This is a genomic window from Streptomyces sp. NPDC001920, assembly GCF_053594495.1.
The window spans coordinates 1-57,544 of the sequence record NZ_JBSFEP010000004.1 but is presented as its reverse complement, the minus strand read 5'-3'; the positions used below and the strand labels follow the sequence as shown (position 1 = coordinate 57,544).

The following is a 57,544-nucleotide window of genomic DNA, read 5'->3' as shown; positions in this document are numbered from 1 at the left end:
CTGGACGACGCATCCCTCCAGCTTGTGCGTCATGTCGCGGCTGTAGACGTCGCCGAGCATGTCGGCGATCTCGCCGCGGCCGCGCAGCACCTTGGGGTGGCTGGGCTGGGAGTTGCGGTTGACGACGCGCAGTTCGGCGTCGTCGGCGTACAGCGACAGCAGCGTGTCCGGGGTCTGTCCCTCGATGCCCCGGCGCAGGGTCTCGGTGTCGAACGACGGGTTCGTGGTGGTGCCCATGGTGACCTCCTGCGAGGCCCGCGGCACGGCGAGGAGTGGCCGCGAGGACCTCTGATGAAGAGACTCCTCCGCCCCGCCGGACTCGGCAAGCGCAGCCCGAGCGCTGGGCCTGACGGGTGAGCCCCGCGGGGTGGCCGTGTCCGGCGGCGGCGCCCTTCCGTTCCTGGAACATGATCTCAACTCCGATTCTCGCCGCCGCCGTTGGTCTCGCCGCGGGCCTCACCGGTCTCACCGCGCCGCTGGCGGCCCCGGCCCACGCGGACACCCGGAACGCGGGACCCCAGCTGAACCCGATCACCGCGCTCGACTCGCTCGCGACGACCGGGATCCCCGAGCAGCACAAGCACCGGGTCCCGAGGGTCTCGCAGCAGCTGGGTCACCTCGATCACATCAACCAGCTGAACCGGCTCTGAGGACACCGCCGCGTCACCGACTCACAGCAAGGGCCGTCCGGGACCGCGCCGGACGGCCCTTCGCGTGTGCCCGCAACGAGGTGCCGAGAGCGAGATGCCGAGAGCGATGCGCCGAGAGTGACGTCCCCTGCACCCAGCGGGGCAGGCGAGCGGGCCGGGCGGGGCCCTCGTCTCGCCGGGACCGTTCCGCTCGCCGTCCCGGCGCCGTCAGCCTGCCGTCGCCAGGAACTGCGTCGCCGCCAGCTCCGCGTAGAGCGGATCCCGCGCGACGAGTTCGCGGTGCGTGCCCACCGCACGTACCCGGCCCGCGTCCATCACCACGATCCGGTCGGCCATCGTCACCGTCGACAGCCGGTGCGCGACGACCAGAACCGTGGTCGTACGGGCCACATCGGCGACCGTGTCACGCAGGGCCGCCTCGTTCACCGCGTCCAGCTGCGAGGTGGCCTCGTCGAGCAGGAGCAGCCGAGGGCGGCGCAGCAGGGCGCGGGCGATGGCGACACGCTGGCGCTCGCCGCCGGACAGCTTGGTGCCGCGATGCCCGACCAGGGTGTCGAGCCCGCCCGGCAACCGCGCGACCAGGTCGTCGAGGCGCGTGGTCTTCAGCACCCGTGCGACCGTGTCGTCGTCCGCCTCGGGATTGCCCAGCAGCAGGTTGTCCCGCAGCGAGCCGGACAGGACCGGGGCGTCCTGCTCCACATAGCCGATGGCGGACCGCAGCTGGGGCAGCTCCCAGTCCGTCAGATCCCGTCCGTCGAGGGTGATCGTCCCGGCCTCCGGGTCGTAGAACCGCTCGATCAGCGAGAACACGGTCGTCTTGCCCGCCCCCGACGGGCCGACGAACGCCGTCATGCCCTGCGCGGGGACCGCGAAGGTCACGCCGTGGTGGACGTACGGCAGATCGTCGGCGTACCGGAAGCGGACGTCCTCGAAGGCCACAGCGGCGGGCTCGGCGCCCGCCGCGGGCAACGGCGCCGCCGCGGCGGCCGGTTCGGCGGGCAGCCGCAGCGCCTCCTGGATGCGGGCGAGCGCCGCCGACCCCGTCTGGTACTGCGTGATCGCGCCGACGACCTGCTGTATCGGCGACATCAGATAGAAGACGTACAGCAGGAACGCGACCAGGGTGCCGATGTCGATGGCTCCGGTCGCCACCCGTGCCCCGCCCACCGCGAGCACCGTGATGAAGGCGATCTGCATGGCCAGCCCGGCCGTGTTGCCCGCCGCAGCCGACCACTTGGCGGCCCGCACGCTCTGCCGCCAGGACTCCTGTGCCGCCTCGTGCAGGGTCCGTTCCTCCCGGTGCTCGGCGCCGGACGCCTTCACCGTGCGCAGCGCGCCGAGGATCCGTTCCAGCGAGGCACCCATCACCCCGACCGCGTCCTGCGCCTGCCGGCTGGCCGTGTTGATGCGCGGCACGATCACACCGAGAACGGTGCCGGCACCCAGGATCACGCCGAGCGTGACCGCCAGCAGCACCGGATCCACCAGGCCCATCATCACCACCGTCGCCACCAGCGTGAGCCCTCCGGTGCCGAGGCCCACCAGCGAGTCGGTGGTGACCTCGCGCAGCAGCGTCGTGTCCGAGGTGATGCGGGCCATCAGATCGCCCGGCTCACTGCGGTCGACGGCGGTGATGCGCAGCCGCAGCAGATACGACGACAGGGAGCGCCGCGCGCCCAGCACCACCGACTCGGCGGTCCGCCGCAGCACGTACGAACCGAGCGCTCCCAGCGCCGCGTTGGCCACGACCAGCCCGGACATCAGCAGCAGCGCCCCGGTGATGGTCCGGTCGTGGGACAGGTCGTCGATCAACTCCCGTGCCACCAAAGGGAGAAAAAGCCCGGTCGCGCCCGTGACCAGCGAGAGCACGGCGCCCGTCAGCAGGGCCCACCGGTGCGGGCGTACATAGGCGAGCAGCAGTCGCCACGCGGGCTGGTCGGTGGGTGTCCGGGCTGGTCTCACGGTGCTCCTTCGGAGTCGGACGGGAGCACTCAGGCTACGTCGGACCGTCCCCCGCGGGCCCGCCGGTTCCGGGCGTGGGACGGGCTGCCGTACGGGCCGGACGATGTGAAGACCGTGTTCCGTGCCTTTACCGATCAGCCACGACTAGGGTCGGAAGTGGACGCAGAGCCGCCGAGGGAAGGGTGGAGCACCATGGCGCAGGAAGTACGCGGCGTGATCGCACCGGGCAAGGACGAGCCGGTGCGGGTGGAGACGGTCGTGGTGCCGGATCCGGGGCCGGGTGAGGCCGTGGTGAAGGTGCAGGCGTGCGGGGTGTGCCATACCGACCTGCACTACAAGCAGGGCGGCATCAGCGACGACTTCCCCTTCCTGCTGGGCCACGAGGCCGCGGGCGTCGTCGAGGCGGTGGGTGCCGGGGTCACCGATGTCGGGCCCGGCGACTTCGTCATCCTCAACTGGCGTGCGGTGTGCGGCCAGTGCCGGGCCTGTCAGCGCGGACGCCCCTGGTACTGCTTCGCCACCCACAACGCCCGGCAGAAGATGACCCTCGCGTCGACCGGCCAGGAGCTCTCCCCGGCCCTCGGCATCGGCGCCTTCGCGGAGAAGACCCTGGTCGCGGCCGGGCAGTGCACCAAGGTCGACGCGTCGGTGGCCCCGCAGGTGGCGGGCCTGCTGGGCTGCGGCGTGATGGCCGGGATCGGCGCCGCGATCAACACCGGCGGCGTCGGACGCGGCGACACCGTCGCGGTGATCGGCTGCGGTGGGGTCGGGGACGCGGCGATCGCCGGGGCGCGCCTGGCCGGGGCCGCGAGGATCATCGCCGTGGACATCGACGACCGCAAACTGCACAAGGCACGGTCCATGGGAGCCACCCACAGCGTCAACTCCGAGGAGACCGACCCGGTCGAGGCGATCCGGGAGCTGACCGGCGGTTTCGGCGCGGACGTCGTCATCGAGGCGGTCGGCCGCCCGGAGACGTACCGGCAGGCCTTCTACGCACGTGACCTCGCCGGCACGGTCGTCCTCGTGGGCGTACCCACCCCGGAGATGAAGCTGGAGCTGCCGCTGCTGGACGTCTTCGGACGAGGCGGAGCGCTCAAGTCGTCCTGGTACGGCGACTGCCTGCCGTCCCGTGACTTCCCGATGCTGATCGACCTGCATCTGCAAGGACGCCTGGACCTGGGCGCGTTCGTGACCGAGACCATCGAACTGGGCGAGGTGGAGAAGGCGTTCGAGCGGATGCACCACGGTGACGTCCTGCGCTCGGTGGTGATGCTGTGATGGCCGCCCGTATCGAACGCCTCGTCACCTCCGGGCAGTTCACCCTGGACGGCGGCACCTGGGACGTCGACAACAACGTGTGGCTCGTCGGCGACGACCACGAGGTGGTCGTCATCGACGCCGCGCACGACGCCGACGCCATCGCCGAGGCCGTCGCGGACCGCCGCCTCACCGCCATCGTCTGCACCCACGCCCACAACGACCACATCGACGCGGCGCCCGCCCTGGCCGACCGCACCGGCGCCACGATCTGGCTGCACCCCGACGACCTGCCGCTGTGGAAGCAGACCCACCGGGACCGAGAGCCCGACGCACACCTCCAGGACGGGCAGATCATCGAGGCCGCGGGCGCCGACCTGAAGGTCATGCACACCCCGGGTCACGCGCCGGGCGCGGTGTGCCTGCACGACCCCGGTCTGGGCGTCGTCTTCACCGGCGACACCCTCTTCAAGGGCGGTCCGGGCGCCACGGGCCGCTCCTACTCCCACTTCCCGACGATCATCGGTTCGATCCGTAACCGCCTGCTGTCCCTGCCCCCCGAGACCAGGGTCCTCACCGGCCACGGCGACGCCACCACCATCGGCGCGGAGGCCCCGCACCTGCAGGAGTGGATCGACCGGGGCCACTGAGACGACCGGCGGAACGCGAGGGCGAGCCGCTCGGCCTGTCCCTTCCGTCTCTTGGACGAACCCCATGCAAAAGAGGACAGAAGATGTCCGGTTTGCCCGGCACCCTCAAGAGCGACAACGCTCACACGGGTACGGGAGGCCGGACATGGCACAACCGCTGAAGGACAGGGTCGCACTCGTCGCCGGTGCGACACGGGGAGCCGGACGCGGCATCGCCGTCGAGCTCGGGGCGGCCGGCGCCATCGTCTACGTGACGGGACGCAGCACGCGCGGACGGCGTTCGGAGTACGACCGCCCCGAGACGATCGAGGAGACCGCCGAACTGGTCACCGAGGCCGGCGGCCACGGCGTCGCCGTACCCACCGACCACCTCGACCCCGCACAGGTACGCACGCTGGTCGACCGTATCGAGGACGAACAGGACCGCCTCGACGTCCTCGTCAACGACATCTGGGGCGGCGAGAAGCTGTTCGCCTGGGACAGCCCGGTGTGGGAGCACGACCTCGACAAGGGGCTCCGGCTGCTCCGGCTCGCCGTCGAGACCCACGCGATCACCAACCACCACGCCCTGCCCCTGCTCCTGCGCCGGCCTGGCGCACTGGTGGTCGAGATGACCGACGGCACCGCGGACTACAACCGCGACCACTACCGCAACTCCTTCTTCTACGACCTCGCCAAGGCATCCGTCCTGCGCATGGCCTTCTCCCTCGGGCACGAACTCGGACCCCGCGGCGCGACGGCCGTCGCCCTGACACCGGGCTGGCTGCGCTCGGAGATGATGCTGGAGGCGTTCGGGGTACGGGAGGACAACTGGCGCGACGCCCTCGACCGCGTCCCGCACTTCGCCATCTCCGAGACCCCGCGCTACGTGGGCCGCGCCGTCGCCGCCCTCGCCGCCGACCCCGACGTGGCGCGCTGGAACGGCGCATCCCTCTCCGCCGGGCAGCTCGCCCGGGTCTACGGCTTCACGGACCTGGACGGCAGCCGCCCCGACGCCTGGCGGTATGTCGTGGAGGTGCAGGACGCGGGGAAGCCGGCGGACACGGCGGGCTACCGCTGACGCGGCACCGGGTCGGCCGCCGGGAGGGGCCAGCGCGCCAAGTGGCCGGGCGGCAGGCCGAGATCCTCCCGCACGGCCGTGTAGTACCCCTCCCGTCCGGCGCGCTGCCGCTTAAGGAGCGCCTGCCACACCTCCGGATCCCGCCTCTGCTCCCGCACGAACCGCTCCATGTCCATCGCCGACACGACCCAGGCCCGTGCCCTGTCCACCACCGCGGGGCTGCCCAGCATGAGCAGCGCCTCGCCCGAGGGGTCCCGGCGGGAAATCGCCTCGGCCAGCAGCGGCTTGGCCTCTTCCAGGGTGAGGGGATCCGGGTGCGGGTCGTTGCCCAGTGCGGCGGCGACCCGGTACGTCACCGTGACCGTCTTCTTCACCGACTGCGCGTAGTCGGCGTAGACCGCGAGCCGCCGCTCCTCCCAGCGCGCGGCCTGCTCACGCCGAAACCTCATCCGGTCGCCCCGCACGACCACCACGTACGAACCGAGCGCGCCGATCACGACGCCCATGAGCGCGGGGAGTTGCTGAAGGAACACCGACATGGAGGAACGTTATCCACCCGGTGATCGTCGTGGCAGTACGGTCGGTGCATGACGGACACGACGCGCTTCGCAGGTCACGGAGTCATGATCACCGGCGCGGCCCGCGGTATCGGCGCCGCCACCGCGCGCCGGTTCGCCGAGGAGGGGGCGACGGTCCTGGTGACCGACCGGGACGGGCCCGAGGCCGAGGAGACGGCGGCGCGCCTGCGGGCACGGGGGCACGCGGTGTGGGCACGGGTGTGCGACGTGTCCGACCGCGCGTCGGTCGAGGCCGCCGTCACGCATGCCGTCGACGCCTTCGGCTCCCTCGACGTCCTGGTCAACAGCGCCGCCTCCTGCACCCCGGACACCCCGCTGTTCGAGGACGGACCGGACGAGGCGTGGGCCCGCGACCTCGACATCACCCTGACCGGCACCTACCGCTGCTGCCGGGCCGCCCTCCCGCACCTGGCCGCCACCGGACGCGGTGCCGTCGTGAACATCGGCTCGGTCAACGGCCTCCAGGACTTCGGCAACCACGCCTACAGCGCCGCCAAGGCCGGCCTCGGCTCCCTCACCCGCACCCTCGCCGGCCATGCCGCGGCCCGCGGTGTCCGGGTCAACCTGGTGACTCCGGGGACGGTACGCACCTCGGCGTGGGAGGGACGGGACGAGGAACTCGACGAGATCCGCACCCTGTACCCGCTGGGCCGGGTCGGCGAACCCGAGGACGTCGCCGCGGCGGTCGCCTTCCTGGCATCCCGTGACGCGGCCTGGATCACCGGCACCGCCCTCACCGTCGACGGCGGCCTCACCGCGGTGAACACCGGCTTCCGGACGGCGGTCCGGCACCCCGACGACGACTGAGACGCACGGTCTCGCGGTTCGCCGCGCCACGAGCCCGTGCCCGGCGAACTTCACCGTTTGGTCACAGCCCGCTCCGGGCCACAACCGGGCCCCCCGTACAAGGGTCTACCTGGCTGAAGTCCACAGGCACACGCTAGGGAAGGGTCCGGGCATGGGGGACATACTTAGACGGCGAGCCGTCGCACTCGGCATCACCGCGGGGCTGGTCGCACCGCTCGGCCTCACACTCGCCGCCGCACCGGCACAAGCGGCTCCGAGCTGCACCACGCAAGCCGGTCCTTATCAGAAGAAGGTGGAGAAGTTCCTCGGCCGCCCGGTCGACGGCAGGCAGTCCGCCGCCGACTGCAAGGCCATCCAGGCCTTCCAGACCAAGCACGGCATCACCCCGAACGCCGGCTACGCGGGGCCCGTCACCTGGGGCGTGATGGACCTGATGAACAAGCAGAAGGCCGTCGGGAACAACCCCAACAGGGACGGCAAGTGCCCGGTCAACAAGGGCCGCATCGCCTGCGTGAACCTCACGCTCCAGCTGAGCTGGATCCAGGACGGGGAAAGGCTGGTCTACGGCCCGGTACCGGTGCGCACCGGTCGCAACGGCTACGAGACGCGCACCGGTCTGAAGAAGATCTACTGGCGCAACATCGACCACGTGTCGAGCATCTACGACGTGCCGATGCCCTACGCCCAGTTCTTCGACGGCGGTCAGGCGTTCCACCAGGTCGGCGTGAGCATGTGGAACCCGCCGGGCTCGCACGGCTGCGTCAACATGACCAAGACCGACGCGAAGAAGTACTGGTCGCTGCTGAAGAACGGCGACGACGTCTACGTGTACGGCCGCAAGCCGGGCACCTGACGAGGCACAGGCACCCGGCCCGCTCCGGGACGTCCCGGTCGTCAGAGCGCGGCGGCGTCCCCGAAGTCCGGGATCGCCAGCCTGACCCCGCCCTGCTGCGCGGACTCGTGCGCGACGATGCCCGGCAGGGTGTAGCGGGCCGCCACCCACGCGTTCACCGACGGCAGGGTGCGGGTGTTGACGGCGGTCACGAAGTCGTCGACGAGGAAGTGGTGGCTGCCCTCATGACCGTTGTGCAGGTGGTCGAACGCCCGGGGCAGCCGCGACCGGTCGTGCACGGGGGCCGAGCCCGAGGTGAAGGCGGCCCGCAGATCCGGTGCGATGTGCTGCAGTGACGGGTCGTCAGGGGACATCGTGGGCTTGGGCTCCAGCAGCTCGCTGATGTCCCGCACCCCGTTCCTGTCCTGCCACAGGGCCGCGGGCGGCAGGCGAGTGCCGTACGCGGAGGAGGACCGCGGCTTCGGCCATCACTGGATCGTCGACCCCAGCGGTCCGCTCACTCCCGAGGGGGAGCGGGGCAGTGCCGTCTCCCTGCTGGCCATCCCCGGCATCCGCTACCAGATCCAGGCCGCCGCAGAAGATCCTTCTCGCCGGGGAGGGGGTCGGCCTCATGGACGTCGCCGGCGAGACCGTGACGAAGACCATCCGCTCGCTCCGGCACCCGCTCGCGGCGCCGGTCGACCTGGAGACCAAGGTGTCCGACTTTCACGACTGGGCGCGTGGCGCCGCCGTTCTGGCCATCCAGGTGCTGGTGCTGGGCGCGGCGGACGCGTGAACTCGGCGGCCGGTGCGGCCACATGGACGTGATCAGCACCACTGTCCGGTATGTCGGTATTGCTCTTACTTGCTCACGCGGCCTTCACCTCGGGGGTCGTATGCTTCACAACATGTCCACCACTGTTGAAATCGCCTCCGATCGATCGGCTGACGAGGTCAACGAGGAGATCCGGGCGCTGTGGCGCCGGTCGGGCGGGACACTGAGCGTCGAGCAGCGCGAGGAGTACCAGCGTCTCGTCCTGGAGTGGGCCGCCGCGGTCCCGCAGCAGGTGAAGGCAGCCTGACCACCCGCCTCGGCGACCCCGTCCCCCTCCTCGGCGCGCCTCGTCAGGCATCGCAAGACCCTCCAAGGGCACCCCTGATCCGATGGGTGCCCTTCTCGCACTGACCTCCGCCGGCCGCCACGGCATCGTCGACTTCGCCGACGTCACGCTCTCCGCGAGAGCCCTGTCCGTGTCGTGCGGCGTGATCCTCCTCGGCGACCGGGCCGGCGCCCGGGCCAGGGCCAGGCGTCCCGATCACCGTGCCGTCGCTCCGGCTGGTCGCGGACGCGGGGCGTGGCCCCCGCCGTGATCACGTGGAGCGTCGGCTTCGCACATGCCCCGCCACAGCCGTCACCGACGGCCTCCTCGCCCTCGCTGTGATCCCCGCCTCCCTCCGCCCGGCCCTCCTCGTCGTACCGGGGTTCGTCCTCCTCCACACCCCCCTGACCGGGCGGCGCGCCGCGGGACTCGGCGGCGCCGCGGTGGCCACCGGCCTGCCGACCCTCGGGCGGTGGGCCGGCATCGGTCACCCCCAGGTCGCCGAGTAATGGCGTTGGTAGGCCTTGCGGTCCTGCTCCGCGCGGATGAACCGCGTCGCCACCAGCGCGACGAGGCTGCCCGCCACGACGAGCAGGCCGGGACCGACGTTCTTCGGGTCCGCGAGCCGGGACAGCAGCGTCGAGGCGTCCACGCCCGTCACCGGGGCCGACGAGCCGGGCGAGGCGTCACCCGGCTCGATCGCGCTCTGCGTTCCCGAGGGAGCCGGCGCGGCGCCTTGCTGCCCCCCGCCGTTCTGCGCCGCCACGATCAGCTTCAGATCGAGCGCTGCCAGCGCCTTCGTCACCGGCTGGAAGAACGTCGTACCGCCGGCGGTGCAGTCCCCGCTGCCGCCCGACGTCACCCCCAGCGCTACCCCCTCCGAGAACATCGGCCCCCCGCTGTCCCCGGGTTCGGCGCACACGTTCGTCTCGATGAGCCCCGTCACCGTCCCCTCGGGATAGTTGACCGTCGCGTTGAGCGCCGTCACCTCGCCGTCACGCAGCCCGGTCGTGCTGCCGCTGCGGAACACCCGCTGTCCGACGGCGGGATCGGCGGCGCCGGTGATCCGCACGCCCTTGCCGTCCCCGATCGACACGACGTCCGCCCCGGCACCGGCGTCCCCGCTCGCGTACTGGACCAGCGAGAAGTCACCGCCGGGAAAGTTCTGCTCGATGGTCTGGCCCAGCTGCCGGCGGCCCTGGTTGTCGGCGAACCACACGGAACCGTCCGGGCCGCAGTGCCCGGCCGTGAGGATGAAGTCCCGCTTCCCGTCGGTGACGTTGAAACCGGCCGAACAGCGCCCGGCCGTCGACAGCATCGGCAACGCGCCGTTGAGCCGCGTGGTGAACGTACCCTCGGTGCGCTCCATGCGCACGAAGCCGCCGAGGCCCTCGGCGAGCTTCGTCATCCGGGACCAGTCCCCTGCCGAGACGGTGCTGTCACCGCGTACGACCACCTCGTTGGACCGGTAGTCCATGACCCACGCCGTGCCGGTCACCCGCGGCGCCGAACGCAGCGCCGACGTCGCCGACTTCAGCTCGTCCATGCTGTGGTCGACCATCTTCGCCTCGGCGCCGGCCTTGCGGACCTCGTCGGCCGCCTTCTCGTCGGTGACCGCGACGACCGGCTTGCCGTCGGCACCGAGCCAGCTGCCCGCCGTACGGGACGTGCCCAGACGGGAGACGAGAGCGCTGCCGGGGTCGGCGGCCGAGGTGGCGTAGGTGCGCGGGACGGCGGCGTCGGGAGGCTCGCTCGCCACGGCCCGTGTGACCATCGTTCCCCCGAGAAGGAGTCCGCCGACGGCCGCCAGCCGTGTCACTCGCCGGACGAGACGTCGTCGTGCGTGCCTCATGCATGGCTCCCGAACCAGTACAGCGCGGCGTCAACGCCGCGGGGCCCTCCCGTGGTTGAGCACCCTCTCTCCATACGTGGCCCGGCGCGCCCGCGTTCACCGCACGGCTGATCGTTCTTGCGCGGTCCGCCGCCCGAGCCGGCCCCGCCGCGGGATCCCGGTCGTTGGCCGGCGGGCGAGCCCGGAGGGGAAACCGCCGACCGCACGCGGGGACCGAGGCGCCTGCCGACCCCTCCCCGGGCCCCCGTATCTGACCTGCTGCCGGTCCCACGGGCAGCAGCCCGCACGCCGGCGGGGCGAAGGCATCGGAGGTGGAGCCCGCGGCCGTCACCGTCCCCGTCCTCGCCGTTCCCGGCCGCCGCACGGCCCCCTATCTTGTGCCCCATGACCAGGATCCCGCACGCCACGTCCGGTGAACCGAACCCCCTTCGCGCCGTCACCCTCGACCACCTGCGACGCCGAACGAGCGTGAAGTGGCGCGCCTACCCCGACGACGTGCTGCCGCTGTGGGTGGCCGAGATGGACGTACCGCTCGCCGAACCCGTCGTGCGCGCCCTGACCGACGCCCTGGCGCTCGGCGACACCGGCTACCCGACGGGCACCGGCTACGCCGAGGCGCTCGCCGGTTTCGCGGACAAGCGATGGGGCTGGGCCGGGCTCGCCGTGGAGCGGGCGGCCCTCGTGCCCGACGTGATGCTCGGTGTGGTCGAAATGCTCAAGCTGGTCACCGAGCCGGGCGATCCCGTCGTGGTGAACTCGCCCGTGTACCCGCCGTTCTACCAGTTCGTCGCGCACATGGACCGGCAGGTCGTCGAAGCCCCGCTGGGCACGGACCTGCGCATCGACCTCGACACCCTCGACGCGACGTTCCGGAGCGCGACGTCGGGCGGCCGGCGCGCGGCCTTCCTGCTGTGCAGCCCCCACAACCCGACCGGCACCGCACACACCCTCGACGAACTGGCCGCCGTGGCCGCCCTGGCCGACCACCACGGCGTACGCGTCGTCGCCGACGAGATCCACGCACCGCTCACCGCCTCGGGCGTCGACTTCGTGCCGTATCTGAGCGTCCCGGGCGGCGAGAGCGGACTGTCTGTCATGTCGGCGTCGAAGGCGTGGAACCTGGCCGGCCTCAAGGCGGCCCTGGCCGTCGCCGGCCCCGCGGCCGCCGCCGACCTGGCCCGGCTGCCCGGCGTGGTCAGCCACGGACCGAGCCACCTCGGCGTCATCGCCCACACCGCCGCCCTGCGCGACGGCATCGGCTGGCTCGACGCCCTGCTCGCGGGCCTCGACGACAACCGTCGCCTGCTTTCGGACCTCCTGGCCGAGCACATCCCGGCGATCACCCACCGTCCGGGCGAGGCCACCTACCTGGCCTGGCTGGACTGCCGCGGCCTCGGCCTCGGCGACGACCCCGCGGAGGTCTTCCTGCGCCGTGGGAGGGTCGCGCTGAACTCCGGCATCCCGTTCGGCACCGGCGGCGCCGGGCACGTACGGCTGAACCTGGCCACGTCGCCGGAGTCGATCGAGGAAGGGGTACGGCGGATGGCGGCGGCCCTCGCCTGACCGCTCACCCCGGCCGGCGGCCCGTACCCGGCCGGACGGGGAGGTGGGGGCAGGGATCGGCGCCCCCACCTGCCTGCCTACACTTCGGCCATGGACGACACGTCGCTCGACCTGCTCGGCGCGGGCAAGTACCTGCTCATCACCACCTACCGCAAGAACGGCACGGGTGTGCCCACTCCGGTCTGGGTGGTGCGCGACGGAAACGCGCTGGGCGTGTGGACGGTCGCCGACTCGTGGAAGGTCAAGCGCATCCGGGCCCGTCCGGACGTCCTCGTCGGTCCCTGTGACCTGCGGGGCAAGCCGACCGGCGAGCAGGTCCCCGCCACCGCCGAGATCTGCGACGAGGCCACCGGCGCCCGCTACCGCGCGCTCATCGCCCGCAAGTACGGGATCACCGGCCGGCTCACACTCCTCGGCAGCAGGCTGCGCCGCGGCGTGAACGGCACGGTCGGCATCCGTGTGACGCTGTCGCCCAGGGACTGAGGCGCGGGCGGTGGCACCGCACCGAACGGCTGGGCCGCGCACGGCGACGACTCACCGTGCGCGGCCCGACGAACTCACCGGGGGAGCGGACGGCGACCGTCGCCCGCGGTGACCGCGTCACCCCCGCGCCGCCCCGGTGAGCGCGTCACGACGCGTCGAGCACCGTGCCCTTCATCTCCGGTGCGCCGGGCTGCGGCTCACCGAACTCGTCCTCCAGCCGGAACCGCACCGACTCGGCCGGTTCGGCGACCCGGTCCGCGACCGTCGGCAGCCGTACCTCCGTGCTGGTCCGGCCGGGCTCGACGGCCGCCCACAGATACAGACCGTCCAGCTCGGACAACGGCCGTTCCGGATCCGGGGACACACCCGCGTTCTCCTCCAGCCAGGCGGGATCGACGTCCTTCGTCGACAGTTCCCGGCCCCCGGTGACGGGAAGCACGGCGAGCTGCCCGCCGACCTCCGCGTCGGCCACCGCGGACAGCGAGACGCGCCACTTCAGCGCTTTCCCCTCGGTCACCCGGTCGGCGACGGGCGTCACGGAGATCGAGGGCTTCGGGTCGTCGTTCTCCACGGTCACCCCGCCCATGTGAGCGCCCACCACGGAGGCGCGCACCGCCTTCACGAACACGCCGTGCGCCACGTCGTACCCGTAGCGGCCGTTGCCCTCCACCTTCACCGGTACGTCGATGGCGTGCGTGCCGGGCCGGACCGTCACCAGCCGGTCGGTGACCTTGTTCGTGACCGGGTCGACGACGAACAGCCGTATCTGCCCACCGGCCTGCCCCGAGACCCGGACCGGCACCTGGTGGATGCGCGTCCCCGCATCCCCTTCCTTGACGGTCAGCCGGCCGACGTCGACCCGGGACAGCGGGGCCTCCCGCACGTCCGGTGTGCCCGGCCGCCAGGCCCAGGCGTCCATCAGCCAGGCCCGCCCGGATCCCGTGCGCGGCGTCAGCGTCAGGTACTTGACACGGCTCAGGTCGAGTGCGGCCGCGTCGTCCGCCCCGACCGGCACCCGCACCTCACGCGCCCAGTACGAGGCGGTGCGGTTCGTACCCGGCAGCCCGTCGACCTTGACCCGGCCGAGGGTGCGCTGCCGTCCCGTGGTGTCCGTGGCGGTGACGTCCAGCTGCGTCCCGGTGGTGTTCGGCGGCACGATGACGCGCAGCGCCAGCGCCTTCGCGCCCGACAGGGACTGCGGCCGGTCGGGTCGTACACGAACGGGGTGACCCGCCTCGGACCAGCGCAGCGCGACCGCGCGACGACCCGGCTCACGGTCGGTCTCCCAGCGCGCGAAGTGGGGTGAGGGCCCGTCCCTGACCTCCGAGAGGCACGCCTTGGCGGCCGAGGGATCCACGGCCGAGCACAGCCGGCCCCCGCGTACGGCCATCCTGCCGTCCGGCAGGAACCCGGCGCCGCGCCCCGCGCCCACCGCGTGGGTGAGGACCTGGGCGGGATCGGCCGAGGGCGCCCGGCGGCCCGTGCCGTCGAGCAGCGGGCGCACCCGGTCGTCCCCGGCGACGAACAGCCGGGCGGCCGCGGCGATGTAGGTGGCACCGGCCCGGTGCTGCTGGTCGGCGGTCAGCCGGGTGCGGGTGCCGGGGGAGCAGACCGGGTCGGGCTGCTCGTCGTCGTGCCAGAAGTCGTCGTCGGCGGGCGCTTCGGCCTGCCCCGGCGTCCACTCGCTGTTGAAGTAGTTGTGGTTGGCGCCCACCATGTACACCGCGCTGTGCAGCGCGGCCCCGCGGCTGACGCGGCGCGTGCCGTCGACGTACACCTGACCCTGGAGGTCGGAGACGTCGCCGTCACAGCCCGGCAGAATCGTCAGCGACGGCACATCGGCGACCGGGTTCTGACCGAAGATCGTCGGGCCGATGAGGACGTTGCCGCGGATGTGCCACCGCACCGGGCCGTGATATCCGTCCTGCTGCGCGGGCGGCGGGTAGAGACTGTCCATCGCGGCCCGGTTGACGCCCTCACCACCCCGGGAGTGCCCCACCAAGAGCACCTGCGACAGATCGGCCCTGGGCGCACGGCGTACGGCCGCCGGGGCAGAGCCCGGGTTCGCGGACCAGTCGGCCCAGCGGGCGAGGTGCTGCCGAACGAGCGAGGAACGGGCCTGGGCACCACCGTCCTCGGCCTGCCAGTCCTGCCCGTTGACACCGTTGGCGGAGATGGAGACGGTCACATAGCCCTGGGAGGCCAACAGGCGCTGGTCACGCAGGTAGCCGCGGTGGCTGGGAACCGGCTTGGCGCCGTCGGCGCAGGGCCAGTCGCCGCTGATCTCGCCCTGCGGGGTGTAGCAGGTGACGTGACGTCCGTGGAGGAACAGGGCGAGCGGACGACTGCCGTCGGCGTCCTCGGGCGCCACCACCACGGCCCGCATCTCGACCGGCGCGGGGAACCCTGGCAGCCGTACGGGGTCGAGGTCGTACTCGCCCGTCACCGTCCGGTACGTGCCCGGCTTGCCGGGATCGACCTCGTTGGCCGGCAGCCGCCGCGGCACGGTCACCGCCGAACGCGCGCCGGAGCGGGCGCCGGGCGCGTCCAACCGGCGTCCCGCTGCCCGTACTTGCAGGTCGCCCACCGAATCCAGCCGGACGCCGTCGAGGCGGAGCCGGAACGTGCGCCCGTCCTTCGCGGGCTCGGGCCGGCCGAGCAGCCGGTCGCCGGCGTAGAACTCGACGCGGGCGTCGCCCATGGGCACCCGGTCGTCGGACCGCCACTGCAGCGTGCGCGCGGCCCCGTCACCGGTGATGCTCCAGTCCGCCGGGAGACCGCCGTTCCCGTCGGCGGTCTTCCCCAACGACCGCCCGTCCGACGCCTGTTGCGCCTGAGCCCACTGCGGCGAGGCGCCCACGCCCACGAGTAACGCCACCGCGGTGACCCTCGCCCACACTCCGACTCTGCTCGCGCGGGGGGACCCCCGTCGCCGGGCACGGATCACGTGCCCCTCCTTCCGCATGCCCCGGGACGGCCCCGGGGCTCTCACTCCGGGAGGACGGGAGGAGGTACATGTGCGTTGCCTGTGAGGGGAGTCGACTGAGAAGTCCGCGCCTTCGACACCGTCCGCGCCCCGAACCGGACGACGAACAGGACGGCGTCCCCCTACGCCGGGGGCGCGGCGACAGACGTACCGCCCGGGAGACACAGACGTACCGCCCGGGAGACGAGGAGAGCCGCCGCCGACCCGGGCCGGCTCGGCCGGCGGCGTGCCGCACGGGAACACGGCCGCCGAGCAGGCGGGCGGGGTCCGGCTCACGCCGCGTCCGCTGTGGCGGCCTTCGAGGGATGCCGGTCGCGCACCCCACGGCCACCGAACGCGAGGGTGCGCCGGCGACGGCCGTCGCGGCTCGCCGCCGTTCCACGATTCGAGAGCGGACGGCCCTCAGCCGTACGGGAGTTGGTGCCCGGCGTCGGGGAGCGCTCGGGCGGCCTGGGGGCGGGCGCCGCTCAGGTCCAGGCCCGGTAGGGCTCGTCCATCAGCTGGAACACCGGCTCGCCCCGGACCGGATCCTTCGCCGTGGACAGCCGGACCCGGTCGCCGCTGTGGATGCCGATGGGCGGACCCATCACCCGGCCGCGTACGACGAACCCCTCGGCCATCTCGACGAGCGACACGTTGCGCGCGGCGGGGGTGTTGCGGTGGACGACCGTGGAATGCCGGACCGTCCCGACGCCCTCGCTGCGCTCCGTGCGCAGGTCACTGCCCTGGCACACCGGACACAGCAGCCGGTGGTACATGGCGGTGCCGCACCAGGTGCAGCGCTGGAAGAGCATGGCCTCCGTGTCCGGAGCCGCGGGGTCGAGGACCCCCGCCCCGAAGCCGGCGGACTGGCGAGCAACGGTTCCTGAGTGGTGGTACACGCTGGTCAACTCCCTGCACTCGGCCGGAATCCCACGTGCGCGGGTCATCCGTGCACGGACGTGCGCGGTTCACGTGCCACCGTGCACGCCCACAGAGTATGGCACTCAGTGCCACTCGTAAAGGCACTCCGTACCCCTAATCTGGCGGGTGACATCGGCGGAGCGCCCGTGCCGACGAGGCGGGCCGCTCAGTCCCGTCCGAGCGTGGTCTCGATCTCCTGGACGACCCGCCACAGCGGCGCGCCGCGCCGGGACACCACGACCACCACGTCGTCGGGCTGCCCGTCACCGGCCGGGCGCGGGGGAGGAGCGGCACCGAAGGCGGACTGCACGTACCCCAGGGCGTGGTCCACCGCGGCGCTCGCGTCGCCCTGCCCGTCCGAGCGCAGCCAGGAACGCAGCGCGTTGTTGTGCGCCGCGACCACGGCGGCGGCGATCACGTCGGCCTGGAGGGTCCCGTCGGGCCGGCCGGCGAAGCGCTCGCGCAGGTACTCGGCCAGGGCCCGCTCATAGCGCCACACCACCGACAGCTCGTAGGCGCGCAGCCCGGGCACCTGCTTGGTGAGCCGGTAGCGCTGCACGGAGAAGGTCGGGTTCTCCGCGTACATCCGCAGCACCAGCCGGGCCGCGTCGCACACCCGGCGCACCGGCTCGTGTTCCGCGCCGCTCGTGGCCAGGAAGGCCGTCATGTCGGCGAGGCACCGCTCGTGGTCGGGGAAGACCACGTCCTCCTTGGAGGGGAAGTAGCGGAAGAACGACCGCCGCCCCACACCCGCGAGCGCCACGATGTCGTCGACCGTCGTCTGCTCGTAGCCCCGCTCCAGGAACAACTGGAAGGCCGCCGCCACCAGGGCCTCCCGCATCGGGGGCTTCGCCGCCGCGGCATCCGTCTTCTCGCCGCGGCCGGGCGCCGCGCTGCTGGAGCTCATGGACGCGAACGTAGCACCAGAGCGCCGCACATGGCACTCAGTGCTGTGTCAGGAGGGAACTGAGTGCAGCGGGCCGCGAGATCGTGGTGACGTCGACGATTGTCCGGCGGATGCCGGTCCGCATACGATCGGCTGCCGTCCCCGCCGAGGAGCCCGCATGCCGCCCGTCCGACCTCGCCTGCTGTACGTCACCGACCTGGCCTACCAGGCGCGCGGGCGGCGCTACTGCGACGAGGACGTCTTCCTCACCTCCCGTCTGCGGGACGCATTCGACATCGCCCTGTGCCATCCCGGGGACGCTGCCGCGCTCATGGACGCCTTCGACGCGGTCGTCGTCCGCAACAGCGGGCCGGTCCTCGGGTACCAGGACGCCTACGACGACTTCCGGCGGCGGGCGGCCGCGGCCGGGGCGCGTGTGTACAACCCGCTCTCCGGCAAGGCGGACATGGCCGGCAAGCAGTACCTGCTCGACCTGACCGCCGCCGGGTACCCGGTCATCCCGACGGTGGACCGTGTCGAGGACCTGCACCTGCTGCCCGAGGCCGGCCGGTACGTCGTCAAACCGAGACTCGGCGCCGATTCGATCGGGCTGCGGATCGTGCCGGCCGAGGAGGTGCGGGAGCTGGTCACCGGGGACGTTCTCGTCCAGCCGCGCGTCGACTTCGCCTACGAGGTCTCCTTCTACTTCGTCGACCACGCCTTCCAGTACGCCCTGCACGCGCCGCACCCCGACCGCCGCTGGCAGCTGGAACCGTACGAACCCATCGACGGCGACCTGGAGTTCGCCCGGCGCTTCATCGAGTGGAACGGCATCGAGCACGGCATCCAGCGCGTCGACGCCTGCCGTGCGCCGGGCGGTGAGCTGCTTCTGGTCGAGCTGGAGGATCTCAACCCCTATCTCTCCCTGGACGCCCTGGACGACCCGCGAAGGGACGCCTTCGTCGCCGCGATGCGGACGTCCCTGCACGGTTTCCTCGCCGCGGGGGCCTGAGCGCCGCGACTCGACGGCGGGTCATGACCCCTCGCCGCACCGGTCGTGGGCGAAGGACGGCGCTGAACCGGTGGGACGGCGGCCCCGTATCACTCCGGGGGGGCGAAGCCCCGAGCCTCGTGAACACGGGACGGAAGGAGAGCGGTGTGCCCACACGGCCCGATCCCGCACAACCGGACGACGAACCGGCCCTGGAACCGATCCGCGTCCTGCGCCCGCGCCGCACCGACGCCCTGGCGGAGTTGTTCAGGGAACTGGAGCAGGAACGCGGCGACTACGAGTCCGTGCCCCTGCCGACCTCCGGAGCCGAGGACGCGACACAGGAACTGCCGCCCGTCGCCGAGCACACGACCGCGGGTGCGAGAAGGGCGCCGAGACCGCGCGGCGGCGCCTTCGGCCCGGATCCCGCCACCCGTCGACGATCGCACCACACCACCCTCGCCGTCGCCGTCGTCACGGCTGCCGCGGTCGTGGGCTTCGGCGGTGCTCTGCTGTTCGCGGAGCGCGGCGAGGATGTGTCGGCCGAGGCCCCCGGTCGGTCCGCGACGGGCTCCGGTTCCGCCGCACCCGCCCCGACGGCCTCGGGTCGGCCCGGCGACGGCGCGCCCGGTGGCGCCGCGCCCGGCGCCCCGCCCGCCTGCACCGCGTCCTACCGGACGGTCAACAGCTGGCAGGGCGGCTATCAGGGCGAGGTGACGGTGACCAACGCCCCCGCCGCTGCCGCCTCGGGCTGGACGGCGACGGTCGAACCGGTGGACGGCGCCCGCCTCACCCAGGTATGGGACGGCACCCTCAGCACCACACGGGAGGGCGCGGTCACCGTCGCCAACGCGTCGTGGAACGGTGCGCTGGAGCCCGGTGCTAGCGTCACGTTCGGCTTCATCGCCGACGCCTCCGCCGCGACCGGTGCCCCCTCGGCGAAGGTCAGCTGTGCGGCGACGGCCGACGGCTCCTGACGGCCCGGCAGCCCGCGGCCACCGACGCACGGCCCGCGGTCCCCGGCCCGCGGTCCCGAGCCCGCACTCCGAGGCCGGTGGCAGACGGCCCGGTGGACGCGGCGCGGGCGGTGGAGGAAAGGAGTCAGCGCCCGTGGGCGACGAGCGCGCGGGAGACGGCGCGCACACTGCGGGCGATGTGCTGCAGTTGCATCACCTCCGCCGCGTACATCTTGATGGTGTGCTCGATCACCGACTCGGGCATGCCGAGCGCGGGCAGGTCGGCGCGCGCGGTCTGCAGCGCGGTGCGGGCGACCCGGATCTCGTTCTGGACCTGTATCTGGGCGTGGCGGGCGAGCAGCACGGGGTGGCGGATGAGCGCCGGGTAGCTGGCGTAGCGGGCCGGCACCAGTTCGCGCAGCCACTTGGCCGCCGACCGCTCCCAGTCATAGGAACCGGGAGTCTTGACCTGGCAGGGCCAGTCCGGGGTGATGCGCGTGGTCGTCAGAGGCATGGTCCATCGCTTCCGGTGTGCGGCGTCGTTCGGGGTGTCCGACGGAGTCGGGGCGGCCCCGGCCTAGGGGATGACCGGGGCCGCCGCCACGGGCGCTCGCGCATGCGATGCCCGACCGAACAACGTCAGCGCCGACGCGGGTAGGAGACGGCGACTTCGTTGTCCGTTGAGGAGCCCGGAAGGCAGGCGGAGTTCGCACGACGGATGGGGTGACGTGCGCATGAGCGGACCGGCTGCTTTCTGCGGGCGGATGTTGCGTGTGCAGTATTTATATATGCCGTCCGCTTTGCAAGACGTATGAAAACATTCATGCGCGCTTTGAAGTGAATGATGCCCTTGCGGTGGGGTTTGGGGCGTGTGGATACGCGTCCTGATGTGGGGACGCCGTGAAGGATCAGTCCCGGAGGAAGAACTGGTGCTGGTCGGAGATGTGCTCGTACTCCTCCAGCCGCGCCTGCGTGCGCTCCGGGTCGGCGTCGGTCATGGCCTGCAGCAGCGCGGCCGCCATCACGCCGGGCGCGGCGTAGGAGTCGAAGACCAGCCTGGAGCCGGTGCCGGTGGCGAAGACGACGTCGGCCGTGTCGGCGACCGGGCCGAGCGCCAGGTCGGTGACCAGGGCCACCCGCAGCCCCGCGCTGCGTGCGACCCGTACCGCGGTGAGCGTCTCCTGGGCGTGCCGGGGCATGGAGAACGCCAGCACCCAGGTGCCGCCGGCCTCGCGTGACTGCAGCAACGCGTCGTAGGCGACGCTGCCGCCCCGGGTCACCAGCCGCACGTCCGGGTGGATGCGGCGCGCCGCGTAGGCGAAGTACTCGGCGAGGGAGGCGGAGATGCGCAGCCCGAGGATGGTCAGCGGGGTCGACCGGGAGAGCTTGCGGCCGATGTCGATCACCTGGTCGGGGTCGGCGAAGTCACGCCGCAGGTTCTCCAGGTTCTCGATCTCGGCGTCCACCGCGGACTGCAGTTCGTTGGCGCCGTTCTCCTCGGCCGGTGCCGGGCCTCCGGCGAGGGCGCCCAGGGCGATCGCCTGGAGCTTCTCCCGTAGCGCCGGGTAACCGCTGAAGCCGACCGCGCCCGCGAAACGTGTCACCGAAGGCTGGCTCACGCCGACCCGCTCCGCCAGGTCGGTGATCGACAGGAACGCCGCCTCGGTGATGTGCTCGATCAGGTACTGGGCGATGCGCCGCTGCCCCGGTGACAGCCTCGGCTGATCGAAAAGCGTCCTGAGCTGGGAAGTCGGGGATGCCTCGACCTCCGGGACCGTCTTGCCCGAAGTGATTGCGGATGCCTGTGCGCGTGCCTGCTGAGGCGATGGCACCGGTGCGCCTCCTTTGTCTCCCACAGTGCTTCAACATAGCTCACACACTGTGGCGACCAAGTGCGCGAAGAGGGTCGACGCTCAACGGTGATAGATCGTGATCGAGTGGCCGACCGCGTCGATCGGACGACTAGTGTCGATCAGTTCGGCCAGCCGCCCGGTCGCCTTGGCCGCCGCGGAGTCCGAGACGACCAGGAGCCCGCGCACCTCCCGAACGGGCACCTGGCGCGGGTCGGCGGCCCGGATTCCGTAGAACGACGGCACCCCGCTGCCCTTGTACACGAGCCAGATCCGCTCACCCGGGTACCGCTCGCGCAACCGGTCGGCGAGCCGGCCCAGGTCCTGACCCCAGTCCACGTTGGAGTCGTGCAGCCGCAGACGTGTCTTGTGGGGACCGCCGAATGCCTCGTTGGAGTACGGCAGGTAGTACGGGTACGTCCGCACCGAGCTGATCGCGACGAACAGCACCAGCGCCCCCACCGCGAGCGGTGCCCACCCCCGTCGCACCGTGAGCACACAGCCCGCCGCCACCGCCAGGAACAGCGGCACGAACAGGGCGTACCGCGTGCCGAAGTCCCGCGACCCGAGCATGGCCGCGGCCAGCAGGACGCCGCTGGGGAGCAGCAGGTACGGTGCCGCGGGCCGCAGCCGCCGTACGGTCACCAGGGTGACGGCACCCGCCGCCCACAGGGCCAGCATGCCGAGCGGCGTCTTCACCAGCAGCGCGGCCGGCAGGTAGTACCACAGCGACCCGGTGTAGAGGCGGCCGAAGAGAAAACCCTGCCACGGGTGATTCTCGAAGCCGAACTGGATCCTCATCCCGTCCCGGTACGCCTCCGGGAACGGCAGCAGCTCCACGGCGAGCCCCCGCAGCCCGTGCACGACGGGCACATGCTGTTCCGGCGTCCAGCGCAGCCGCGGATCGACCACCAGGTACGACGCCCATACGACGGCGAGCGCGGTCAGCGCCACGACGCCGGCGCCCACGACCGCCCGGCCGAGCGCCCTGCGGCGGGACTCGGCGGACGGCCTCGCGCACCACACGGACACGGTCGCGAGCACCAGGAGTACGGGGACCACCGCTAGCGTGCTCATCTTCGTCGCCAGGGCCGCACCGAGCGCCACCCCGGCGAGCGGCACGCACCACCGTGGCCGCCTGCGGGCCCGCCACAGCAGCCAGGCCGAGGTCAGCGCGAACCCGGCCGCCGGCATGTCCAGCGTGGCCAACGAGCCGTGCGCGAGGACGTCGGGGGAGAAGGCGTACAGACCGAGCGCCGCCAACCCGCCGGCACGACCGGCGAGTTCACGGGCGAAGGCGAAGACGACCAGTCCGAACAGGAGCGTCAGGACGATCACCGGGAGGCGGGCGAAGAGCATCAGCCGCCAGGGATCGTTCCCGGACTCGTAGAGCAGATGCCGCCCCAGCCCGCCCTGGTCACCGCGGAAGGAGGGATCGACATGAGGGCCGGCCGCGGCGACCCCGACGGCGATGACCAGCTTTCCCAGCGGGGGGTGCTCGGGGTTGTGGCGCAGGCGGTGCTCGTGCAGGTACTCGGCCGCCGTGCCCACGTACACGGGCTCGTCGATCGTCGGCGTCTGCTGCACCGCCGTGGTCACCATGGCGACGGCCATCTGGCAGAGCAGCAGCACCACCAGGAGCGGGACGAGCACGGCCGCGGAGCGGCGGGCACGTCCTGGGGGGTGTTTCGGGGCGCGGGCACCGGCGGCACCCGTCCGCGGCGCCGGGGCGGGGACCGGCTGTCGTTGAAGCGTCATCATCCCCTCCGCGGTGTCGTCGGCCCCGCGGTGACGGGAGCTGATCCGGAGCCGGTCATGCGCCTACTCTGCATCAACTCCCGCCGCCGGACGCCGTCACCGCTCCAGCAGTCGTACCGACAGACCATCCGCCGTGTAGACGGGTACGGCTCGAAGCGTGTCGGAGTTCAGCTCCACCCGGTCGAACCGGCCGCGGAGCTGCCGTGCCTCGATGACGGGGACCGTGGTTCCCGCGACGGCCGGGCGCTCGACGTCCAGGCGCAGCGACAGCACGCTCTCCCGGCCCAGCAGGACCCGGCGGGACACCTCCAGGGCCGGACCGTGGTTCTTGCGGAGCAGCAGCTCCAGGCGGGCGCCGCCCTCCTGGACGTACGAACCGCGTACCCGCAGCACCTTGTCGGCGCGCAGCGTGCCGCCCGTCACCCGCACGTCGCCCTGCCCCAGCGCGTTGGCCGACGCCGCGACCAGGAGGCCGTCCTCGACGACCGTGCCGCCGTGGTACCGGTTGTGGCCCGTCAGCGTGAGCGTGCCGGTGCCCCGCTTGGTCAGACCGCCCTGGCCCCGGATGTCGTTGCGCCAGGCGTCCGCCGCTTGGAAGCCCCCGGCCGCCGCGTCGAGCGTGACGGTCACATCGGAGTCGAAGGCGCCGTAGCCGTCCGCCGCCGTGAACAGGTCGAGCCGCCCCCACTGCTCGAAGCCGTCCAGCAGGACGTACCCACCGGGCACCGCCGTGGTGCGCAGCACCTCGCGGCGCTGGTCCGCGGTCAGATAGGGCTGGCGGGTCTCCAGCAGCACCTCGGCACCCTTCGGCACGGTCAGGGGCTCGTCCCGGCCGTGCCGGGGCAGCACGTACGTCAGCTTCGGCCGGACCGTGCGGGCGTTGGCCTCCCGGTCGGCGTACGGGTCGGTGCCGGGGCCGGCCGCGTGGGCGTAGGCGTTGAGGGTGTCGGCGGTCGTGCCGGTCCGCTCCAGGAAGTAGGCCAGGGCCTGGGCCCGTGCGGCCGCCTTGAGTTCCGCGTTGGCCGGGTCGGTGAGGGTGGCGGCGGCGAGGGCCGTCGCCATGATGCGGCCGCCGATGACGTCGACCGGGGAGTGCATGCCCGCCATGATGCGGGTGTGGCCCAGCTCGAAGGCGCGGGTCACCAGCTCCTGGAAACGCTCGGGAACCGCGTAGGCGTACGCCAGGGCTGCCAGGTGGACGGCGTTGGTGTGTCCGCTGGGGAAGCCACCGTCCTCGGCCGGGTTCTCGCTGCGCTGCCGCAGCAGCTGCGGGGCGACGATCACCTCCGACTCGTAGACGGGGTAGCCGAAGGCGTCCTTCCGGCCGGTGTCGACGACCTCGCTGTCCTCGTTCATCCGCCACGGACGCGGGTACTGGTAGGCGAACTTGGCGGGGTTGCTGGAGGCGAAGTTGCCGCGCAGGGTGTCGACCAGCCTGGCCACCGTGCCGAGTTCCGAGTCGTGCGACCCCGCGCCGAGCGCGGAACCGGGCGGCGCGTCGGCGGGCACCGCGTCGCTGATCTTCCCGGCGGGGGTGCCGTCCGGGGCGCTGGTGATCGACGTGACCGCCTTGGCGCCCGACTTGTACAGCTCCGCCAGCGGGCCGAGGCCCGCGATCACCGAGTAGCTCTGGTGCTGACGGTCGATGATGAACGCTTCCTTCGCCTGGGCGTCCGTGCGCCCGGCCGTGATCCGGGCGCAGTAGCGGACGTTGGCGCGCAGCACCTCGGGCATCAGCGGGGTCCCGGTGTTCCAGGCGCCGCCGGTCTTCCAGATCCGCGCGAATCCGCCGAGCGCGCGGACGACCGCATTGGTCTCGGGCGTCTGGTTCGCGAGGACGTTGGTCTTGTAGTCGTCCACGAAGGCGGCGGCCCGCTCGGCGGACTTGGCGTCCGCCGTGGGAAGCCAGCCGGCGAAGGCGGGGACGGCCACGAGGGCCGCCCCACCGCCGACCGATGTCGCCAGAAAGCGCCTTCTGCTCATGGACGGGGTGGCCTGGTACCCGGCGGATGACGGCATGCGAGCCTCTCTTGAGTTCTTCGGCCGTACGGCCGGGAGGAGATTCCATGTGATCGACCCGACCGCCTGCCGCGCCGGAGCGCTGGGCACGTCGCCTGCTGTGCGTGGACATGCACCGGGCACGGATGATCGAGTCGTACGAGCGAAGATGTACGGGCCGGTTGCGTCGGACTCGGGATGGCCCGACGTCCGGCAGCTGTCACACAAGTGAACGGGCCAGTGCCACCGCCCCCTCCACAGGGGGCTGCCGCAGCGGCGTGGTCCGCGCTCCCGGCACACTCCCGGCGAGAGCGCGGGTGAACGCGTCGTACAGAACGGGCTGGGCGAGCACGGTGCTGCCGGCCACCACGACGTCGTCCACCGGGACCCCGCGCGCGGCGAGCCGTGCGACCAGCGCGGCCAGCGAACGGCCGCCTTCGGCGATCACCGCTCGGGCGAGTGCCGAACCGGCCCCGGCAGCCGCGAACACGACCGGCGCATGCCGGCCCCACTCGGCCGACATGGCCCCGGCGCCCTCCAACGCCGCTCCCAGCTCGGGCACTTCGGTGACACCGAAGGCGTCGACCAGCCCGCGGGCGAGCGCGTCGGGTTCCTCCCCGCGGTCGTGCGCCGCCCACACGGCACGCGCCGACTCACGGACGAGTCCGGCGGAGCCGCCCTCGTCTCCGAGGACCGCCCCCCAGCCACCGACCTGGACCGGTGTGCCGTCGGCCAGCCGGCCCACGGCCACCGAACCGGTGCCGGCGACGAGGCCGACCCCCTTGTCCAACCCCGCGGCCGGCACGAGCAGTTCGGCGTCGCCCACCACCGACGCGGGCGCGTCGAAGTGGACACGGAGCGCGGTACGGATCCGGGAGCACTGGCGAGGCGTCTCACAGGCGTGTCCGCCCACGGCCAGAGCGGTCGGGCGCATGCCCGTCGGCAGGGTCCCGGCGACCAGCGCGGCGAGCCAGTCGGCGGCGGCCACGGGGTCGTGCGGCTGCCAGCCGCTGCTCGTGCGAACGTGGTCGGCGACCAGGACGTCCCCCGCGTAGGCGCGCAGGTGTGTCTTGGTGCCGCCCACGTCGACGCCCACCAGGAGCGCGGGCGGGTGGGGGGTGTGCGGCACGGATCCTCTTTCGTCGTTGCGTCTGAGCTGCGACGGTGGGCGAACCGCGTCCGGGCGGGCAGGGAGCGGCACCTCTCGGGAGGTGCCACGAACCGGCCGGGCGCACATCGCGGGAGAGCGGCGTGGACCCGCGCCGGAGATGGTCGGGAAGCCCCGGGACGGGCTTCTGGTGAGTGCGGCAGGCGAGTACCGCAGGAGTTCGTTAGGAAGTTAACTAACGAAGTAGGGTGCGCGTCAAGGGCCGCGGATTCCCGACGCCCGACCGATCACTTCGGGCGGTACGTCCGCCATGGCACGACCTGGGGAGAGCATGGACCTGAGCGAGAGTGCGCGTGCGGTGTTCGCGGTGCTGGCCGCGGCGGGCACCGCGACCCGCCCCCAGCTGGCGGCCGGCGCCCGCCTGTCCAAGCCGACGGTCTCCACCGCTGTCGCCGAGCTGGAGGCCGCCGGGCTCGCCGCGCACTCCGGCACCGCCTCCGGTGCCACCGGCCGCTCCGCCGCCGTCTATCGGCTGGGCCCGGCCGCCGGCGCCGTACTCGCCGTCGATCTCGGCCCCACCCGGACCCAGGTGCGCGGCTGCGCCCTGGACGGCACCCTGCTGGCCCAGAGCACCGGCTCCCGCGACGAGGCCGCCGACACCGTGCGCGACGTCCTCGACGCGCTGCCCGCGAACGCCCCGCTGCGGGTCGTCGTCGCCGCCGTCGGTGACGTCGCCACCTGGGACCGGGACCGCACCGGCATGCGGCCCGCGACCGCCAAGGCCGGCCCCGTCTTCGACGCCATGAGCGTCGCCCTGCCGCCGGGTGTCCCCGTCCACCTGGAGAACAACGTCAACTGCGCCGCCCTCGCCGAACTGCACCAGGGCGCCGCCCGCGGCCGTGAGACCTTCGGCTACCTGCGCATCGGCGTCGGCATCGGTCTCGGGATCGTCGTCGGCGGCCAGGTGCTGCGCGGCGCGAACGGCGCGGCCGGCGAGGTGGCCCGGCTGCCCTACCCGTGGGGCGAGGGTCGCGAACCGCGCCACGAGGCCCTGGAGGAGCACATAGGCGTACGTTCCCTGCTGCGCCGCACCGCGCAGGCCTGGAAGGACGCCGACGGGCTCTGCCCCGACACCGCCGAGCAGCTCTTCGCCCTCGCCGGTGAGGGACACGTCACGGCCGGGGCCGTCGTCGACCGGCACGCCGCCGACATCGGCCGCCTGGCGGCCGCCGTGACCGCCGTACTGGATCCGGGCATGATCGTGCTGGGCGGTGCCGTGGGCTCGAACCCGCAGCTCGTGCCCGGAGTCCGGGCCGAGCTGGGCCGGCTGAGCTGGCCCACCGAGGTCGTCAGCAGTGCTCTCGGCGACTCCGGCACCGTCGTGGGAGCCACCCGCCTGGCCGTGGCGCATGGAATCCAAACCGTGACCGGTGCGGTCCAGGTGAAGCATTGACGGACTCCACCCGCTTCTGCCAATGTCCGGACAAGCGCTTTCTAGGCCGGCCGGGACGCCGGCTCGGGCGAGCGTCCCGCCCGTACTCGACGTACGGCAACCGCACCAGGGCGAGCTTGTGCGGCGACGGCCACAGCGGCCGGGGACCCTCACCCGTCAGGATGATGCGGCCGGGCGAGGCCGCGCCCTCGGAAAGCACATTCTCCTGCAAAATGCACCCGTGCCGCCTCGGTCGGCGCCGTGCTCCGTCCCCAACCACGAAAAGGGATCGAAGATGACCACTGTGGGTGTGCGGCGCTCCCGCCGACTCGGCCGCGGCGGCATAGGCCGCCTCGTCCCCCTGGCTGCCGTGGCCACGGCAGGTGCCCTGCTGCTCTCCGCCTGCGGGTCGGAATCCGACTCGGGCGGGACCTCGAAGTCGCTGACCTTCTGGATCTCCACGGTCCCGGGGCAGGACGCGGGCTGGAAGAAGGTGGTGGCGCGGTACGAGAAGGAAGCCGGCGTCAAGGTCAAGCTCGTCAACATCCCCTACGACGGCTACGACGCGAAGCTGCGCAACGCCGCGCAGGCGAACTCGCTGCCCGACGTTGCGGCAGTGCCGAAGCTGGACCCGATCTGGTCGAACAAGCTCATCGACCTCCGCTCCATCGCCGACGACAAGACCAACAAGATCAACAAGAACTTCATCGCCAAGGACTCGTCCGGGAAGGTGCTGTCCATCCCCTCGGACATCACCGCGTCCGGCCTGTTCGTCAACAAGACGCTCTTCGAGAAGGCGGGCGTCTCCATCCCGGCGTCGCCGTCGAAGACCTGGACCTGGACCGAGTTCATCGCCGCGGCGAACAAGGTCCGCGAGAAGACCGACGCCAAGTACTCGCTGACGTTCGACCAGTCGCCGTCCCGGCTGCGCGCCATGGTGTACGAGATGGGCGGCAAGTACGTCCACGCCGACTCCTCCGGCGCGTTCTCGGTGGACGCGGCGACCGAGAAGGCCGTGAAGTACTTCGTCGGCCTGAACGACGACAAGACCATGCCGAAGTCGGTGTGGACCAGCGGCGCCGACCCGTCCGCCATGTTCCAGAGCGGTGACGTGGTCGCTTACTGGTCCGGTGTGTGGCAGGTCGCCTCCTTCGCGGACAGCATCAAGAAGTTCGAGTGGGCGAGCGTCCCCACCCCGGCCCAGCCGGTGCAGGCCAGCGACGTCAACAGCGGCGGCATGATGGTGGGCTTCAACAACAACGGCGCCGCGGCCACCGCCACGGAGAAGTTCATGTCCTGGCTGTACGAGCCGGACAACTACCGCGAGCTGTGCGAGGCGTCCGGGTTCCTGCCGGTCGAGAGCGGCCTGAACCCCGAGTACCCCTTCAAGTCCGAGGCGGCGCAGGCGGCGTTCAAGCTGTACAACGAGTCGATCCCGCTCTACGCCCCCATCTCCGGCTACTTCAACACCGCGCAGACGGGCTGGGCGCTGAAGGGCAAGACCCTCACCGAGGACCCGACCAAGGCGGAGCTCGGCAAGGCGATCAACGGCCAGCAGTCGGTCGAGAAGGCGCTGGACAACATCGTGGCCGGCTACAACCAGCAGGTCGGCGGCTGAGCGCAGGCCGGCAGGCCCGGGCGGCGGTGCCCCCACCCCGCTGCCCGGCCTCGGGCGCCCCTGTGACGCCGGGCCCATGAGCCCACAGGAATCCCTTCCACCAGCACGGAGTCAGGAAGATGACCAAACGCGCCTCGGACGTGTCCGTGAGCCCGCCCAGGAGACGCAGCAAGTACACCCTCGCACCGCTCGTCCTCATCGCGGCCAACGTCGTGCTCTTCGCGCTGTTCTTCCTCTGGCCGGCGGTGATCGGGCTCGTCTACTCCTTCACGAACTACACGGGCGTAGGCGCGTTCCAGTTCGTCGGACTGGACAACTACAGCAACCTGGTCGGGGACTCCACCTTCTACGAGGCGCTGACCCGCACGCTGCTGTACACCGTGCTCTTCGTCCCGCTGAACTTCGTGTTCTCGCTGCTCATCGCCAACGTGCTGGTGAGCAAGCACGCCAAGGGCGTGTCGGTCGCCCGTGTCTTCTTCTTCATCCCGTGGCTTCTGTCGCCCATCGTCGTGGGTGTCCTGTGGCGGTGGCTGTTCGGTGAGAACTTCGGACTGGTCAACTACTTCATCGAGAAGCTCGGCGGAAGTGCCGTTCCGTGGCAGTCGAACGCGGACCTGTCGCTGATCGTGGTCGTAGTGGCGGCGTCCTGGGCCTGGACGGGCTTCTCCATGCTGCTGTTCATCGCGGCGATCAAGAACGTACCGGCGTCGTACTACGAGGCGGCCGCGCTCGACGGCGCCGGTCCGTGGCGCCAGTTCATCAGCATCACACTGCCGAGCATCGCACCCACGTCCTTCATCGTCATCCTGCTCAACACGATCCACGCGATGAAGGAATATCCGCTGTTCGCCTCCCTCAACAACGGCGGACCCGGAACGTCGAACAACCTGCTTGTCCAGTACATCTACCAGACCGGCTTCAAGGCGGGCCAGATCGGCTACGCGAGCGCCGCGTCATTCGTGCTCATGCTCATCCTGATGGCCGTCGCGATCATCCAGCTGATCGTCAACCGACGGGTGGAGAACCGATGACAACCACAGACACGCCGCGCAAGGCCGACGCCGGTTCCGTACGGGCTGTGCCCGACGAGCGGCCCCGCGGCGCGGCCGGCGGCGGGCTGCGGCGCGCGGTGCCCGCGACGACACTGCTGTGGGTACTGGCGACCCTCTACGCGGTGCCGGTGCTGTGGTTCGTCCTCAGCTCCTTCAAGCCGGCCGGAGACCTGTTCTCCCTTCCGCTGACGCTGTTCCCGCACGACCCCACCGTGTCGGGATACAAGACGGCGTGGGACAGCGCCAACTTCTCCCAGTACTTCGTCAACACGACCATCGTGTGCGTGATCGCGACGATCCTCACGGTGGGCGTGAGCTGCTGCACCGGGTACGCGCTGGCCAAGTACGACAACAAGTGGCTCAAGGTCTTCTTCGTCGGCATCCTGGCCACCACGATGCTGCCGTCCGAGGTCATGCTCGCCCCGCAGTTCCTGGTGGTCCGCGACCTCGGCCTGTACAACTCGCTCGCCGGCATCATCCTCCCGGCCGTGCTCACCGCGACCGGCTGCTTCATGTTCCGCCAGTTCTTCCTGACGGTCCCGGACGAGCTCATCGAGGCCGCCCGCATCGACGGCGCGCGTGAGCTGTCGATCTTCCTGCGGATCATGGTGCCGATCTCCCGGCCCATCATGCTGACGCTCGCCATCCTGTCGTTCCAGTGGCGGTGGAACGACTACATCTGGCCGCTGCTGATGCTCAACGACCCCGAGAAGTTCACCGTGCAGATCGGCATCCAGAGCCTTGTCGGGGCGCAGAACATCAACTGGTCGGTGGTGCTCGGCGGATCGGTCATCTCCATGATCCCGCTGATCGTCGTCTTCCTGGTGTTCCAGCGTTACGTCATGAACGCCGACATCAACGCAGGACTGAAGGACTGACCTTGCCCGTCTCGCTCGACCACGAGTTCGTCCGCGCGGCGGCCCGCGCCGCCGACCGACCGGCCGCCCCACTGGCGGCGGACCCCGACCAGGAACCCGCCGGTGTGCCGCACCGCGCTCTGGCGCGGCGGGTGAAGACCCTGGTCGCCGCCTACCGTTCCCCGGACTCGGCCCTGCACGCCGGCAGCCGGGCCGTCGCCGCCGCGACGACCCACCTGCGCGCCCTGCGAGCCGCGCAGACCACCACCGGCCTCTTCGCCGGCGGTGACAACGTGCAGTCACCACCGGACTCCGCCTTCACCGTCAACGACGTGTGCGACGCGCACGTCCTCGCCGCCGGCGCGGGGCCGGAGCTGCGCGACGTCACGGCCGCGCTCGCCGAGATCGCCGGCGCCGCCACCGGTGGTCTCCTCAGGGGTGGAGTGCACACCCCGAACCACCGCTGGGAGCTGAGCGCGGCGCTGGCCCGGCTGCACCGGTCGTTCCCCGACGACCGGCTGCTCGACCGCGTCGAGGAGTGGCTCTCCGAGGGCGTCGACATCGACGCGGAGGGCCTGTACTCGGAACGCAGCGCCAACTACGCGGCCCACGTGTCCAACCCCGCGCTGCTGCTGCTGGCCGACGTGCTCGGCCGCGCCGACCTGCTGGACGCCGTCGAACGCAACCTCGCCACGACCCTGGACCTCATCAGGCCGGACGGCACGGTGGAGACCGTCCACTCGCGACGGCAGGACCAAAGCCGCCCGTTCCCGCTGGCGCCCTACCTGCCGCACTACCGGCTGCTGGCGATCCGCACCGGCCGGGGCGACTTCGCCCGGGTGGCGCGGCTGGCGGCCGCCGGCGGCGTCGACGACCCCGACCTGCTCGCGCAGACCCTCCTCACCCCGGACCTGGCACGCGCGCTGCCGGCCCCGGCCGCGGAGCCCCTTCCGCGCGACCGGTACCTCACCACCGCACGCCTCGCCGCACGGGTCTCGGCCACCGCGCACACGGTGGTGTACGGCGGCTCCGACGTGCCCGCGCACCGGCGCATCCGCTCGGGTCTGGCCTGCAACCCCACCTTCTTGCGCCTGTTCGCCGGCGACGCCGTCCTCGACGCGGTCCGCCTCTCCCGGGGCTTCTTCGACCTGGGCCCGTTCCGCGCCGCCGCCATGCACCAGCTCGGCGACCACCGGTACCGGCTCACCGAGACCCTCACGGCCGCCTACTACCAGCCGCTCCCGCCGGACCGGAGGCGGGACGACGGCGTCTACCGGCTGGTGGACGAGGGACGCTTCTCGGCCGCGATGGCCTTCCCGGACCGGCCTCGGGACGAGGTCTCCCACACGACCCGCGTCGAGGTGGACCTGAGGGAGGACGGCGCCGACCTGCGGATCGACATCAGCGGGCCGCGGGCGCCCTGGGCCCTCGAACTGACCTTCCGGCCGGGCGGTGTGCCGGAGGGCGCCGTACCGATCGGCGACGGACGCTGGTGCCTGACGACCGCGCCGATGACCTACCGGGCCGGTGACGACGTGATCAGCGTCGAGGCCGCCGTAGAGGCGGGCGAACCGCTCGCCGGGCCGGACCGGAGCGACGTCCTGCGGTACGACCCGGGCCAGGACTACACCGTGGCGGGCGGCACCGATGCGACGACCGGGAACCGTGTCTACCTCGGGGGACAGGGCCCGCACACACTGACCGTCACCCTGCGCGCCCGGCCGCCCGCGCCTGTCGGGTGACCCCGACGAACCGCACCACGGCCGTCTCAGGCGTGAAGGGCTGATCCCTCTGCACCTCACGTCCCCTCCCGTGCACCCGCCCAGCCGGCTCGGCGCCCTGCACGACCTCCCGGACACCCCCGGGGCGGGGAAATTGCCCTCTGCGCACCCGCCCGCGCACGCGATGACGGCGACCGGGTGCGCGGGACCGCGGACGCGGAGGTCGCCTCCGCCGGCGGGCTGCGCCTGACCCACCTGCGGCCGGAGGACGTGCACCACTTCGACGCCCGCGCTGATCGGACTCAGGAGCAGGGGGCGTTCGCGCCCGCCTGCACAGGCGTCGGGGCAGCGCCGACCGTGCGCACCGAGGCGTTCACGGCGGTGATCGGCGAGGCGGCGGGCGACGCGCGGGGGAACCCGAACCGACGCCGCGCGCCGTGGGAGACGGGCCCTCAGTTCCCCGCACGGGCGGCCGGCGGCTCGGGCGGGCCGGGCAGGGCCGTGGCCGGCACCACGAGGTCGGCCCTGTCCCTGGTCGGGGCGACCAGCTCCGCGTTGCGCTGGTCCGAGCGCATGACCCAGGCCACCGCCTGTTCGTGCGACTTGCCGAACCGCTCGTGCCGGGTGATCAGCCGCCGAAGCCGCTCCGCCTCGTCCAGGTCGCAGAACCACACCTCGTCCAGCTGCGACCGCACCCGCGCCCAGGCCCCCGTGTCCAGCAGCAGGTAGTTGCCCTCGGTCACCACGAGCCGGTCCGTCGGCTCCACCGCAACAGCGCCCGCGAGCGGCTGCTCCAGGACCCGCTCGAAGCCGGGCGCGTACACGGTGCCGTCGTCGGCCTCCTCGCGCAGGCGCTTCAGCAGCGCCGCGTACCCGGCCGCGTCGAACGTGTCCGGCGCGCCCTTGCGGTCCCGGCGCCCGAGCCGGTCCAGCTCGATGTCGGCGAGGTGGAAGCCGTCCATGGGCACATGCGCGACCCATCGCTGCCCGACACCGTTCAGTTCCCGCACCAGGCACTCGGCGAGCGTGGACTTGCCCGCGCCGGGACTGCCGGCGATCCCGAGGACGGCACGGCGGCCGTCCCGGGCGAGGGACCGGGCGCGGGTGAGCAGGACGTCGAAAGTCAGGGCGGCCACAGAGCCGAGTCTGTCACCCGGACGGCTGCTTCCGGCTTCCGCACCGGACACAACAGGCCGCCTGCCCTCAGGCACTTGGCTGAATCCCGCGCTGCATGATCATTCGCCGCGGGTTAGTTTGTGCGTGTTTACGGTGCTATTTCCCTACTTATTGCTGACAACTCGCCGACGGCGGACCGAGAAACCCTACGTCGCGTAGGGAGAGGGGTGGACGATGACCCACGGCACGAAGCCCATGCCGACGCGCATGGAGGGGCGCTTGCGGGCGACCGTGTCCGGCGGGTCCAGGCGGGCGCCCGGCGCTGGACCGCTCGCTGCGGTGGCCGGCGCGTTCGGTCTCGCCCAACTCCTCCTCGTACGGCCCACGCTGGGCCTTGGCTGGGACGAGGTGGTGTACGTCAGCCAGGTCGGCACCGAGGCCCCGGCGGCCTTCTTCAGCGCCCCACGCTCGCGTGGCGTCTCGCTGCTGGCGTGGCCCGTCGCCTCCTGGTCGTCGTCCACCACGCTGCTGCGCGTCTACCTCGCCGTCCTGTCCGCACTCGGCCTGTACCTGGCCCTGCGTGCCTGGCGCGGATTCTTCCCGCCCCGCGTCCTGGCCGGCGCGGGCGCCCTGTTCGCCACGCTGTGGGTGACCCTCTTCTACGGCCCGCAGGCCATGCCCAATCTCTGGGTCGCCTTCGGCGCACTGATCAGCGTCGGCTGCTTCCTGCGCGCCCTCGTCGACCGCCACGACCGGCGCGCCCTGTGGGGCGTCCTGGCCGGTGCCGCGCTGATGGCGTGGATGCGGCCCACGGACGCCGTCTGGGTCGCACTGCCGCTGATCGTCGTCGTGCTGGTCGGCCGGCGCTGGCGGCTCGGCGCGGCCCTCGTGGTGGGCCTGGCGGCCGGTGGCGTCCCGTGGGTGATCGAGGCGTTCCTCAGCTACGGCGGCCTGCGGGAGCGACTGCACGAGGCCTCCCGCATCCAGGGCGGACTGGGCTGGAACCTCGCCGTCGACGACCAACTGCGCAGCCTGGTCGGCAGCGCCCTGTGCCGGCCGTGCAACGGGGAGATGCCCCACCCGGTCGTCTACGCCTGGTGGTTCGTGCTCCCGCTGCTCGCCGCCTACGGCCTCGCCATCGCCTTCAGGGCCCGGCGAACCACCCGCACCCTGATCCCGCTGGCCTGCGCCGCGACGGCCGCCTTCCCGTACCTGTTCCTGATCGGATACGCCGCGCCCCGCTTCCTGCTGCCCGCCTACGCCCTGCTCGCCCTCGCGGTCGCGGACGCCTTGTGGCACCTGGCCACCGGGCCGGCCGGCCGCCTGCGCCCGATGGCCGCCACGGTGATCGCGCTCGGGCTGGCCGGACACCTGGCGGTGCAGTACGCCGTCCTGCACCGCACCGTGGACCGCACGACCGCCGACCGGGAGGCATGGGCCCGCTCCGCCGCCGAACTGAACCGCCTCGGCGTCCGCTCGCCCTGTCTGCTCACCGGGCAGGAGGCCATCCCCGTCGCCTACTACACGGGCTGCGACTCCGGAGCGACCCGCGGCCACAACGCCAACACCACCACCGCCGAGATCCTGCGGACCGCTCGCAGCGTCCCGGTCGGTGCGCTGACCGAGCCCGGCGGCACACCACCCCGGTACGCCCGTGCCTGGGAGCTGCACCGCCTCGACGGCCTCGAGGTCCGCATCGCGCCGGCACCCGGCGCGGGCGGACCGGGATGACGCCGGAACAGATCCTCCCCCCGGCCCGGCGCCGACAGGTCCACTGGCACATCGCCCTCACGCTCGCCGTCCTTGCGGCCGTGGCCTGGCTGGCCCGGCGGCACTGGCCGGTCCTGGAGACCGGCGTGGTGCGGCTGGCCGTCGCCGACCAGGGGTGGCTGCTGGCGGCCGCCGCCGCGACCGTCGCCACATGGCCCTGCTCGGCGTTCGCCCAGCAGGGTGCGGTGCTCGCCAGACTGCCTGCGGGGCGGCTCCTTGCCGCGCAGTTCGCCGCCTCCGCCGCCAACCACGTGCTGCCCGTGGGGCTCGGGGCGGGGGTGGTGAACCTGCGCTTCCTCATGCGCTGCGGCATACCGTTCGCCGGGGCGGCCGCCGCGATCGCCGTCAAGGGCACCGCCGGCGCGGTCGTGCGCGGTGCCCTGATCGCCGTACTCGTCGCGGCCTGCCCCGGCGTGCTGAGCGTCCCGCCCGTCGACGCCGGCCACCTGGTCGCCGTGTGCCTCACCGCCCTCGCCGTACTCGCCCTGCTGGCCGCGCCGGCGGCGGCACGGTGCCGACGGGCCCTGAGGCTGCTGCGGGCGCACCTAGGGGCGATCCACGCCAGGCCGGCCAGGACGGCGGCGCTGTGGGGCGGCTCGCTCGCCTTCGCCATGCTGCACTGCGTCGCGCTCGGCGCCGTCACCCGCGCGGTCGGCCTTTCCCTGCCACCCGCCCAAGTGGCGCTGCTCCATCTCGTCGCCGGCGCCGCGGCCGCCCTGCTGCCCACGCCGGGCGGACTCGGTTCCCTCGACGCCGCGCTCGCCCTGGCCCTCGCCGCCGCCGGCGCCCCGGCCGTCGCGGTCGCCTCCGCGGTGCTCGGCTACCGGCTGCTGACGGTGTGGCTGCCGCTGGTTCCGGGGCTGGTCGTGCTCGGGGTGCTGGTCAGGCGCGGAGCGCTGTGAGTGTCCTTCACGGACCTCCCGGCGGCACACCCCCCGGCCTGCTGCCCATGAACCCCGTCACCCGACGGCGTCCGGGCCGCCCCGGATCGCTTTCCGCTGCTTGACCGGGTGGCGGCGCTGCTCACGGACGCGGATGCGGAGTGTCTGTCGGCCGTCGGCGCCCATGCCGGGTCACCCGCGCATCCCCACCTCCTTGCGCCACCTGACGAGCTGTTTCTCAGGATCGCCGGTGTACGCCCACGGCGCCCGTGTCGCCCGGCGCCCCAGCAGCCCGAGCAGCGCCTCGGCGATGTCGTGGATGCCCGCCTGGCACGCCGCGTGCGCGAGGTGGTTGAGGTCGCGCACCTCGCCGGGGGCGATGTCGCCACCGGCGCGGCCCGTGATCCAGCGCTGCCAGGTCCGGCGTACGTCACTGACGGCGCCGTCGTTGCTCCAGTGCTGGCCGAGCCCCATGGAGGCGTGCCGGCCCCTGGCCGCGTCCAGGGCATAGCGGTACTCCTCGACCCGGGCGTACTGCACCAGTACCGGCAGCGGGCAACCGGGTGGCGCCACGCCGGCCGCGTCGCGGGCGAAGTCGTACATCAGGCCGTGGGTGCCGTGCCAGCGTGCGGAGTAGTAGTGCAACACCTGGAGGTGCCCCTCCACGCTGTACGGGTCGCGCCGGTGCAACTCGTCCCACCAGCGCCCCAGTTCCTGCCGCCGGACACCCGCCGGGTACAGCCGCGCGACGGAGATCAGCGAGATCCACGGCGTCGGATCCTCCGGACAGGCGTCGGCGGCCCGCAGGCACGACAGCACCGCGGTGTCGATGCGCTGCTGGTCGATCGGTACGCCCCGGCCCGCGGCGATGGCCACATGGAACGCCCGGGCCGTCTCCGTCGCCGCCCGCAGCACCAGCGCGTCGGCGCTGCGCGGCTCGGCGGCCAGCCACGACTCCACCGTCGAACTGCCCGCACAGGCCTGCGCGAGCAGCCGGATCCGGTGCCCGCGCACCAGCCAGTCGGGGCCGGTGGCCCGCAGCAGCTCCCGCAGCCCCTGCCAGCGGCCGATGACGATGTCCTGGCGGGCACAGGTCAGGGCGGTGTCCCCGCAGTCGGGGTCGAAGTCGGGGGTGAAGTCGCGTTTGGAGCTTCCTCGCGCCATGGCGGGTCCCCTCAGAAGTCGGTGGGAGGGCCCTCGTGGACAAGGGAGTCGGAGCGGCCGGCACCGGCCGGCACGTAGTCCGCCTCGATGGCCCGCGCGGCGTCCAGCTCGGCCGGGCGGTAGTAGTCGCTGCCCTGCCGCCAGTACCAGAGCATCGGCACCAGCCCCGCCGCCAGCCCGCCGATGCCGATCGCGATCGCGGAACCGCTCAGCTCGCCCAGCGACTCGAAGAAGACCCAGAACATGAACAGCGCCCCCGACAGCGGCCACACACCGCCCAGGACGAAGTTCCCGACCGACTTCAGCAGCATCCTGCGGTAGGCGACGACCACGGCGAGGCCCGTCAGCCCGTAGTAGACCGCGATCTGCAGTCCGATCGCCGAGATGGCGTCGGAGAGGATGTCGCCCACCGTGCCCAGGGCGTTGGAAGCCACGAGCATCGTCAGCGCCACCACGCCGACCACCGCGATCGCCACCCACGGCGTGTTCCACCGGTGGTGCACCCGGCCCAGCGCGGCCGGCATCGTACGGTCCCGCCCCATCGCGAACAGCGACCGCGTGACCTGGATGAGCGTGGTCTCCAGGGTGGCGATGGTGGACAGCATCACCGCCACGATCAGCAGCCTGCCGCCCCAGCCGGGCCAGATCTCCTCGCCCAGCACCGCCAGCACGTTGGCGTCGTTGTCCTGGATCTGCTTCGAGGAGAGGATGACGTTCACCGCGATCGTGAACACCTCGAACAGCAGGAACACGATGCCCACCCCGATGAGGCCGGCGAGTCCTGTCGTACGCCGGCTGTTGCGGGTCTCCTCACTGAGGTTGCTGGTGACGTCCCAACCCCAGTAGTAGAACGCGGCGATCAGTGCTCCCGAGGCGAAGCCCGTCACCCCGTCGAAGTGGCCGAAGCCGAGCCAGGACCAGTCGAACGCCCGGGCACCGTCCGAGTGGAGGAGGGCGAGCACGGCGAACAGGGCCAGTATGGCGAGCTCCACGCCGGACAGCAGGAGTTGGGCGCGAACGGTGAGACGGGCCCCGCCCAGCACCACCATCAGCATCAGCAGGAACCACCCGGCCCCGACCAGCGTGGACAGCGCGGTGCTGGCGGCGAGTTCCTCGTCGAAGAGGGCCAGCGTCATCGAGCCGGCCGGCAGGGAACCGGCCACCATGAAGATGGTCGCCGAGATCACCAGCGCCCAGCCGCTGATGAACCCCAGGAAGGGGTGCAGCGTACGTCCCACCCACGAGTAGCTGGCGCCGGCGTTGACGTCGATCCTGCTGAGGTAGCTGAACGCCAGCGCGATGCCCAGCATCGGTATCGCGCAGTAGAGCAGCGCGGCCGGACTGGCGAGGCCCACCGTGCCGACGAGGACCGCGGTGGTCGCGGCGATCGAGTACGCCGGGGCGCTGCCCGCGACGGCCATCACCACCGTGTCCGACGTACCGAGGGCATTGGCCTGCAGCCCTCTGCCCCTGTTGTTGCTCATGGATGCGCTGCTTTCCGTCTGCACGGCGCGCGGGCGGACCGGCTCCGATGCCGTGTGGGGGGTGGGGTGGAACAACGCCACGAACCGCAGAGGGGTGACCTCGGGGCAGGGGCGGCACAACGGGGTGGCGGACACGGTACGCCGTTGCGTCGCCGTACGGTCACGCCGTGTGTGCGAGTGATGATAGCCCCACTCATTGAGCCTTCAAGGGCGCCTGGATCCCACGGGGTTGGACGGGCGGCAACGGGAAACGCGTCCAGGACATGCACAGCGCCCGACCAGCCGGCGCGCTCGAGTGAGGGAGGCAGCCATGGGCACCGAACACACGCCCGCCGAGCCGATGGCGGACGACGCGTACCAGCCCACCGGAAGCAACGAGGAGCAGGAGGACGCGGCGCCGCTGGATCTGCAGGACGCCCTGGACGAGCGGACCTACGACGACACCCTCGACGAGGGGTACTCCCCGCCGGAGAAGCCGCTCGGGGTCACCCGGCACGGCACCACGGCCGCCGAGCAGCACGACGGCGAGACCCTCGACCAACGCCTGTCCCAGGAGCTCCCCGACGTCACCGAGCCCATCGGCGACGACGTCGGGGACCTGCCGGGCGGCGAGGGTGAACCCGTCGACCCCGAGGCGGGCGAGGAGCGCGCGGGCCGCCTGGTCGCCCCGGACGAGGGCGCACACCGCGACACCACGAAGGAGGAGGTCGCGTTCGACCGGGGCATCGACGGCGGAGCGGCCGGCGCGGAGGAGGCCGCGATGCACGTCGTCGACGACACGCGGCTGCCGGAGGGCGACGAGGAGCCCTGACCAGGGGCGACCAGCTGGTCGGCCGCCGCCCCCGTCACCGGCTGTCCGACGGGAACCGGACGAGCCCTTCCGGAGAGGGCAGCGGGCAACCGTCCCGCGAGTGGAGTGGCAGGCGGTGGAGGGGGCGCGCCCGCTCCGGTGGGGCGGCGCCCGACCGGTGGCACGGACCGGCGCTCCCGGCGCAACCGGGTCGATAATGCGGGTATGGGACGAAACGCGGCTGCGCGGCGTCGGCTCGCCGAGACCAGCGCACCGGCCCGGCTGGCCGCCCCCGACGAGGGAATCGGCCGGGACGAACTCGCGCTCGCGACCCGCAACCACGGGCTGCCCCTCGAAGCACTGCGGCACGACGTCACCCCGCCGGGCCTGCACTACGTCCTCACCCACTACGACATCCCGTACGTCCCCGACGGCACCCCCTGGCATCTGACCGTCGGCGGCCGCGTCCGCCGCCCGCTGCGCCTCGATCTGGCCGGACTACGGGCATTTCCGCAGGTCACCACCAGGGTCACACTGGAGTGCGCGGGCAACGGACGAGCCTTGCTGACCCCTCGGCCGGTGAGCCAGCCCTGGCTCGTCGAGGCGGTCGCCACCGCCGACTGGACGGGGGTACCGCTGCGACTGCTGCTGGCGGAGGCCGGCGCCGAGACCGACGCGGTCGACGTGGTCTTCACCGGAGCCGACCACGGTGTGGAGCGGGGCGTCGAGCAGGACTACCAGCGCGCCCTGCCCATGGACGTGGCCTCGGGCAGCCGTCCCGAGGTGCTGGTGGCGTACGCCATGAACGGCGCCCCCCTGCCCCCGCAGCACGGCCACCCCCTGCGGCTGGTCGTGCCCGGCTGGTACGGCATGGCCCAGGTGAAGTGGCTGCGCGAGATCACCGTCACCGACGTGCCGTTCACGGGCTTCCAGCAAACCGTGGCGTATCGGTTGCGCGACCGCCCCGAGGACGTGGGTGAGCCGGTCACGCGCATCGCGCCGCGTGCCCTGCTCGTCCCGCCGGGCTTTCCCGACTTCATGTCGCGGGCCCGTGTGGTGCGGCCCGGGACGGTGCCACTGGAGGGGCGCGCCTGGTCCGGGTATGCGCCGGTCACACGGGTCGAGGTCAGCGTGGACGCGGGGCGGACCTGGGAGGATGCCCAGCTGGAAGCGGACGCCGGGCACCGGTGGGCGTGGCGGCACTGGCGGCACGGCTGGACGGCGACGGAGGGCGAGTACGTACTGAGTGCCCGGGCGTCCGATGCCGAGGGCCGCACCCAGCCACTGGAGCAGCCCTGGAACCGCGGGGGCTTCGCCAACAACGTCGTACAGCTCGTGCCGGTGCTGTGCCTGGCGGAGGAGGGCGGCCACATCGGGCCGGCCGAAGGGCCGGCGGGCAGGCCGTAGGGGCGTTCCGAAAGTCCCGTACGGCACCCGCTGCGCCTGGCACGCCCCCTCGCCGCACCGGCCGAAACCCCGAGTACGCCCAGTACGGGGGCTTTCGTCCGGCGCGTCCGGGGTGCCGGCCCGCACCCCGGAGCGGCCGGTGCGGATCTGGCCGGAACGCGTACGACTAGGGCAGCAGCTTGTCGAGTGCGGAGGGGCCCTCCGCCGCCAGCTTGCGCTTGGCCCATTCCAGGGTGCTCGGGGTGAGGTCCTTGCCTGAGGCAAGGACGATGTCCTCGGGGGATACTTCGGTGCCGGTGCGGGCGTGGAGCAGCTCGTCCGGGGTGGCGCGGTCCTCGGACGGCCCGGACGCTCCGGACGCTTCGGGCTGGGACGTCGGCATCATCTGTGCTCCTCGGATCCGGTGACTTCTTCGGGCCCGGTGCGGTCATCGGGTCTGTTAACACCATTCAACGCCCGAGCGGACCCTGCATCCGGAGGGCGCCGGGAGCCCGCTGCGCACCTGTCGGCCCCTTGGCCACAGCGGGGTACCTCCGTGCCGCGGACCGAAACCGCCCGGACGTGGCCGGAGCCCCCTTTCCGGACACCCCGGTTCCGCCGCCGAACGGCGTGAGCGTCGACCGGAACCAGTCGGCACCGTGTCCTGGACGCACGAGACGAAGCCCGCCGGCAGTCGAAGGCGAAGCCGCAGGCCCCGCCGTCCTCCGCAGCGGCGTGCATCCCCGGCGCAGTGGTGCGTGGGGCCGGTCCGATGAGGGCGTCGGCCGTCGGCGCGGCGGGGCGCGGCGCGGCGGGGCGGCGGGGCGGCTGAGCCGGGTCGAGTGGTTCGGCCCCGCGAAAATCCGTGGACGGACGGGTCGTAGATCACCTACGGTGTGACCGCACGCCCCGAGACAACGGAAGGAGGCGAGTGCCGTGCGGTTCACCGATGTCCAGCGCTCCCGTCTCCGTGTCCCCGGCGTGGTCAAGACGATCTGACCGGGAGCGCTCCAAGCAGCCTGCATCCCGGAGGAATCCGTGACCGATCCGGTCATCCGCGCGCTCAGTGCGAGCGACGCTCATCTTTTCGACGAACACCCCGACCCCCTGGGCGCCCGTGAAAGCCACCGGCGGACCCGGTTCCGGCCCGAATGGAAGCGAGTCGCCCTGCGTGACGGCGTGATCGTCGCCCGCGGCGCCTGGTGGGGCGGCCCCGACGACTCGGAACCCGTCAACATCAACTGGTTCGACGTGGCCGAGGGCGAGGAGGAGGCCGGCGCCGAACTTCTGCGCACCGCCCCCTGGCAGGTCGAACTGGAGATCAACCTGCCAGGCGGCTGGCGGGACGAGCCCGGCCTGAAGGCCGCCGCCGAGGCCCGTTTCGGCGCCGCACGTGCGGCCGGCCATGAACTTCTGGTGGAACGTTTCCTGTACCGCTGGACCCCGGACCACGGCCTGCCCGAGCGCCCCGGACGCCTGCGTTTCAGGGCCGAGCCGGACGACGCGGTCTTCTTCGACGCGCTGCGCCGCATCCACTCCGTCACGCTCGACGCACACGCGCTGCGGGCCATCGAAGAGGGCGGCCTCGACAAGGCCGCCCAGGAGGAACTCGACTTCTTCCACTGGTGCCCGTCCCCGCGGGAGTGGTGGCAGCTCGCGCACACTCCGGACGGCGACCTCGTGGGCGTCCACATCCCGGCCCACAACCCCTCCGGCCCGACGATCGGCTTCATCGGAGTCGTGCCGGAACAGCGCGGCCACGGCTACGCCTACGACCTCCTGGCGGAGTGCACGCACTTCCTCGTCGGGCAGGGCGCGCAGTTCATCGGCGGAGCGACGGACCAGGGCAACTTCCCGATGGCCGCCCACTTCGCAAAGGCGGGCTTCCCCGTCATCCGTGAACGCATCAACTTCGCACCGCCCGCCAGGCGTAGCGGGCGCTGAAGCTAGCAGCGGCACATGACGGCGGTCCGGTCCCGGTGCGGGTCCGGGCCGCCTGTCAGTGCCGGGTGGCATGCTGTCGATGGCTTGGTGGCTTGGTGGCTTGGTGGCTTGGTGGCTTGGTGGCCCGATGGCCCGATGGGCAGCGGACAGGAGGCGGTATGGGGTTCGACGGCGAGGTCTGGCGTGTGGGCAGTGGTGACGGCCCGGTGGGGGAGATCGTCATCGACGAGGCCGACTTCCCCTGGCTGTGGGGACGTTTCACCCCCGGCCCCGGCTACGCCGGGGTCCGCGATCTGTTCGCCCGTGAACTCGCCCTGCTGGAGCGGGACTACGACGAGGTCTGGGAGGCGTGGGAAGCGGCGTACGACGAGATCCGAAGACGGGTGTCGCTGTCCTCGCCGAAGGGCCCCGTCGCGGAGTTCCTCCTGCACATCGAGGGGGACAGGGCATGGTTCCGGTGGAGCGAGCAGCCCTTCGAGGACTGAGCCCCGCCGACCGGGACGGCGTCGACGCGTGCTCGCGCCGACGGTGGGCACACCTCACGCACCGTCCTTCAACCGCCCCTCCGCCGCGGCCAGTACCTCGGTCACCCGGAGCCCGAACCGCGCATCGCACGCATGCGCGCGCCCGGTACGGGAGGCGTCCAGCAACGCGTCTCCCGCTCGGAGGAGGGCGGACACCGCGCTCTCGGTGCTCTGCGGAAGGAGCTCGACCCCGGCCGCGCCACGCAACTCCACGGTGGCCCCCTCCGCCGCGGGCGGTGCCGTGAGGCTCAGCGCAAGCGTGCTGGACGCCCCACCGGCGTGCTCAAGGACCAGATGCACGGTGTCGCCCGGCCCCTGCGCGGCCGCCGCCACGCGCCGCACGTCCCCGAGAACCGGCAGCAGGACGGACAGCGCGTGGGGGCCGACATCCCACAGCGCGCCCTTCTCCCGCCGCCACGGCGAAGCGGCGAACGGGCTGCCGTCGGCACTGAACACCGAGCCCAGCCAATCCGCCCGCCCCGTGAACCAGCCCCTTCGGGCGGCCTGTTCGCGGATCCACGCGTCCGTCTCCGGCTGGAAGCGGACCGTGAAGAAGACGACCGAGGCCACGCCCGCCTCGTCGACGGCCTCGACGACCGCCCGCCCCTCCTCGACCGTCGTCGCCAGCGGCTTGTCCAGCAGCAGATGGCAGCCGGCCCGGGCGGCCTTCACCGCCAGGTCCGCCTGAACGGCGGGCGGCAGGGCGACGGCCACGGCGTCCACGTCGGCGAGCAGCTCGGCGACGTCGTCGTAGGCGCGCACGCCGTGGCCGTCGGCCAGCTCCTTCGCGGCGGCAGGACGGCGGCCCCATACCCCTGTGAACTCCAGTTCGTCGTGGCGGCTCAGAGCCGGGGCGTAGGCCATCCGGGCCCACGGGCCGGTACCGAGGAGTCCTGTGCGCATGCAGCCGCCTCTCGCTGTCCGGAACACCCTCGACCGAGATCGGCCCGGCTGCCGACGGCCGACGGATCGACCGGTCAGGGGCGGTCGGGGGTGAGCCTGTCACAGGGACCGACGGACAGCGCAAGGGTTTCACCGCCGGTCCCGGGACGAGAGATCGTCCGCAGGTCGTCCGACGACGGCGGTGCGCCCTTTCCAGAGAGTTTCGAAGTCGCCAAATCTGGGCCGGAATTCGTCTGGACCACGTCATTTCCTTGAACGTGCATGTTCGATTCTGCTTGGGTTGCGGACCGGTGGCCGCCGTCCGGTGGCCTGTAGGGGGAATGGTTTTTGTGCTGGGCCGGCCATGGGGGCAGCAACACGCCGTGCGACAGCGGTGCGCAACGACGTCCAGAGGGCGGCCGGGGCCGCTGACCGGGTGACGCGCACCCACGGCACCGGTGCCGGCCGCAAACCTGCGGCGCGTCCTGCCCACGTGCGGGCGGCCAGGCATCCGGCCTCACACCACTCGGACCTTTCATGCAGACCAGAGGAAGGTGCATGAGGTACTTCCGTCTGCTCGTCCTGGGCAACGGCATCTCGGCCTACGGCAGCTACCTGAACATGGTGGCGCTGAACGTCTTCGTCTACGACGCCACCGGCAGCGCGCTGGCGGCCGGCCTCTTCATGGCCGTGCGTCTGGGGACGAGCGTCGTGTCGGGCTGGGTGAGCGGCCGGCTCGTCTCGGTCTTCGACCGCAAGCGCCTCATGGTCGGCGCCGACCTGTGCCAGGCGACGGCCCTGCTGGCGCTGCTGCTCGCCCCCGACGGCATGCGGCCAGGGCTGCTGTACGCCCTGGCCGTGGTCACGGGCGGCTGCTCGACCCTCTCGCAGGTGGCCCTGCGCAGCAGCGTCCCGGAGATCGTCGGCGCCGAGCACCGGGTCCGGGCCAACGGCCTGCTGGTGACCGGACGTTCACTCGCCATGATCGCCGGGTTCGCCTCGTCGGGTGTCGTGGTGGCGAAGTTCGGCTACACGGCGGCGTTCGCGCTGGACGCCGCGACCTTCCTCGTCTCGGCGACCGTGCTGTTCCTGCTGCCCGTGCGTACCCGGGCGGCCGAGGACACCGCCGGCGACGGCGGCGCCGGGACCTCCCCGGCCGCCCGCTGGACGGCACGGGCGCTGCTGGGCACGGCTCCCCTGCTGATGGCGATGATCGCCGTCCGGGCGGTGGACGGACTGGGCTCCTCGTCCCACAACGTCGCCCTGCCTCTTTACTCCAGCAGCCTGGACCCCGACCACCCGGCCACCTTCATCAGCCAGTTCTGGGCCACCTGGGCCATCGGCAACATCGTCGCCCAGCAGGTGATCGGCCGCGTCACCAAGAAGACCGGCCGGACACCCGGGGAGAGGGCCTTCGCGCTCGGCGCCTGCGTGATGTCCGCCGGGTTCATCGTGGTCTTCAGCGGGCTGCCGACCGTGCCGGCCGTCATCGCCGCGCTCGTCGCCGGAGCCGCCGACGGATTCACCGAGATCGTCTACGTGTCCCGGCTCCAGACCGCCCCCGACGAGCAGCGCGGCCGCCTCTTCGGACTGTCCGCCTCGGCCGAGAACACCGGCTTCGGTCTCGGCATGCTGGTCAGCGGAGCGCTCCTGGAGACGTACTCACCGCTGCAGGTGGTCGCCGCCTTCCACGGCCTCGCGATCGCCCTGTGCGTGGGCCTGCTCCTGTGGCTCGCCGGCCGGGGCGGGAGACCGGCCCGCGGCGACAAGGACACGGCCCACCGGGACCGACCGACCGTGACGGAGGCAAGCGGCTGATGGGTACGAACGATCCCGACCCGATGGGCACGAGCGATGCCGCCCCGACGGGCACGAGCGATCCCGACCCGCGAATGGCCGTCATCGGCATGGCCTTCCGGCTGCCGGGGGCCGACACGCCCGAGGAGCTGTGGCGGCTCGTCCGGGCGGGCACCGACTGCATCACCCGGTTCACCGAGGAGGAACTGGCCGCCGCGGGCGTCCCCGAGGAGGAGTACCGGGCCCCGGACTTCGTCGGCGCCTCCGGCCTGCTCGACGACATCGCCGGGTTCGACGCGCAGCACTTCGCGATGAGTTCCCGCGAGGCACGGCTCACCGACCCCCAGCACCGCATGCTCCTGGAGTGCGCCCAGCACGCCCTGGAGAACGCCGGTCATCCCGACGAACGGGACGGCAGCCGCATCGGCGTCTTCGCCAGCACCGGGTACCACCTGTACACCCTGCAGAACTACCTCCTCAACAACGTCCTGCCGAGTGAACCGGCGACCGACTGGACGACGGGTATGCAGATGACCGTCGGCAACTACGCCGACTTCACGGCCACCCGGGTCGCCTACCGGCTGGGCCTGACCGGGCCCGCCGTCAACATCCAGACGGGCTGCTCCAGTTCCCTGGTCGGCGTGCAGGCGGCCGCGCAGTCGCTGCTCATGGGCGACTGCGACATCGCCCTGGTCGGCGCCACCGCCGTCCATGTGCCGCAGGTCCTCGGCTACCGCTACGTCAAGGGCTCCATCCTCTCCAGATCCGGTCGGCTGCGGGCCTTCGACGCCGGGGCCGACGGCACCGTCGGAGGCACCGGCGTCCTGGCCGTCGTACTGAAGCGGCTGACCCGGGCCGTGGCCGACGGCGACACCGTCCACGGGGTCGTTCGCGGCTGGGGCATCAGCAACGACGGCGCCGGCAAGAAGGCGTTCACCGCCCCGAGCGCCGAAGGCCAGCGAGCCGCCATCCGCCAGGCGCTGCGCCGCGCTGGCGTCGGCGCGGACACCATCGGCTACCTGGAGACCCACGGCACCGGCACCCTCAAGGGCGACCCGATCGAGTTCGACGGCGCGGCCGGCGCCTACCGCGAGGACACCGACCGCACCGGCTACTGCGCCCTCGGCTCGACCAAGGCCAACATCGGCCACCTCGACGTGGCCTCCGGGCTCGCCGGGCTGGTCAAGGCCCTGCTGGTCCTGCGGCACGGCGTCATCCCGCCGATGGCGAACTTCAGCGAGCCCAACCCCGCCCTCGACCTCGACCGCAGCCCCTTCTACATCCCCCGTACCGCCCGGCCCTGGCCCGACAGCGACGTACCACGCCGTGCCGGCCTCACCTCCCTGGGCGTCGGAGGCACCAACGTCCATCTGATCCTGGAGCAGGCCCCCGAGCCGACGCCCCGGGCCGACGCCGTTCCCCCTCCCGACGTGCTGCTGGTCTCCGGCAGCAGCGAGGCCGCCCTCGCCGCCAACGCGCGTGCGTTCCGTGACCACGTGCGGCACCGACGACCCGCCCAGGACCTGGCGGACCTGGTCACCACCGCCGCCCTCGGCCGCGCCCACGGCCGCCACCGGCTCGCCGTGCGCGGCTCCACCCCCGCCGCCCTCGCCGACGCACTCGACGCCTGGCTCGCGGGAACCGCCGACGCTGCGGTGACCACCGGGACCGCGCCCGGCGAGGGGCACGCGCGCGTGGCGTTCCAGTTCACCGGGCAGGGCAGCCTCCACCCGGGCGCGGCCGACGACCTCTACGCGCGTTTCCCCGCCGTGCGCGAGGTGCTCGACGCCTGCGAGGAGCACCACCGCGAACTCACCGGCGACTCACTGCTCGCCGTGCTGCTCGCGGGCGACGCCCCCGACTCCCGGGACACGGCGGGGGAGGGGGCGCCGGGGGAAGGACGGCTCGCGGACACGGACATCGCGCAGCCCGCGCTGTTCGCCCTGCAGTGCGCCCTCGTCCGCCTGTGGCACGACCTCGGAGTCGAGCCGTACGCCGTCACCGCGCACAGTGTCGGCGAGTACGCCGCGCTGCACGCCGCCGGAGCCCTGTCCCTCGACGACGGGCTGCGTCTCACCACCGTGCGCGGCACGCTGATGCGGCAGCGCTGCGCGCCCGGCGCGATGGTCGCGGCACCGCTCGACCGGGAGGCCGCCCTCGCCCTGGCCGCCGAGGTGCCCGGCCTGGAACTCGCCGTGACCAACGGGGACCGCGCCCATGTGCTCGCGGGTCCCGAACCGGCCGTGGAGCGGGCGAGCGCCCTGCTGGACGAGCGCGGCACACCGGGGCGGCGGCTGCCGGTGGCCCGCGCCTTCCACACCGCCCTGATGGAACCGATGCTGGAGGAGTTCCGCAAAGCCCTCGACGACGTCGACTTCCGGCCCGTGCGGGTGCCGTTCGTCAGCGCGCTGGACGGGGCGACCCGCCCGCCCGGGTGGACTCCGGACGCCGAGCACCTCGTACGGCACACCCGGGAGCCCGTCCGCTTCGACGCGGCGTTGCGCGGCATCGGCGCACAGCGGCCCGACGTACTGCTCGAAATCGGGCCGCACACCACCCTCAGCGCGCCGGCCCGCCGGGCACTGCCCGACGTACGGGTCCTGCCGTCCCTGCGGCGCGGCACCGGGCTCGGCACCTTATGGGGGGCGGCCGCGGGGCTGCACTGCGCCGGAGCGGACGTCGGCTGGCAGGTGCTCCTGGCCGGCTGCGCAGGCAGGCGCATTCCGCTGCCGGGCTACCGGTTCCAGCACAAGGACCACTGGACCGGGCCGCAGCCGACGGTCCGCAGCACGGGAACATCAGTGAGAAAGGGAGCCGAAGTGGTTCAGCAAGAGGCAGTGGTCGCACGGGTACTGCACAGCATCGTCGAGGCGACCGCCCGGCACCTCGGCGAGGATCCGTCCGTGATCGACGGCGACGCGTCCTTCTTCGACCTCGGCGCCGACTCGCTGCAGATGATCAGTGTGTTGCGCGAGCTGGAGCAGCAGCACGAGGTCAAGGTGACGATGCGGGAGCTGTTCGAGGAGACGGGCACGCCGCTGAGGCTCGCGGAGTTCATCGCCGCCCGGATGCCGGACGCCGCAGCGGCGCCGGAACAGGCCCCGCGAGAGCGGTCCGAGCCGCCCGCTCCCGCCGCGAGGCCCCATGCACCGCAGCCCCCGGCCGAACCTCGGCCCCCGGCCGAGCCCCGGCCCGCTGCCGTCCCGCCCGCTCCCGCCCCGCCCGCGCCCGATCCCGCACCGGGCCCCGAGTACGCGACCCGGCAGGAGCTGGAGGACCTGGCCGACAAGATCCAGCAGATGTCCCGGATACAGCTGCAGATGATGTCCCAGCTCTCCCAACTGCTCGCCCTGCAGACCGCCTCCGTCACGGAGCGACTGAACGGCACGGTGGCCAAGTGACGACACTGGGCGGCAAGTCCGCCGCACTCGACCAGGATCTGGCGGCCATGGAGGAGCTCTCGCGGCGCATCGCCGAGCAGATGGGCGCTGCCGCCGCTCCTGCCCAGGAGCCGCCGCGCGTCCACGGCCCCCGGGTGTCGGTCGCACGGACCTCCGGCATGGTGCGGGACGCCTCGCCGCGCTCCCAGCAGGAGCACCTGGACGACCTGGTGCGCCGCTACACCGCCAGAACCCCGACGTCCAAGCGGATCGCCCAGCGCTACCGCCGGGTACTGGCCGACAGCCGTGCCGTGGTCGGCTTCCGCAGCGGCACGAAGGAGATGCTGTACCCGATCGCGGGCCGAAGAGCGAGCGGTGCACGGATCCAGGACGTCGACGGCAACGAGTACGTCGACATCACCATGGGCTTCGGTGTCCTCCTCTTCGGACACGAGCCGGACTTCGTCACCGAGGCCGTCCGCGAGCACCTCTCCCGTGGCATCCAGCTCGGCCCGCGCAACGTCGAGACCGGCGAGGCGGCGGAACTCCTCGCCGAACTGACCGGCCTGGAGCGGGTGGCGTTCGCCAACTCCGGAACCGAGGCGAACTCGGCGGCCATCCGCCTCGCCCGGGCCGCCACGGGCCGCGACCGCGTCGTCACCTTCCGGGGCGCCTACCACGGCCACGCCGACAACGTCCTCGGCCGCGCCTCCGGCAGCGGCGCCGACCAGCCCACCGTGCCCGTGTCCCGGGGCATCCCGCAGTCCGCCGTCGCCGATCTGCTGGTCCTCGAATACGGCAGCGACGCCGCCCTGGAGACGATCGCGCACCACGCCGGCGACATCGCCGCCGTCGTGGTGGAACCGGTGCAGAGCAGGCACCCCGCGCTCCAACCCGTCGCATTCGTCCGCAGGTTGCGCGAGCTGACCCGCCGGCACGGCATCGTGCTGCTCTTCGACGAGATGCTGACCGGATTCCGCCCCGCCCCGCGCGGCGCGCAGGAGCTGTACGGCGTCACACCCGACCTCGCCACCTACGGCAAGCTCCTCGGCGGAGGCTTCCCCATCGGCGCCATCGCCGGCCGCGCCGACATCATGGACGGCGTCGACGGCGGCCACTGGTCCTACGGCGACGACAGCTACCCGCCCGCCGACACCACCTTCTTCGGCGGTACGTACATCCAGCACCCGGTGTCGATGGTCGCCGCCCGCGCCGTCCTCACCCACCTCAAGGAACACAGCCCGCGCCTGCAGGAACGGCTCAACGCGCGCACCGCCGAACTGGCCGCGCACCTCAACGGCTTCTTCGAGGCCGAGGACTACCCGCTGCGGATGAGCCACTTCGGCTCCCAGTTCCGCTTCGAGCACCGCGCCGACATGGAGCTGCTCTACCACCACCTGATGCTGCGTGGCGTACACGTGTGGGAATGGCGCAACTTCTTCCTGTCCACGGCCCACTCCGACGGTGACATCGAGTTCGTGGCGGACGCCGTACGGGACTCGCTGCAGGAGCTGCGGTCGGCGGGATTCTTCCCCGGCGGGCGTCCCGTGGCGCCGAAGGCCGCGCCCGGCAAACCGGCCCCCGTCACGCCGCCGCGACCGCGGCGGACGGCTCCCGGCCCGCAGCCCCCCGCGGCCGCCCCGGTGGCGGCCATGGCCTGGAACACCGCGGCGGTCACCGGCTCGCGTACGGCTCCCGCACCCGAACCCGCGCCACGTACCACCGACTTCAGCGTCTACTTCTTCGGCGACTACCCCCAGGACGCCTCCGCGCCCCGGGCCGGCCAGTACGAACTCCTCATGGACGTCGCCCGGTTCGCCGACCGGCACGGTTTCCACGCGCTCTGGATGCCCGAGCGGCACTTCCACTCCTTCGGCGGCCTCTTCCCCAACCCGGCGGTGCTGGCGGCCGCGCTGTCCCGGGAGACCGAGCGGATCCGCCTGAACGCCGGCTCCGTCGTCCTGCCGCTCCACGACCCGATCCGGGTCGCCGAGGAGTGGTCGATGGTCGACAACCTCTCCGGCGGGCGGGTCGGCATCGGCATCGCCAGCGGCTGGAGTTCCAAGGACTTCGTCTTCTTCCCCGACCGGTTCGGACGGCACAAGGAGCTGATGTACGAACAGCTGGAGGAGGTACGCACGCTCTGGCGCGGCGACGCCGTGCGCCGGGCCGGCGGCGACGGTGAGACCGAGGTACGGCTCTTCCCGCGGCCGGTGCAGGACAGCCCGCCCCTGTACACGGCCGTCGTCGGCAACCCCGCCTCGTACGAACTGGCCGCCCGGCACGACCTGGGCATCGTCACCAACCTGATGACCCAGACCGTCGAACAGCTGCGGGAGAACATCGCCCGCTACCGCACGACCAGGGCCCGGCACGGCCTGGACCCGGACGCCGGACGGGTGGCCGTCCTGCTGCACACCTACCTCGCCGACGACCACGACACCGCGCGCGCCGAAGCGTACGAACCGCTGTCCCGGTACATGCGTGCCTCCCTGTCCCTGTTCAGCGGCGTCACCAACAGCCTCGGGCACAGCGTCGACCTGGCCGCGCTCAGCGAGGACGACCTGGACACCGTGTTCCGCCGCGCCTACGGCCGCTACTGCGACCAGCGCGCCCTGATCGGCACGGTGGACGGGGTCCGCCCGGTCGTGGACGCGGTCAGCGCGGCGGGCGCCGACGAGATCGTGGCGCTGGTCGACTTCGGCGTCGCACCGGACGAGCTGCGTGCGGGCCTGCCGCGCCTGGACGCCCTGCGCCGCCGCTACGGCCGGTCCCACGCCGGCGGTTTTGCGACGCCGCCGCCCGCTTCCGCCGCCCTCCCGCCCGCAGCCCCGGCCCCGCCACCCGCCGAACCCGAGCCCACCCACGCGCCCCTGTCGCCGGGGCAGGAACGCATCTGGTTCCTGGAGCGCCTCCTGCCGGGACGTACCGCCTACAACGAGGTCAAGGCGATCCGCCTCGCCGGCCCGCTCGACGTCCCCGCGCTGCACGCGGCGCTGCGCGCCCTCGTCGCCCGGCACGAGGGCCTGCGGACCGTCTTCCAGGAGATCGGAGGCGAGCCCCGGCAGGTGGTACGGGCACCCGCCGAGCCCGCCTTCGAGGTCGTGGACGGCACCGCCGGCCCCGACGACACCCTCCGCGACGTCCTGTCGGCCGAGAGCGCACGCCGCTTCGACCTGGCCGACGGCCCCCTGTTCGTCACCCGGCTGGTCAGGCTCGCCGAGGCGGAGCACGTCCTCGTGCTGTCACTGCACCACATCGTGGTCGACGCGGCCTCCGCCACCGTCCTCGCCCGTGACCTGTCCGCCCTCTACCGGGCCGAACTCGACGGCACCACCCCCGCGCTCCCGGCTCTCACCTGGAGCTACGCCGATCACGCCCGGGAACAGGCGGCGTCCGCGAACAGCCCCGAGGCCGAGGAGGACCTGTCCTACTGGCGCCGCGCCCTCGCCGGGGACCTGCCCGTCCTGGACCTGCCCACCGACCGGCCGCGCCCCGCGACGATGACGTCCGGCGGCCGCGCGGTCTTCCACACCCTGGACGCTGAACTCTCCAGCCGCCTCAGGGAGTTGAGCCGTTCCCGGCGCAGCACGCTGTTCATGACCCTGCTCACCGGGTACGCGGCGATGCTGCACCGGGTCACCGGGCAGACCGACCTCGTCGTCGGCACCCCCATCTCGGACCGCCCCGAGCGGGCCGAGCACCTGCTCGGGTTCTTCGTGAACACCCTCGCCCTGCGCGTCGACCTGTCCGGCGACCCCACGTTCCACACGCTCCTGGACCGGGTGCGCACCGTCGCCCTCGACGCCTACGACCACGCCCGGGTGCCCTTCGAGACAGTGGTGCGTGACCTCGCCCCGCCCAGAGCGGTCGACCGGACACCGGTGTTCCAGACGTTCGCCGAGTTCCAGCGCGCCGAACCGTTCCGCTTCGACCTGCCCGGCATCGAGGCCACCCCGCTGGACGCCGGGCCGGACAAGTCCCTGACGGACCTCACCGTGTACTTCACCGACCAGCCGCACGGCATCCGCTGCCATCTGGAGTACAACACCGACCTGTTCGACCCGCACACCGTCGACCGGTTCTTCGCCACGTTCCGGGACCTGCTAGCGGCAGCGGTCGAAGCCCCCGGGACGCCGCTGTCCCGGCTCGCCCCGGACGCCGGCGCCACCGCGGCCGAGGGCGAGCCCGTACCGCGGTCGTGGCGGCGCGGGCCCGCCCGTCCGCTCACGGCGACCACCGTCCACGAACTCGTCGCCCGGCAGTCGGCGGCGCACCCGGACGGCACGGCCGTGATCAGCGGCCAGGACCGACTGACGTACGGCGAACTGGACGCCCGTGCCGAGGGGTTGGCCGCTGTCCTGAACCAGACGCAGGTGACCGGCGACGCCGACGGCGGGGTGGTGGCCCTGTGGCTGCCGCGCTCCACCGACCTCGTCGTCGCCATGCTCGCCGTGCTCAAGGCGGGCCGCGCCTACGTCCCGCTCGACCCCTCCCTCGGCCGGGCCCGCGCCGAGCAGGTCGTCGCCGAGTGCGGCGCCCGGATCGTGGTGACGATGCCCGACGCGGCGGACGCCCTCAGCCTGCCCCCGACAGTGACCGTCGTACGGCCCGACGCGACCGCACCGCATACCGCACCCGACGCGTCCCGCGTCACCGACCCCCAGAGCCCGTGCTGCGTCCTGTACACCTCCGGCAGCACCGGCACGCCCAAGGGCGTCGTGGTGGCGCACCGCGGCGTCGTCGACCTGTGCGAGTGGCAGCACCGGCGCTTCGCGTTCACCCCGGCCGACCGCAGCGCCGCCGTGTGCAGCCAGAGCTTCGACGCCTCGCTCCTGGAGATCTGGCCCGCGCTGACCGCGGGTGCGTCGGTGACGATCGCCGGAGAGGAACCGCGCAGGGATCCGCTCGCGCTGGCCCGGTGGTACGCCGAGCAGGGTGTGACCTTCTCCATCCTCCCCACGGCCCTGGGCGAGGAACTGCTGCGGCTGCCCGCCGCCGACCAGCCACCGCTGCGTCATCTGCTGCTGGGCGGTGACGTGTTGCGCACCCGGCCACGGCCCGAGGCACCGTACGAGACCGTGAACGTGTACGGACCCACCGAGGTCACCGTGCTGTGCACCACGCACACCGTGTCCCCGCACGAAGAGGACCCCGCCCGTCCCATCGCGATCGGACGCCCGGTCGACAACGTACGGCTGGACGTCCTCGACGCCTCCGGCGACCCGGTGCCCGTCGGTGCCATGGGCGAGCTGCACGTCGGCGGCCCGGGCGTGGCCGTCGGCTATCTGCACCGCCCGGAACTCACCGCCGAGCGCTTCCTGCCGGACCCGGAGGGCGGGCCCGACGCCAACAGGTACCGCACGGGTGATCTGGTGCGCCTGCGCGAGGACGGGACGCTGGAGTTCTGCGGGCGTAGCGACGACCAGGTGAAGATCCGGGGCTTCCGGGTCGAGCCGGAGGAGGTCTCCCGCGTCCTCAACGCTCTGGACGGCGTGCGCGAGGCGGCCGTGCTGGCGCGCCGCAACGCCCGAGGAGAGGCGTACCTCGCGGCCTACGCCGTGCCCGCCGACCCGGTCGGCCCCGCGGCCGACGACCGGCAGGCGCTCGCCGACCTGCTGGCCGAGGAACTCGCGGCCGTGCTCCCGGAGTACCTCGTGCCGCGGGCCTGGCGGGTCCTGCCCGGCCTGCCCGTGAGCGGCAACGGCAAGCTGGACCGATCCGCGCTGCCCGCGCCCGACCTCGTCACCACGGCCCCGGGCCGCGGGCCGAACGGCACCGGCGCACAGCCGGTGACCGGTCACCGCACGGACGTCGAAACGCGCGTCCGGCAGCTGTGGGCGGACGAGTTCGACCTCGACGCCGACGGCATCGCGGCCGATGCGTCGTTCTTCGACCTCGGCGGCCACTCGATCACCGCGATGCGCCTGGTCAACCGGGTCCGGGAGGAGTTCGGCGCCGAGTACCCGATGCTGAGCTTCTACGAGGAGCCGACGCTCGGCGCCATGACCGCCCAACTGGCCCGGGAGACGGGCGGCATGGCGGCGAGCATGCCGTCCGCGGCCGACGACCGGCCCGGCACCGTGGAGCGCCGGGCCCCCGCGACCCTGCAGCAGGCCCGCTTCGCCGCCGTGCACGCCGACCATCGCCTCCCGCAGGTCTTCAACGTCGCCCTGCGCGTCACCCTCACCGGGGACCTGGACGTGACGTCCCTGCGCACCGCACTGACCCGCCTGGTCGAACGGCACGAGGGACTGCGGACCCGCCTGGCCCGCAGCGGGGACGACGGCTGGGAGCAGCAGGTCCTGCGGCCCGGCCCCATCGAGCTGCCGGTCCAGGACCTCACCGCACGGCCCGCGCCGGAGCGGCAGGCCGCGCTGGAACGCCTCAGCGCCGAGGCCGCCGAGACACCGCTCGACCCCACCGAGCGGACGCCGATGGCGGTGAGCCTGGTGCGCACCGGCGAACGCACCTGGGCACTGCTCCTCGTCCTGCACCACTCCGCCTGCGACGGCTGGTCCGTCAGCCTGCTGCTGAAGGAACTGGCCGCGCTCTACGGCTCCGCCCTGACAGGCCGACCGCACTCCCTGCCGCCCGTGCGGTGCCAGCCCGAGGCGTACGCGCGATGGCAGCTGGAGCAGGCCGACGAGGCCGCAGAGAGCCGCAAGCTGCGGTTCTGGCTGCGCGAACTCGACGGCGTGCCCTTCACCGTCGATCTTCCCCTGGACCGGCCCCGCCCGAAGAGCGCGAGCGGCCGGGGCGGAGCGGTGATGTTCACGGTGCCGGCCGAGACGCGGGCGGACGTCGAACGACTGGCCCGGCAGCGGGGCACGACGCCCTTCGTGGTCACGGCGGCGGCGCTGGGCCGGATGCTCGCGCAGAAGTCCGGCCAGTGCGACGTGGTCTTCAACGTCTCCTACGCCAACCGTGAGCGACGTGCGTTCGAGTCCCTGCTGGCCTGCACCGTCGGTGGCTTCGCGCTGCCCGTGCGGGACGGCGCGGACGGTTCCTTCAAGGCGCTGACGGACCGGGTCGCCCGTACGGCCGTGGAGTGCATGGACCACGCGATGCCCGTGCGCCGGATCGCCCCCGCGTTCCTGCAGCACAAGGGCGTCGAGGTGCCGGACCGACTGGACGTCGGCTTCGCCTACCAGAGCTCCCTGGACGCGGAGGTCGAACTGCCCGGGCTGACCACGGCTGTCGAGGACCTCGCCCCCGCCGCGGCCCGCACGGAGCTCACTTTCGGGCTCGTCCCGGCCGGCGACGAACTGAAGGGCTTCGTGGAGTACTCGGCCGACCTGTGGGACCGCGCGACGATCGAGGGCTGGACCCGTGACTACGTCGCCCTCCTGCGCGAGGAGGTCGAACGGGCCCTCGGGAGCTGACCCCCGGGTCCTGCGCCGCGGCGCCCCCCCCCCCCCCGGGCGGCGGGGGGGGTGGCACCCGGGGCGGCGGGTCCGCCGGGGCCGGTTACCGCGCGGCCCAACGTGGTGGCGGCCGATGGTCGGCCCCC

44 protein-coding genes and 2 pseudogenes (1 of these 46 cut by a window edge) are annotated in these 57,544 nt (G+C 72.6%); 28 read left to right on the top strand and 18 right to left on the bottom strand.

All coding sequences use genetic code 11. The annotated features are described in order from the left end of the window. A protein-coding gene (locus tag ACWCPI_RS07785; protein WP_388804986.1) for a nuclear transport factor 2 family protein crosses the window boundary here: on the bottom strand, positions 1-237 show its 5' portion. Its footprint begins 129 nt before the window's first position; 237 of the gene's 366 nt are visible here — the first part of the coding sequence; it begins with the start codon at positions 235-237; its stop codon lies off the left edge, out of view. Positions 238-407: 170 nt separating this feature from the next. Between ACWCPI_RS07785 and ACWCPI_RS07780 the strand changes: the two genes are divergently transcribed. Then, the gene (locus ACWCPI_RS07780) at positions 408-650 is read left to right on the top strand and encodes a hypothetical protein (RefSeq protein WP_451037247.1); all 243 of its coding nucleotides are present in this window, start codon (positions 408-410) and stop codon (positions 648-650) included. A 207-nt stretch (positions 651-857) separates the two neighbouring features. On the opposite strand, the gene ACWCPI_RS07775 is transcribed toward ACWCPI_RS07780, so the two are convergent. Further along, positions 858-2,612: an ABC transporter ATP-binding protein gene (locus tag ACWCPI_RS07775; protein ID WP_451037246.1), complete on the bottom strand. Its 1,755-nt coding sequence runs from the start codon at positions 2,610-2,612 to the stop codon at positions 858-860. A 192-nt stretch (positions 2,613-2,804) separates the two neighbouring features. Here ACWCPI_RS07775 and ACWCPI_RS07770 point away from each other — a divergent pair, with 192 nt between their 5' ends. The 3 genes from ACWCPI_RS07770 to ACWCPI_RS07760 all read left to right on the top strand — a co-directional run bounded on the left by ACWCPI_RS07770 (position 2,805) and on the right by ACWCPI_RS07760 (position 5,582). Further along, a complete protein-coding gene (locus ACWCPI_RS07770; protein WP_451037245.1) occupies positions 2,805-3,893 on the top strand; it encodes an S-(hydroxymethyl)mycothiol dehydrogenase in 1,089 nt (362 codons plus the stop codon). Beyond that, entirely contained in the window at positions 3,893-4,522 is a 630-nt protein-coding gene (locus tag ACWCPI_RS07765) for an MBL fold metallo-hydrolase (RefSeq protein WP_451037244.1), read from the top strand. Before ACWCPI_RS07770 ends, ACWCPI_RS07765 begins: the two co-directional genes overlap by 1 nt. A 145-nt stretch (positions 4,523-4,667) precedes the next feature. After that, positions 4,668-5,582 (top strand): SDR family oxidoreductase, encoded by a 915-nt coding sequence (locus ACWCPI_RS07760; protein ID WP_451037243.1) that lies wholly within the window; start codon positions 4,668-4,670, stop codon positions 5,580-5,582. Here the strand turns inward: ACWCPI_RS07760 and ACWCPI_RS07755 are convergent. Next, positions 5,573-6,121 carry a hypothetical protein gene (locus ACWCPI_RS07755; RefSeq protein WP_451037242.1) on the bottom strand — a complete coding sequence of 183 codons (549 nt, stop codon included), beginning with the start codon at positions 6,119-6,121 and terminating at the stop codon, positions 5,573-5,575. The genes ACWCPI_RS07760 and ACWCPI_RS07755 overlap by 10 nt on opposite strands. A 48-nt stretch (positions 6,122-6,169) precedes the next feature. Between ACWCPI_RS07755 and ACWCPI_RS07750 the strand changes: the two genes are divergently transcribed. Beyond that, the gene (locus tag ACWCPI_RS07750) at positions 6,170-6,967 is read left to right on the top strand and encodes an SDR family NAD(P)-dependent oxidoreductase (RefSeq protein WP_451037241.1); all 798 of its coding nucleotides are present in this window, start codon (positions 6,170-6,172) and stop codon (positions 6,965-6,967) included. Between the two features lie 151 nt (positions 6,968-7,118). Beyond that, positions 7,119-7,820, top strand: a complete 702-nt coding sequence (locus ACWCPI_RS07745) for a L,D-transpeptidase family protein (protein WP_451037240.1) — start codon at positions 7,119-7,121, stop codon at positions 7,818-7,820. Between the two features lie 41 nt (positions 7,821-7,861). On the opposite strand, the pseudogene ACWCPI_RS07740 reads toward ACWCPI_RS07745, so the two are convergent. Continuing rightward, positions 7,862-8,251: pseudogene (locus ACWCPI_RS07740) on the bottom strand (gfo/Idh/MocA family oxidoreductase); the annotation flags it as partial. Between ACWCPI_RS07740 and ACWCPI_RS07735 the strand changes: the two are divergent. The 4 genes and pseudogenes from ACWCPI_RS07735 to ACWCPI_RS07720 form a co-directional block, all read left to right on the top strand. Then, positions 8,241-8,595: pseudogene (locus tag ACWCPI_RS07735) on the top strand (MarR family transcriptional regulator); the annotation flags it as partial. The pseudogenes ACWCPI_RS07740 and ACWCPI_RS07735 sit on opposite strands and share 11 nt — an antisense overlap. Before the next feature lie 100 nt (positions 8,596-8,695). Further along, positions 8,696-8,881, top strand: a complete 186-nt coding sequence (locus tag ACWCPI_RS07730) for a hypothetical protein (protein WP_451037239.1) — start codon at positions 8,696-8,698, stop codon at positions 8,879-8,881. An 82-nt stretch (positions 8,882-8,963) separates the two neighbouring features. Continuing rightward, positions 8,964-9,170 (top strand): hypothetical protein, encoded by a 207-nt coding sequence (locus ACWCPI_RS07725; RefSeq protein ID WP_451037238.1) that lies wholly within the window; start codon positions 8,964-8,966, stop codon positions 9,168-9,170. A gap of 4 nt (positions 9,171-9,174) precedes the next feature. Continuing rightward, positions 9,175-9,408 carry a hypothetical protein gene (locus ACWCPI_RS07720; RefSeq protein ID WP_451037237.1) on the top strand — a complete coding sequence of 78 codons (234 nt, stop codon included), beginning with the start codon at positions 9,175-9,177 and terminating at the stop codon, positions 9,406-9,408. On the opposite strand, the gene ACWCPI_RS07715 is transcribed toward ACWCPI_RS07720, so the two are convergent. Next, positions 9,387-10,751, bottom strand: coding sequence for a S1 family peptidase (locus ACWCPI_RS07715; RefSeq protein WP_451037236.1), 1,365 nt, complete (start codon positions 10,749-10,751; stop codon positions 9,387-9,389). The two genes, ACWCPI_RS07720 and ACWCPI_RS07715, sit on opposite strands and share 22 nt — an antisense overlap. Positions 10,752-11,135: 384 nt before the next feature. Between ACWCPI_RS07715 and ACWCPI_RS07710 the strand changes: the two genes are divergently transcribed. Then, positions 11,136-12,314: a MalY/PatB family protein gene (locus ACWCPI_RS07710; RefSeq protein ID WP_451037235.1), complete on the top strand. Its 1,179-nt coding sequence runs from the start codon at positions 11,136-11,138 to the stop codon at positions 12,312-12,314. Positions 12,315-12,404: 90 nt separating this feature from the next. Then, positions 12,405-12,797 carry a PPOX class F420-dependent oxidoreductase gene (locus ACWCPI_RS07705; RefSeq protein ID WP_451037234.1) on the top strand — a complete coding sequence of 131 codons (393 nt, stop codon included), beginning with the start codon at positions 12,405-12,407 and terminating at the stop codon, positions 12,795-12,797. 145 nt (positions 12,798-12,942) lie between these two features. Here the strand turns inward: ACWCPI_RS07705 and ACWCPI_RS07700 are convergent, their stop codons facing one another. From ACWCPI_RS07700 to ACWCPI_RS07690, 3 genes are all read right to left on the bottom strand, one after another. After that, on the bottom strand, positions 12,943-15,762 hold the full coding sequence (locus ACWCPI_RS07700; RefSeq protein WP_451037233.1) for a hypothetical protein: 2,820 nt from the start codon (positions 15,760-15,762) through the stop codon (positions 12,943-12,945). Positions 15,763-16,250: 488 nt separating this feature from the next. Continuing rightward, complete coding sequence (locus ACWCPI_RS07695) at positions 16,251-16,664, bottom strand: Zn-ribbon domain-containing OB-fold protein (protein WP_451037573.1); 414 nt, start codon at positions 16,662-16,664, stop codon at positions 16,251-16,253. 188 nt (positions 16,665-16,852) lie between these two features. Next, complete coding sequence (locus tag ACWCPI_RS07690; protein WP_451037232.1) at positions 16,853-17,593, bottom strand: TetR family transcriptional regulator; 741 nt, start codon at positions 17,591-17,593, stop codon at positions 16,853-16,855. A gap of 157 nt (positions 17,594-17,750) precedes the next feature. Here ACWCPI_RS07690 and ACWCPI_RS07685 point away from each other — a divergent pair, with 157 nt between their 5' ends. Next, positions 17,751-18,584 (top strand): hypothetical protein, encoded by an 834-nt coding sequence (locus ACWCPI_RS07685; RefSeq protein ID WP_451037231.1) that lies wholly within the window; start codon positions 17,751-17,753, stop codon positions 18,582-18,584. Positions 18,585-18,730: 146 nt separating this feature from the next. Beyond that, the gene (locus ACWCPI_RS07680; protein WP_451037230.1) at positions 18,731-19,540 is read left to right on the top strand and encodes a cellulose binding domain-containing protein; all 810 of its coding nucleotides are present in this window, start codon (positions 18,731-18,733) and stop codon (positions 19,538-19,540) included. Positions 19,541-19,664: 124 nt separating this feature from the next. Here ACWCPI_RS07680 and ACWCPI_RS07675 read toward each other — a convergent pair whose 3' ends face one another. From ACWCPI_RS07675 to ACWCPI_RS07655, 5 genes are all read right to left on the bottom strand, one after another. Next, positions 19,665-20,033: a hypothetical protein gene (locus tag ACWCPI_RS07675; protein ID WP_451037229.1), complete on the bottom strand. Its 369-nt coding sequence runs from the start codon at positions 20,031-20,033 to the stop codon at positions 19,665-19,667. Positions 20,034-20,427: 394 nt separating this feature from the next. Continuing rightward, positions 20,428-21,351 (bottom strand): MurR/RpiR family transcriptional regulator, encoded by a 924-nt coding sequence (locus ACWCPI_RS07670; RefSeq protein WP_451037228.1) that lies wholly within the window; start codon positions 21,349-21,351, stop codon positions 20,428-20,430. An 81-nt stretch (positions 21,352-21,432) separates the two neighbouring features. Continuing rightward, positions 21,433-22,983, bottom strand: coding sequence for an ArnT family glycosyltransferase (locus tag ACWCPI_RS07665; RefSeq protein WP_451037572.1), 1,551 nt, complete (start codon positions 22,981-22,983; stop codon positions 21,433-21,435). 240 nt (positions 22,984-23,223) lie between these two features. Next, positions 23,224-25,146, bottom strand: a complete 1,923-nt coding sequence (locus tag ACWCPI_RS07660) for a phosphatase PAP2 family protein (protein ID WP_451037227.1) — start codon at positions 25,144-25,146, stop codon at positions 23,224-23,226. A 199-nt stretch (positions 25,147-25,345) separates the two neighbouring features. Continuing rightward, entirely contained in the window at positions 25,346-26,254 is a 909-nt protein-coding gene (locus tag ACWCPI_RS07655; RefSeq protein WP_451037226.1) for an N-acetylglucosamine kinase, read from the bottom strand. Positions 26,255-26,564: 310 nt separating this feature from the next. Between ACWCPI_RS07655 and ACWCPI_RS07650 the strand changes: the two genes are divergently transcribed. From ACWCPI_RS07650 to ACWCPI_RS07630, 5 genes are all read left to right on the top strand, one after another. Then, positions 26,565-27,686 (top strand): ROK family protein, encoded by a 1,122-nt coding sequence (locus tag ACWCPI_RS07650; RefSeq protein ID WP_451037225.1) that lies wholly within the window; start codon positions 26,565-26,567, stop codon positions 27,684-27,686. 274 nt (positions 27,687-27,960) lie between these two features. After that, a complete protein-coding gene (locus ACWCPI_RS07645; RefSeq protein ID WP_451037224.1) occupies positions 27,961-29,283 on the top strand; it encodes an ABC transporter substrate-binding protein in 1,323 nt (440 codons plus the stop codon). A gap of 119 nt (positions 29,284-29,402) precedes the next feature. Then, complete coding sequence (locus tag ACWCPI_RS07640; RefSeq protein WP_451037223.1) at positions 29,403-30,314, top strand: carbohydrate ABC transporter permease; 912 nt, start codon at positions 29,403-29,405, stop codon at positions 30,312-30,314. Beyond that, the gene (locus tag ACWCPI_RS07635; protein ID WP_451037222.1) at positions 30,311-31,213 is read left to right on the top strand and encodes a carbohydrate ABC transporter permease; all 903 of its coding nucleotides are present in this window, start codon (positions 30,311-30,313) and stop codon (positions 31,211-31,213) included. Before ACWCPI_RS07640 ends, ACWCPI_RS07635 begins: the two co-directional genes overlap by 4 nt. Positions 31,214-31,215: 2 nt before the next feature. Next, positions 31,216-32,934 carry a hypothetical protein gene (locus tag ACWCPI_RS07630; protein WP_451037221.1) on the top strand — a complete coding sequence of 573 codons (1,719 nt, stop codon included), beginning with the start codon at positions 31,216-31,218 and terminating at the stop codon, positions 32,932-32,934. A 431-nt stretch (positions 32,935-33,365) separates the two neighbouring features. Here the strand turns inward: ACWCPI_RS07630 and ACWCPI_RS07625 are convergent, their stop codons facing one another. Next, a complete protein-coding gene (locus ACWCPI_RS07625; RefSeq protein WP_451037220.1) occupies positions 33,366-34,049 on the bottom strand; it encodes a nucleoside/nucleotide kinase family protein in 684 nt (227 codons plus the stop codon). Positions 34,050-34,263: 214 nt separating this feature from the next. On the opposite strand from ACWCPI_RS07625, the gene ACWCPI_RS07620 reads away from it, so the two are divergent. Together ACWCPI_RS07620 and ACWCPI_RS07615 are read left to right on the top strand one after the other, a co-directional pair. Further along, positions 34,264-35,760 carry a hypothetical protein gene (locus ACWCPI_RS07620; RefSeq protein ID WP_451037219.1) on the top strand — a complete coding sequence of 499 codons (1,497 nt, stop codon included), beginning with the start codon at positions 34,264-34,266 and terminating at the stop codon, positions 35,758-35,760. Continuing rightward, complete coding sequence (locus ACWCPI_RS07615) at positions 35,757-36,701, top strand: lysylphosphatidylglycerol synthase domain-containing protein (RefSeq protein ID WP_451037218.1); 945 nt, start codon at positions 35,757-35,759, stop codon at positions 36,699-36,701. Before ACWCPI_RS07620 ends, ACWCPI_RS07615 begins: the two co-directional genes overlap by 4 nt. 171 nt (positions 36,702-36,872) lie before the next feature. Here ACWCPI_RS07615 and ACWCPI_RS07610 read toward each other — a convergent pair whose 3' ends face one another. Then, a complete protein-coding gene (locus ACWCPI_RS07610) occupies positions 36,873-37,844 on the bottom strand; it encodes a hypothetical protein (protein ID WP_451037217.1) in 972 nt (323 codons plus the stop codon). Positions 37,845-37,855: 11 nt separating this feature from the next. Further along, a complete protein-coding gene (locus ACWCPI_RS07605) occupies positions 37,856-39,328 on the bottom strand; it encodes an APC family permease (protein WP_451037216.1) in 1,473 nt (490 codons plus the stop codon). A gap of 310 nt (positions 39,329-39,638) precedes the next feature. Between ACWCPI_RS07605 and ACWCPI_RS07600 the strand changes: the two genes are divergently transcribed. Both ACWCPI_RS07600 and ACWCPI_RS07595 read left to right on the top strand, forming a co-directional pair. After that, positions 39,639-40,139 (top strand): DUF5709 domain-containing protein, encoded by a 501-nt coding sequence (locus ACWCPI_RS07600; RefSeq protein ID WP_451037215.1) that lies wholly within the window; start codon positions 39,639-39,641, stop codon positions 40,137-40,139. A gap of 204 nt (positions 40,140-40,343) precedes the next feature. Beyond that, complete coding sequence (locus ACWCPI_RS07595) at positions 40,344-41,525, top strand: sulfite oxidase (RefSeq protein ID WP_451037214.1); 1,182 nt, start codon at positions 40,344-40,346, stop codon at positions 41,523-41,525. 166 nt (positions 41,526-41,691) lie between these two features. Here ACWCPI_RS07595 and ACWCPI_RS07590 read toward each other — a convergent pair whose 3' ends face one another. Continuing rightward, positions 41,692-41,907 carry a hypothetical protein gene (locus tag ACWCPI_RS07590; protein ID WP_451037571.1) on the bottom strand — a complete coding sequence of 72 codons (216 nt, stop codon included), beginning with the start codon at positions 41,905-41,907 and terminating at the stop codon, positions 41,692-41,694. 635 nt (positions 41,908-42,542) lie between these two features. Here ACWCPI_RS07590 and ACWCPI_RS07585 point away from each other — a divergent pair. Further along, on the top strand, positions 42,543-43,448 hold the full coding sequence (locus tag ACWCPI_RS07585; protein WP_451037213.1) for a GNAT family N-acetyltransferase: 906 nt from the start codon (positions 42,543-42,545) through the stop codon (positions 43,446-43,448). 158 nt (positions 43,449-43,606) lie between these two features. After that, positions 43,607-43,933 (top strand): hypothetical protein, encoded by a 327-nt coding sequence (locus ACWCPI_RS07580; RefSeq protein ID WP_451037212.1) that lies wholly within the window; start codon positions 43,607-43,609, stop codon positions 43,931-43,933. A 54-nt stretch (positions 43,934-43,987) separates the two neighbouring features. Here ACWCPI_RS07580 and ACWCPI_RS07575 read toward each other — a convergent pair whose 3' ends face one another. Beyond that, positions 43,988-44,875 (bottom strand): Gfo/Idh/MocA family protein, encoded by an 888-nt coding sequence (locus tag ACWCPI_RS07575; RefSeq protein WP_451037211.1) that lies wholly within the window; start codon positions 44,873-44,875, stop codon positions 43,988-43,990. Positions 44,876-45,412: 537 nt separating this feature from the next. Here ACWCPI_RS07575 and ACWCPI_RS07570 point away from each other — a divergent pair. The 3 genes from ACWCPI_RS07570 to ACWCPI_RS07560 are packed head-to-tail and all read left to right on the top strand — an operon-like array spanning position 45,413 to position 57,416. Beyond that, on the top strand, positions 45,413-46,672 hold the full coding sequence (locus ACWCPI_RS07570; protein WP_451037210.1) for an MFS transporter: 1,260 nt from the start codon (positions 45,413-45,415) through the stop codon (positions 46,670-46,672). Further along, positions 46,672-50,052 (top strand): type I polyketide synthase, encoded by a 3,381-nt coding sequence (locus ACWCPI_RS07565; protein ID WP_451037209.1) that lies wholly within the window; start codon positions 46,672-46,674, stop codon positions 50,050-50,052. The genes ACWCPI_RS07570 and ACWCPI_RS07565 overlap by 1 nt, the downstream gene beginning before the upstream one ends. Then, on the top strand, positions 50,049-57,416 hold the full coding sequence (locus tag ACWCPI_RS07560) for a MupA/Atu3671 family FMN-dependent luciferase-like monooxygenase (protein ID WP_451037208.1): 7,368 nt from the start codon (positions 50,049-50,051) through the stop codon (positions 57,414-57,416). The genes ACWCPI_RS07565 and ACWCPI_RS07560 overlap by 4 nt, the downstream gene beginning before the upstream one ends. Positions 57,417-57,544: the final 128 nt, after the last annotated feature.

Bases quoted from the DNA above. Each gene is read 5' to 3' on its own strand.
- ACWCPI_RS07755 (WP_451037242.1), bottom strand. From the start codon at position 6,121: ATGTCGGTGTTCCTTCAGCAACTCCCCGCGCTCATGGGCGTCGTGATC.
- ACWCPI_RS07700 (WP_451037233.1), bottom strand. From the start codon at position 15,762: ATGCGGAAGGAGGGGCACGTGATCCGTGCCCGGCGACGGGGGTCCCCC.
- ACWCPI_RS07650 (WP_451037225.1), top strand. From the start codon at position 26,565: ATGGACCTGAGCGAGAGTGCGCGTGCGGTGTTCGCGGTGCTGGCCGCG.
- ACWCPI_RS07730 (WP_451037239.1), top strand. From the start codon at position 8,696: ATGCTTCACAACATGTCCACCACTGTTGAAATCGCCTCCGATCGATCG.
- ACWCPI_RS07575 (WP_451037211.1), bottom strand. From the start codon at position 44,875: ATGCGCACAGGACTCCTCGGTACCGGCCCGTGGGCCCGGATGGCCTAC.
- ACWCPI_RS07640 (WP_451037223.1), top strand. From the start codon at position 29,403: ATGACCAAACGCGCCTCGGACGTGTCCGTGAGCCCGCCCAGGAGACGC.
- ACWCPI_RS07590 (WP_451037571.1), bottom strand. From the start codon at position 41,907: ATGCCGACGTCCCAGCCCGAAGCGTCCGGAGCGTCCGGGCCGTCCGAG.
- ACWCPI_RS07780 (WP_451037247.1), top strand. From the start codon at position 408: ATGATCTCAACTCCGATTCTCGCCGCCGCCGTTGGTCTCGCCGCGGGC.
- ACWCPI_RS07705 (WP_451037234.1), top strand. From the start codon at position 12,405: ATGGACGACACGTCGCTCGACCTGCTCGGCGCGGGCAAGTACCTGCTC.
- ACWCPI_RS07765 (WP_451037244.1), top strand. From the start codon at position 3,893: ATGGCCGCCCGTATCGAACGCCTCGTCACCTCCGGGCAGTTCACCCTG.
- ACWCPI_RS07615 (WP_451037218.1), top strand. From the start codon at position 35,757: ATGACGCCGGAACAGATCCTCCCCCCGGCCCGGCGCCGACAGGTCCAC.
- ACWCPI_RS07770 (WP_451037245.1), top strand. From the start codon at position 2,805: ATGGCGCAGGAAGTACGCGGCGTGATCGCACCGGGCAAGGACGAGCCG.
- ACWCPI_RS07685 (WP_451037231.1), top strand. From the start codon at position 17,751: ATGCCGCCCGTCCGACCTCGCCTGCTGTACGTCACCGACCTGGCCTAC.
- ACWCPI_RS07605 (WP_451037216.1), bottom strand. From the start codon at position 39,328: ATGAGCAACAACAGGGGCAGAGGGCTGCAGGCCAATGCCCTCGGTACG.
- ACWCPI_RS07565 (WP_451037209.1), top strand. From the start codon at position 46,672: ATGGGTACGAACGATCCCGACCCGATGGGCACGAGCGATGCCGCCCCG.
- ACWCPI_RS07620 (WP_451037219.1), top strand. From the start codon at position 34,264: ATGACCCACGGCACGAAGCCCATGCCGACGCGCATGGAGGGGCGCTTG.
- ACWCPI_RS07600 (WP_451037215.1), top strand. From the start codon at position 39,639: ATGGGCACCGAACACACGCCCGCCGAGCCGATGGCGGACGACGCGTAC.
- ACWCPI_RS07675 (WP_451037229.1), bottom strand. From the start codon at position 20,033: ATGCCTCTGACGACCACGCGCATCACCCCGGACTGGCCCTGCCAGGTC.
- ACWCPI_RS07635 (WP_451037222.1), top strand. From the start codon at position 30,311: ATGACAACCACAGACACGCCGCGCAAGGCCGACGCCGGTTCCGTACGG.
- ACWCPI_RS07725 (WP_451037238.1), top strand. From the start codon at position 8,964: ATGGGTGCCCTTCTCGCACTGACCTCCGCCGGCCGCCACGGCATCGTC.
- ACWCPI_RS07690 (WP_451037232.1), bottom strand. From the start codon at position 17,593: ATGAGCTCCAGCAGCGCGGCGCCCGGCCGCGGCGAGAAGACGGATGCC.
- ACWCPI_RS07645 (WP_451037224.1), top strand. From the start codon at position 27,961: ATGACCACTGTGGGTGTGCGGCGCTCCCGCCGACTCGGCCGCGGCGGC.
- ACWCPI_RS07760 (WP_451037243.1), top strand. From the start codon at position 4,668: ATGGCACAACCGCTGAAGGACAGGGTCGCACTCGTCGCCGGTGCGACA.
- ACWCPI_RS07750 (WP_451037241.1), top strand. From the start codon at position 6,170: ATGACGGACACGACGCGCTTCGCAGGTCACGGAGTCATGATCACCGGC.
- ACWCPI_RS07745 (WP_451037240.1), top strand. From the start codon at position 7,119: ATGGGGGACATACTTAGACGGCGAGCCGTCGCACTCGGCATCACCGCG.
- ACWCPI_RS07710 (WP_451037235.1), top strand. From the start codon at position 11,136: ATGACCAGGATCCCGCACGCCACGTCCGGTGAACCGAACCCCCTTCGC.
- ACWCPI_RS07715 (WP_451037236.1), bottom strand. From the start codon at position 10,751: ATGAGGCACGCACGACGACGTCTCGTCCGGCGAGTGACACGGCTGGCG.
- ACWCPI_RS07665 (WP_451037572.1), bottom strand. From the start codon at position 22,983: ATGGCCGTCGCCATGGTGACCACGGCGGTGCAGCAGACGCCGACGATC.
- ACWCPI_RS07595 (WP_451037214.1), top strand. From the start codon at position 40,344: ATGGGACGAAACGCGGCTGCGCGGCGTCGGCTCGCCGAGACCAGCGCA.
- ACWCPI_RS07610 (WP_451037217.1), bottom strand. From the start codon at position 37,844: ATGGCGCGAGGAAGCTCCAAACGCGACTTCACCCCCGACTTCGACCCC.
- ACWCPI_RS07570 (WP_451037210.1), top strand. From the start codon at position 45,413: ATGAGGTACTTCCGTCTGCTCGTCCTGGGCAACGGCATCTCGGCCTAC.
- ACWCPI_RS07580 (WP_451037212.1), top strand. From the start codon at position 43,607: ATGGGGTTCGACGGCGAGGTCTGGCGTGTGGGCAGTGGTGACGGCCCG.
- ACWCPI_RS07660 (WP_451037227.1), bottom strand. From the start codon at position 25,146: ATGCCGTCATCCGCCGGGTACCAGGCCACCCCGTCCATGAGCAGAAGG.